This window comes from Peribacillus sp. NPDC096448, from assembly GCF_044762675.1.
Lineage (GTDB): Bacteria > Bacillota > Bacilli > Bacillales > DSM-1321 > Peribacillus > Peribacillus frigoritolerans_B.
The window spans coordinates 1-45,373 of the sequence record NZ_JBIWEU010000025.1; the positions used below are offsets into that span (position 1 = coordinate 1).

44 protein-coding genes, 1 tRNA gene, 1 rRNA gene and 2 pseudogenes are annotated in these 45,373 nt (G+C 37.6%); 38 read left to right on the forward strand and 10 right to left on the reverse strand.

The window, feature by feature from the left end:
* The first annotated feature begins 26 nt into the window (after nt 1-26).
* From rrf to tsaD, 6 genes are all read left to right on the forward strand, one after another.
* Nucleotides 27-142: ribosomal RNA gene (gene rrf, locus ACIQ0C_RS24435) — 5S ribosomal RNA — on the forward strand.
* Between the two features lie 66 nt (nt 143-208).
* A tRNA-Met gene (locus ACIQ0C_RS24440) sits at nt 209-282 on the forward strand.
* A 201-nt stretch (nt 283-483) separates the two neighbouring features.
* Nucleotides 484-936: a tRNA (adenosine(37)-N6)-threonylcarbamoyltransferase complex ATPase subunit type 1 TsaE gene (gene tsaE / locus ACIQ0C_RS24445; RefSeq protein ID WP_034306358.1), complete on the forward strand. Its 453-nt coding sequence runs from the start codon at nt 484-486 to the stop codon at nt 934-936.
* Entirely contained in the window at nt 936-1,628 is a 693-nt protein-coding gene (tsaB, locus tag ACIQ0C_RS24450) for a tRNA (adenosine(37)-N6)-threonylcarbamoyltransferase complex dimerization subunit type 1 TsaB (RefSeq protein ID WP_403064816.1), read from the forward strand. Before tsaE ends, tsaB begins: the two co-directional genes overlap by 1 nt.
* Before the next feature lie 22 nt (nt 1,629-1,650).
* Nucleotides 1,651-2,103 (forward strand): ribosomal protein S18-alanine N-acetyltransferase, encoded by a 453-nt coding sequence (gene rimI / locus ACIQ0C_RS24455; protein ID WP_053533463.1) that lies wholly within the window; start codon nt 1,651-1,653, stop codon nt 2,101-2,103.
* Nucleotides 2,100-3,113: a tRNA (adenosine(37)-N6)-threonylcarbamoyltransferase complex transferase subunit TsaD gene (gene tsaD, locus ACIQ0C_RS24460; protein ID WP_403064819.1), complete on the forward strand. Its 1,014-nt coding sequence runs from the start codon at nt 2,100-2,102 to the stop codon at nt 3,111-3,113. The genes rimI and tsaD overlap by 4 nt, the downstream gene beginning before the upstream one ends.
* Nucleotides 3,114-3,392: 279 nt before the next feature.
* Here the strand turns inward: tsaD and ACIQ0C_RS24465 are convergent, their stop codons facing one another.
* Nucleotides 3,393-5,312 carry an ABC transporter ATP-binding protein gene (locus ACIQ0C_RS24465; RefSeq protein ID WP_403064822.1) on the reverse strand — a complete coding sequence of 640 codons (1,920 nt, stop codon included), beginning with the start codon at nt 5,310-5,312 and terminating at the stop codon, nt 3,393-3,395.
* A 133-nt stretch (nt 5,313-5,445) separates the two neighbouring features.
* Here ACIQ0C_RS24465 and moaC point away from each other — a divergent pair, with 133 nt between their 5' ends.
* On the forward strand, nt 5,446-5,955 hold the full coding sequence (gene moaC / locus ACIQ0C_RS24470) for a cyclic pyranopterin monophosphate synthase MoaC (RefSeq protein ID WP_403064825.1): 510 nt from the start codon (nt 5,446-5,448) through the stop codon (nt 5,953-5,955).
* 33 nt (nt 5,956-5,988) lie between these two features.
* Complete coding sequence (locus ACIQ0C_RS24475; protein WP_034306345.1) at nt 5,989-6,648, forward strand: redox-sensing transcriptional repressor Rex; 660 nt, start codon at nt 5,989-5,991, stop codon at nt 6,646-6,648.
* A 28-nt stretch (nt 6,649-6,676) separates the two neighbouring features.
* Here the strand turns inward: ACIQ0C_RS24475 and ACIQ0C_RS24480 are convergent, their stop codons facing one another.
* The gene (locus ACIQ0C_RS24480) at nt 6,677-6,889 is read right to left on the reverse strand and encodes a YdiK family protein (RefSeq protein ID WP_034306342.1); all 213 of its coding nucleotides are present in this window, start codon (nt 6,887-6,889) and stop codon (nt 6,677-6,679) included.
* Nucleotides 6,886-7,611 (reverse strand): CPBP family intramembrane glutamic endopeptidase, encoded by a 726-nt coding sequence (locus ACIQ0C_RS24485; RefSeq protein WP_034306339.1) that lies wholly within the window; start codon nt 7,609-7,611, stop codon nt 6,886-6,888. Before ACIQ0C_RS24485 ends, ACIQ0C_RS24480 begins: the two co-directional genes overlap by 4 nt.
* 328 nt (nt 7,612-7,939) lie before the next feature.
* On the opposite strand from ACIQ0C_RS24485, the gene groES reads away from it, so the two are divergent.
* The 3 genes from groES to ACIQ0C_RS24500 all read left to right on the forward strand — a co-directional run bounded on the left by groES (nt 7,940) and on the right by ACIQ0C_RS24500 (nt 10,438).
* Nucleotides 7,940-8,224 (forward strand): co-chaperone GroES, encoded by a 285-nt coding sequence (gene groES / locus ACIQ0C_RS24490; protein WP_034306337.1) that lies wholly within the window; start codon nt 7,940-7,942, stop codon nt 8,222-8,224.
* 60 nt (nt 8,225-8,284) lie between these two features.
* Nucleotides 8,285-9,922, forward strand: a complete 1,638-nt coding sequence (gene groL, locus ACIQ0C_RS24495) for a chaperonin GroEL (RefSeq protein ID WP_053533467.1) — start codon at nt 8,285-8,287, stop codon at nt 9,920-9,922.
* A gap of 105 nt (nt 9,923-10,027) precedes the next feature.
* Complete coding sequence (locus tag ACIQ0C_RS24500; protein ID WP_403064828.1) at nt 10,028-10,438, forward strand: hypothetical protein; 411 nt, start codon at nt 10,028-10,030, stop codon at nt 10,436-10,438.
* 221 nt (nt 10,439-10,659) lie between these two features.
* On the opposite strand, the pseudogene rpsN reads toward ACIQ0C_RS24500, so the two are convergent.
* Both rpsN and ACIQ0C_RS24510 read right to left on the reverse strand, forming a co-directional pair.
* Nucleotides 10,660-10,830, reverse strand: a pseudogene (gene rpsN / locus ACIQ0C_RS24505) (30S ribosomal protein S14); the annotation flags it as partial.
* 177 nt (nt 10,831-11,007) lie between these two features.
* Nucleotides 11,008-11,943, reverse strand: coding sequence for a CobW family GTP-binding protein (locus ACIQ0C_RS24510; protein ID WP_403064831.1), 936 nt, complete (start codon nt 11,941-11,943; stop codon nt 11,008-11,010).
* Nucleotides 11,944-12,418: 475 nt separating this feature from the next.
* Between ACIQ0C_RS24510 and ACIQ0C_RS24515 the strand changes: the two genes are divergently transcribed.
* The 11 genes from ACIQ0C_RS24515 (at nt 12,419) to ACIQ0C_RS24565 (ending at nt 21,322) form a co-directional block, all read left to right on the forward strand.
* Nucleotides 12,419-13,402 carry a metal ABC transporter substrate-binding protein gene (locus ACIQ0C_RS24515; protein WP_403064834.1) on the forward strand — a complete coding sequence of 328 codons (984 nt, stop codon included), beginning with the start codon at nt 12,419-12,421 and terminating at the stop codon, nt 13,400-13,402.
* Nucleotides 13,403-13,490: 88 nt separating this feature from the next.
* Nucleotides 13,491-14,198 (forward strand): metal ABC transporter ATP-binding protein, encoded by a 708-nt coding sequence (locus tag ACIQ0C_RS24520; RefSeq protein ID WP_403064837.1) that lies wholly within the window; start codon nt 13,491-13,493, stop codon nt 14,196-14,198.
* Entirely contained in the window at nt 14,144-14,992 is an 849-nt protein-coding gene (locus tag ACIQ0C_RS24525; protein ID WP_403064840.1) for a metal ABC transporter permease, read from the forward strand. The genes ACIQ0C_RS24520 and ACIQ0C_RS24525 overlap by 55 nt, the downstream gene beginning before the upstream one ends.
* 52 nt (nt 14,993-15,044) lie before the next feature.
* A complete protein-coding gene (dcd, locus tag ACIQ0C_RS24530) occupies nt 15,045-15,620 on the forward strand; it encodes a dCTP deaminase (RefSeq protein ID WP_403064843.1) in 576 nt (191 codons plus the stop codon).
* 94 nt (nt 15,621-15,714) lie between these two features.
* Nucleotides 15,715-16,230 (forward strand): MogA/MoaB family molybdenum cofactor biosynthesis protein, encoded by a 516-nt coding sequence (locus tag ACIQ0C_RS24535; RefSeq protein ID WP_403064846.1) that lies wholly within the window; start codon nt 15,715-15,717, stop codon nt 16,228-16,230.
* Nucleotides 16,231-16,397: 167 nt separating this feature from the next.
* Nucleotides 16,398-17,126 (forward strand): class I SAM-dependent methyltransferase, encoded by a 729-nt coding sequence (locus ACIQ0C_RS24540; RefSeq protein ID WP_403064849.1) that lies wholly within the window; start codon nt 16,398-16,400, stop codon nt 17,124-17,126.
* 208 nt (nt 17,127-17,334) lie between these two features.
* Nucleotides 17,335-17,655 carry a hypothetical protein gene (locus ACIQ0C_RS24545; protein ID WP_403064852.1) on the forward strand — a complete coding sequence of 107 codons (321 nt, stop codon included), beginning with the start codon at nt 17,335-17,337 and terminating at the stop codon, nt 17,653-17,655.
* 196 nt (nt 17,656-17,851) lie between these two features.
* Nucleotides 17,852-18,760 (forward strand): GTP cyclohydrolase FolE2, encoded by a 909-nt coding sequence (folE2, locus tag ACIQ0C_RS24550; protein ID WP_403064855.1) that lies wholly within the window; start codon nt 17,852-17,854, stop codon nt 18,758-18,760.
* 306 nt (nt 18,761-19,066) lie between these two features.
* On the forward strand, nt 19,067-19,351 hold the full coding sequence (locus ACIQ0C_RS24555; protein ID WP_403064858.1) for a metal ABC transporter substrate-binding protein: 285 nt from the start codon (nt 19,067-19,069) through the stop codon (nt 19,349-19,351).
* Nucleotides 19,348-20,346 (forward strand): permease, encoded by a 999-nt coding sequence (locus tag ACIQ0C_RS24560; protein ID WP_403064861.1) that lies wholly within the window; start codon nt 19,348-19,350, stop codon nt 20,344-20,346. Before ACIQ0C_RS24555 ends, ACIQ0C_RS24560 begins: the two co-directional genes overlap by 4 nt.
* Before the next feature lie 13 nt (nt 20,347-20,359).
* Complete coding sequence (locus tag ACIQ0C_RS24565) at nt 20,360-21,322, forward strand: TIGR03943 family putative permease subunit (RefSeq protein WP_403064864.1); 963 nt, start codon at nt 20,360-20,362, stop codon at nt 21,320-21,322.
* A 1,262-nt stretch (nt 21,323-22,584) separates the two neighbouring features.
* Here ACIQ0C_RS24565 and ACIQ0C_RS24570 read toward each other — a convergent pair.
* Nucleotides 22,585-22,724 (reverse strand): annotated as a pseudogene (locus ACIQ0C_RS24570) (IS6 family transposase); the annotation flags it as partial.
* 188 nt (nt 22,725-22,912) lie between these two features.
* Here ACIQ0C_RS24570 and ACIQ0C_RS24575 point away from each other — a divergent pair.
* The 4 genes from ACIQ0C_RS24575 to ACIQ0C_RS24590 all read left to right on the forward strand — a co-directional run bounded on the left by ACIQ0C_RS24575 (nt 22,913) and on the right by ACIQ0C_RS24590 (nt 28,218).
* Nucleotides 22,913-24,253, forward strand: coding sequence for a sensor histidine kinase (locus tag ACIQ0C_RS24575; protein ID WP_403064867.1), 1,341 nt, complete (start codon nt 22,913-22,915; stop codon nt 24,251-24,253).
* Nucleotides 24,250-24,885 (forward strand): response regulator, encoded by a 636-nt coding sequence (locus ACIQ0C_RS24580; RefSeq protein WP_403064870.1) that lies wholly within the window; start codon nt 24,250-24,252, stop codon nt 24,883-24,885. The genes ACIQ0C_RS24575 and ACIQ0C_RS24580 overlap by 4 nt, the downstream gene beginning before the upstream one ends.
* Nucleotides 24,886-25,291: 406 nt before the next feature.
* A complete protein-coding gene (locus tag ACIQ0C_RS24585; protein WP_403064873.1) occupies nt 25,292-26,632 on the forward strand; it encodes a peptide MFS transporter in 1,341 nt (446 codons plus the stop codon).
* A gap of 878 nt (nt 26,633-27,510) precedes the next feature.
* On the forward strand, nt 27,511-28,218 hold the full coding sequence (locus tag ACIQ0C_RS24590) for an SH3 domain-containing protein (protein WP_403064876.1): 708 nt from the start codon (nt 27,511-27,513) through the stop codon (nt 28,216-28,218).
* 2,537 nt (nt 28,219-30,755) lie between these two features.
* Here the strand turns inward: ACIQ0C_RS24590 and ACIQ0C_RS24595 are convergent.
* The 4 genes from ACIQ0C_RS24595 to ACIQ0C_RS24610 form a co-directional block, all read right to left on the reverse strand.
* Entirely contained in the window at nt 30,756-31,169 is a 414-nt protein-coding gene (locus tag ACIQ0C_RS24595; protein WP_403064879.1) for a hypothetical protein, read from the reverse strand.
* 407 nt (nt 31,170-31,576) lie between these two features.
* A complete protein-coding gene (locus ACIQ0C_RS24600) occupies nt 31,577-32,635 on the reverse strand; it encodes a polysaccharide pyruvyl transferase family protein (RefSeq protein WP_403064882.1) in 1,059 nt (352 codons plus the stop codon).
* Between the two features lie 5 nt (nt 32,636-32,640).
* The gene (locus ACIQ0C_RS24605; protein WP_403064885.1) at nt 32,641-33,771 is read right to left on the reverse strand and encodes a glycosyltransferase; all 1,131 of its coding nucleotides are present in this window, start codon (nt 33,769-33,771) and stop codon (nt 32,641-32,643) included.
* Nucleotides 33,768-34,469: a glycosyltransferase family 2 protein gene (locus tag ACIQ0C_RS24610; RefSeq protein WP_403064888.1), complete on the reverse strand. Its 702-nt coding sequence runs from the start codon at nt 34,467-34,469 to the stop codon at nt 33,768-33,770. Before ACIQ0C_RS24610 ends, ACIQ0C_RS24605 begins: the two co-directional genes overlap by 4 nt.
* A 184-nt stretch (nt 34,470-34,653) precedes the next feature.
* Between ACIQ0C_RS24610 and ACIQ0C_RS24615 the strand changes: the two genes are divergently transcribed.
* The 12 genes from ACIQ0C_RS24615 to ACIQ0C_RS24670 all read left to right on the forward strand — a co-directional run bounded on the left by ACIQ0C_RS24615 (nt 34,654) and on the right by ACIQ0C_RS24670 (nt 45,025).
* Nucleotides 34,654-34,881: a DUF2642 domain-containing protein gene (locus ACIQ0C_RS24615; RefSeq protein WP_403064891.1), complete on the forward strand. Its 228-nt coding sequence runs from the start codon at nt 34,654-34,656 to the stop codon at nt 34,879-34,881.
* Nucleotides 34,881-35,078, forward strand: a complete 198-nt coding sequence (locus ACIQ0C_RS24620; protein ID WP_053533476.1) for a hypothetical protein — start codon at nt 34,881-34,883, stop codon at nt 35,076-35,078. Before ACIQ0C_RS24615 ends, ACIQ0C_RS24620 begins: the two co-directional genes overlap by 1 nt.
* Before the next feature lie 1,306 nt (nt 35,079-36,384).
* Nucleotides 36,385-38,010, forward strand: a complete 1,626-nt coding sequence (gene nikA, locus ACIQ0C_RS24625) for a nickel ABC transporter substrate-binding protein (RefSeq protein WP_403064894.1) — start codon at nt 36,385-36,387, stop codon at nt 38,008-38,010.
* Nucleotides 38,011-38,027: 17 nt separating this feature from the next.
* Nucleotides 38,028-38,972: a nickel ABC transporter permease subunit NikB gene (gene nikB / locus ACIQ0C_RS24630; protein ID WP_403064897.1), complete on the forward strand. Its 945-nt coding sequence runs from the start codon at nt 38,028-38,030 to the stop codon at nt 38,970-38,972.
* Nucleotides 38,969-39,799, forward strand: coding sequence for a nickel ABC transporter permease subunit NikC (nikC, locus tag ACIQ0C_RS24635; protein ID WP_034306314.1), 831 nt, complete (start codon nt 38,969-38,971; stop codon nt 39,797-39,799). The genes nikB and nikC overlap by 4 nt, the downstream gene beginning before the upstream one ends.
* A gap of 18 nt (nt 39,800-39,817) precedes the next feature.
* Nucleotides 39,818-40,645 (forward strand): nickel import ATP-binding protein NikD, encoded by an 828-nt coding sequence (nikD, locus tag ACIQ0C_RS24640; RefSeq protein ID WP_403064900.1) that lies wholly within the window; start codon nt 39,818-39,820, stop codon nt 40,643-40,645.
* Between the two features lie 33 nt (nt 40,646-40,678).
* The gene (nikE, locus tag ACIQ0C_RS24645; RefSeq protein WP_403064903.1) at nt 40,679-41,500 is read left to right on the forward strand and encodes a nickel import ATP-binding protein NikE; all 822 of its coding nucleotides are present in this window, start codon (nt 40,679-40,681) and stop codon (nt 41,498-41,500) included.
* A 359-nt stretch (nt 41,501-41,859) separates the two neighbouring features.
* Complete coding sequence (locus ACIQ0C_RS24650) at nt 41,860-42,351, forward strand: DUF2975 domain-containing protein (RefSeq protein WP_403064906.1); 492 nt, start codon at nt 41,860-41,862, stop codon at nt 42,349-42,351.
* Between the two features lie 10 nt (nt 42,352-42,361).
* Nucleotides 42,362-42,583, forward strand: coding sequence for a helix-turn-helix domain-containing protein (locus ACIQ0C_RS24655; RefSeq protein ID WP_403064909.1), 222 nt, complete (start codon nt 42,362-42,364; stop codon nt 42,581-42,583).
* A gap of 79 nt (nt 42,584-42,662) precedes the next feature.
* Nucleotides 42,663-43,046: a hypothetical protein gene (locus tag ACIQ0C_RS24660; RefSeq protein ID WP_403064912.1), complete on the forward strand. Its 384-nt coding sequence runs from the start codon at nt 42,663-42,665 to the stop codon at nt 43,044-43,046.
* A gap of 130 nt (nt 43,047-43,176) precedes the next feature.
* Complete coding sequence (locus ACIQ0C_RS24665) at nt 43,177-43,851, forward strand: hypothetical protein (protein ID WP_403064915.1); 675 nt, start codon at nt 43,177-43,179, stop codon at nt 43,849-43,851.
* A gap of 166 nt (nt 43,852-44,017) precedes the next feature.
* Complete coding sequence (locus tag ACIQ0C_RS24670) at nt 44,018-45,025, forward strand: ketoacyl-ACP synthase III (RefSeq protein WP_403064918.1); 1,008 nt, start codon at nt 44,018-44,020, stop codon at nt 45,023-45,025.
* Nucleotides 45,026-45,373 lie beyond the last annotated feature (348 nt).

Below are 45,373 nucleotides of genomic sequence, written 5' to 3' on the forward strand. Positions count from 1 at the left end.
TTTGAAGGAACAACGTTCCTGATATGTTTGGTGGCGATAGCGAAGAGGTCACACCCGTTCCCATTCCGAACACGGCAGTTAAGCTCTTCAGCGCCAATGGTAGTTGGGGGTTTCCCCCTGTGAGAGTAGGACGCCGCCAAGCTATAATCTTTGTATTCTTTTTGGATAAACGGGAATACTATTTTTATAAAAGCAACATTTATACCGTCGCGGGGTGGAGCAGTCCGGTAGCTCGTCGGGCTCATAACCCGAAGGTCGCAGGTTCAAATCCTGTCCCCGCAATCATGAAAAAAACGAAACTTAGGTTTCGTTTTTTTGTTTTATTTGAAATTCCAATAATATGTCCCTAACTTATTTGTTTCTTCTTTTGAAACAAGGTAAACTACATATAGAATGGTTTTTGTTCCATAATATTGCGTTTATGGTTCTCGACTTGAACTATAGGACGGACGTTTTCCTAATAATGATAAAGGTGATTGATATATGCAGCATGTTGAATGGATTTCTCAGAATGAGGAAGAAACAGCGCAATTTGCGCACAAATTGGCACAAAAGCTTTCCAGTGGAGATGTGCTGGCTTTAGAAGGTGACTTGGGTGCAGGGAAGACGGCATTCACAAAAGGGCTGGCTAAAGGATTAGGTGTTACCAGAATGGTGAATAGCCCCACCTTTACGATAATAAAGGAGTACATGGGTCGTTTGCCTTTGTATCATATGGATGTCTACCGGGTAAGTGAATCGGAAGAAGATTTAGGCTTTGATGAATATTTTGATGGTGATGGTGTGACTGTCGTTGAATGGGCCCATTTAATAAAGGATCACCTCCCAGAGGAAATCTTGACCATTTATATCTATCGTCTGGGCGATACAAGCCGGCGTATTGTTTTGGAAGCCAAAGGCGAACGATATGTAAAGTTATGTAAGGAGATTATTTGATGAAGGTTTTAGCTATAGATACATCGAATTTCACATTAGGGATTGCACTTGTAAACGGGAATCAAGTAATTGGTGAGTATACGACGAACCTAAAGAAAAATCATTCGGTGCGGGTAATGCCAGCAATTGAAACACTGCTGAGGGACTGTGACACTATACCGAAGGAATTGACTAAGATAGTGGTCGCTCAAGGTCCAGGCTCCTATACAGGGGTCAGGATTGGAGTGACGATAGCGAAAAGCTTGGCCTGGACGCTTCAGATTCCGTTATCAGGTGTTTCCAGCTTAGAGGTTTTAGCAGCTAATGGACGTTATTTTAACGGGTTGATATCTCCCTTGTTCGATGCAAGAAGAGGGCAGATTTATACTGGATTATATGAAATGGAAAAGGATTCTTTAAAGACAGTCATTGAAGATTGTAATATTCTATCCTCTGAGTGGGCGAATCAATTGAAGGAATTAAATCGTCCTGTTTTATTTGTTGGTCAAGATGTGGACATCCATCGGGATGCAATTACGGATGCATTAGGCGAATTAGCGGTATTTGCTCCAGTACAGTCATATAATTCAAGGCCAAGCGAACTTGCCTTCATTGGTCTTGATAAGACTGAAGTGGATGTTCACCAGTTTGTACCGAATTATATCCGCATGGCTGAAGCAGAAGCTAAGTGGCTTGAACAACAGGGGAAATAAACAAGGAAAGCGACCGATTATTATGAGTAAAACATTGACGTTCCGAAAGATGAATACGGCAGATATCGACCAAGTGCTCAACGTGGAAAAGCAGTCCTTTACTTTGCCTTGGAGCCGGGAAGCTTTTTTTAATGAATTGAATCATAATCAGTATGCTGTATACATGGTGATAGAGGATGAAGGGAAAATTGCCGGTTATTGCGGTGCCTGGATCGTCATTGATGAATCGCACATTACCAATATAGCGATATTACCAGAATACCGAGGGCAAAAGCTTGGAGAAGCTTTGCTCAGGAAGATGATTGAAATCTCCATTTCAATGGGTGTGGTGAGGATGACACTTGAGGTCCGTGTCAGTAATGCCGTAGCCATTTCACTTTATGAAAAGCTGGGTTTCCAAAAGGGCGGAATCCGAAAGAATTATTATACAGACAATCAAGAAGATGCTTATGTTATGTGGGTGAATTTTTCATGAAAAAAGATCAATTTATATTAGGAATTGAAACAAGCTGTGATGAAACTGCGGCAGCTGTCATAAAAAATGGAACGGAGATACTGAGTAATGTCGTGGCTTCACAAATAGAAAGCCATAAACGTTTTGGCGGTGTCGTCCCGGAAATAGCTTCCCGTCATCATGTAGAACAAATTACGATTGTTCTTGAAGAAGCACTGCTGCAAGCCGGTGTGACATATGAAGACTTGGATGCCATTGCCGTTACAGAAGGTCCCGGCCTTGTAGGGGCACTTCTAATAGGTGTGAATGCGGCGAAGGCTGTAGCTTTCGCACATGGAATACCGATTGTCGGTACGCATCATATCGCTGGTCATATCTATGCTAATCGGCTTATTCAGGAGATCGAATATCCTGCGCTTTCTTTAGTCGTTTCGGGAGGGCATACGGAGTTGGTGCTTTTAGAAGAACCTGGTTCTTTCAAGGTGATCGGGGAGACGAGGGATGATGCCGCAGGAGAGGCGTATGATAAAGTGGCTCGAACCTTGGGTCTCCCTTATCCTGGCGGGCCTCATATCGATAGGCTTGCACAAATTGGCTCACCATCTTTGAAACTGCCTAGGGCATGGTTGGATGGAGGCTATGACTTTTCCTTCAGCGGCTTGAAATCAGCGGTAATCAACACTTTGCATAATGCAGAACAGCGCGGGGAAAAAATTGAACCTAAAGATTTAGCAGCTAGTTTCCAAGCAAGCGTGATAGAAGTGCTTGTAATGAAAACTGTGAAGGCTGCAAAGGAATATAATGTGAAACAGGTATTGCTTGCTGGAGGAGTTGCGGCAAATAAAGGCCTTAGGGAAGCATTAACGGAAGCTTTTAAGGATTTACCTATGGATATATCCATTCCGCCCCTCTATCTTTGTACCGACAATGCTGCCATGATCGGTGCTGCTGGCAGTGTCATGTTTGAAAAGGGGAAGCGATCTGGTTTGGATTTGAACGGAAATCCTGGATTGGATATAGAAGCATTTTAATTGACGAGAAGACAGGATCCCTCACTTCGGCATCCTGTCTTTTTATCGTGTTAATAAAATAATAGAATATTCTGTGGATAAAGTTTTTTTGATAATCATACTGCATGTGTATAAATCGTTGTTTTTGTGGATAAGTGGATATGTTTCTGTGGGTAATGTGCATAACTCGAATTAATGGCTTATGAACGGTAAGTGTTTTGTTAACAAGTTTGTGGATAACTTTCAAGAGACAATTTGATTGGAAAAGAAAAAGACCGAGTCAATTGACTCGGTCTTTTTTCATTCTTCCAGTTCAGTCCATTCTTCGAGAAGCTGGTCCAAACTTTCTTGTGCATGATCAAGCTTTGTTTGGACTTCCATTACTTTTTCATGGTCCTGAAAAACATTTGGATCACAAAGGAGGTCATTATATTCGTTTATTTCGGTTTCAAGAAGCTCCATGGCTGCCTCGATTTCCTCAATGCGCCGTTTTCGCTGGCGTTCAGCTTTTTTTGCTTCTTTATCAATTTTGTAATTTGTTTTTTCTACAGCCGCATCTAAAGTTTTAGCCTGATCCTGCTGTTCAAGTGCTTGGATTTCCGCTTGCTCCTGCTTCTTCTCCAGATAGTAATCATAATCACCGAGGAATTCTTCGTTGCCGTCCTTGGAGAGCTCTATCACTTTCGTTGCTATCCGATTTATGAAATAGCGGTCATGTGAGACGAAAAGAATAGTTCCCGGATAATCGATCAATGCGTTTTCAAGCACCAATTTACTATCGAGGTCCAAGTGGTTCGTTGGTTCATCGAGAATTAAAAAATTCCCTTTTTGCATCATCATTTTGGCTAGAGCAAGACGAGCCTTTTCGCCCCCGCTTAGTGTGGAAACGGTTTTCAAAACATCGTCCCCGCTAAATAGGAAATTACCGAGTACGGTGCGAATGTCCTTTTCCGGTTTGAGGGGATAGTCGTCCCATAATTCATTGAGTACGCGTTTATTGGAAACAAGGTTAGCCTGTTCTTGATCGTAGTAGCTGACTTCTACGTTCGTTCCAAAACGGTAATCCCCAGAAAGTGCAGGCAGCTTGGAAATGATCGTTTTCAATAAAGTTGATTTTCCAACTCCATTTGGGCCGACAAGAGCTATGCTCTCTCCTTTTGTCATCCGGGAATTTATATTCTTCGATACCGTTTCCCCTTCGTATCCGATAGCCAGGTCCTGAAGGTGGAGTACTTCATTTCCGCTTTGCCTTTCAATCTGGAAAGAAAAATTCGCGGATTTTTCATCACCTTGCGGCTTGTCCAACACATCCATCTTTTCGAGCTGTTTACGTCTGCTTTGTGCTCTTTTCGTGGTGGAAGCCCTTGTGATATTACGTTGGACAAAGTCACGAAGCTTTTCGATTTCCCCTTGCTGTTTCTCGAACAGTTTCATGTCCCTCTCATAATCTTCCGCTTTTCCCTCTAGATAAGAACTATAATTACCATGGTATTTTTTCATGTTATTCCGGGAAATTTCATATACCAGGTTTACTACTTTATCTAAAAAATAGCGGTCATGGGAAACAATGAGGACAGCTCCCTGGTAGCTTTGTAAATATTGTTCAAGCCAAGAGAGGGTTTCGATATCCAAATGGTTCGTCGGCTCATCCAGAATCAATATATCCGGTTTCCTTAAAAGCAGCTTTCCTAATGCAAGCCTTGTTTTTTGCCCGCCGCTTAAAGTGGAAATTGGGGTAGAATAGTCAAAGTCGGCAAACTGAAGTCCATGCAATACGGAACGGATATCCGCTTCATATTGATAACCGCCCTTCTCTTTGAATGCCACCATCAAAGTGTCGTATTCATTCAGCACTTTTTGGTAAATTGTTTCGTTTTCAAAGATGTCAGGTCTGGCCATATCAGCCTCAAGGCGGCGCAGTTCCTTTTCCTGCTCTATAAGATCAGTGAATACAGTCAGCATCTCATCCCAAATGGTCAGTTCGGATTCCAATCCCGTATCCTGGGCCATATAGCCGATGGTGACGCCTTTTGGTTTGATTATTTCACCGCCATCATGCGAAATCTGCCCGGCTATGATTTTTAGTAAAGTGGATTTGCCGGCGCCATTTCGGCCTACAAGTGCAATTCGATCTTTATTTTGAACTTCGAGCTTCATATTTGATAAAATAAGTTCAGCTCCATAATATTTCGATAGTTGATTGATTTGTAATAAAATCATAGATTTCACCTCAATTGATTATTGTTAGTGTAACGTATTTTAGTTATTATCGGCAACAGCTTGGTTCCAAGCTAAAAGAAAAGCTGTTACATAAAGTGGAATAATAGTGTATGATTTAGGAGGGGTTACTTAAATGGGAGACTTAACGCATTTTAATGAACAGGGCAGGGCCAAAATGGTCGATGTGAGTGCAAAGCCTGAAACAACCCGGACGGCAGTGGCTCAATCGAGCATTTTATTGAATGATGAAATATATGAATTGGTCACGAACCATAAAATGAAAAAAGGTGATGTACTGGCTGTTGCACAAGTTGCAGGAATAATGGCCAGCAAAAATACATCCAATATAATTCCGATGTGCCACCCCATTGCTCTGCAAGGGGTCAATATAGCCTTTGATTGGGAAAAAGAAGAACAAGGATATAGGCTTAGGATTGAAACGGAAGCTAAGACAAAAGGGAGTACAGGTGTGGAAATGGAAGCGTTAACAGCTGCATCCGTGACTGCCTTGACTGTTTATGACATGTGTAAGGCCATTGATAAGGGAATGGTGATCGGGCCTACGTTCTTAGTGGAGAAAACAGGCGGAGTGTCTAGTAGCGATTATAAAAGGCAAGTAAAACAACAAACAAATAGAGATTAAGTTGAAAAGCATGTGTGAAGGCGGGGAAGAACAATGAACCATGACCCAAAGATACCGCAGGCAACAGCCAAAAGGTTGCCATTGTATTATCGATTTTTAAAGAACTTACATTCCTCAGGCAAACAAAGAGTTTCCTCGGCAGAGCTAAGCGAAGCTGTAAAAGTGGATTCTGCTACCATTCGCCGTGATTTTTCCTACTTTGGCGCGCTTGGGAAAAAAGGCTACGGCTACAATGTCAATTATTTATTATCCTTCTTCAGAAAAACACTAGATCAAGATGAATTGACCAAAGTCGCTTTAATTGGAGTAGGAAATTTAGGAACCGCTTTTTTAAATTACAATTTCATGAAAAATAATAATACAAAAATTGAAATGGCTTTCGAAGTTTCTGAAGAAAAGGTCGGCAAGCGAATAGCTGATGTGCCCATCTATCATATGGATCAAATCGATACACTATTGCAGGAAAATAATATTACTGCGGCTATATTGACAGTGCCTGCACAGGTAGCCCAGACGATAACCGATCGTCTAGTCAAAGCTGACATAAAAGGAATATTGAATTTCACACCTGCACGGCTGACCGTGCCTCCATCCATAAGGGTCCATCATATTGACCTTGCGGTGGAGCTTCAGTCGCTCATCTACTTCCTGAAACATTATCCTGTAGTGGAAGAAGCCGCATTGGAGGAATGAAAAAACGCTGCATCATTGCAGCGTTTTTTTATTTTTTCTTATTTTTTTGTGCGGCTTTAATCTTAAAGTGCAGCATGATCATTCGTAATCCCGAACCAAAGTCAAGAGTCGCAATAAGGACAAGTATGTAGGCAAAGAGTCCCCATCCTGAAGAATTGACGGTTTGAATCGCGATAGCGGTAAAAAGGGCTCCTAAGCCTGCATAGATGATGCCCATGAATAAGGGTGATTGACGTTTCATAATAAACCTCCGATGAAGGCCTGTGCAGTATCCAGCATCTTCTCTATATCCTCCCGATATACCACTTGAAGGATGATAACAAGCGTGTTCATCGCAATATGAGCGCTCATGGATACGAGAATGCGGCCTGTTTTCGCATAAAGGAAAGCAAAAGTGAAGCCCATTGCCGTATATAAAAGAAGATGTTCAAATTCACCATGCGCCAAGCCGAAAATAACTGAGCTGATTAAAGCTGAAATAAAGAAGTTAAAGCGTTTATGAAGTGATCCGAAAATGATTTTCCGGAAAATTAATTCTTCCAATATAGGTCCAATTACTGAAGTGACGAAAATGACCATGGGGACTTTGTAAATGAGTGAAATGAGTTGCTGCGTATTTTCAGATTCAGACTCCACCCCAAGCATTTGTTCAATGCTTCCGGCAATGCTTTGCGCAAAAAGAGCCATGAACACTCCTGCAATTGCCCATAATATGGACATGGAAACGGAAGTTTGGTTTCTCGTGTCCAACTTTTCCCTCATATCTTTTCTCATTAAAAAAAGAATCAAGAATAAAGCTGCGAGAAAACTGAAAACTATCCAGTATGCTGCAGATTTCACTTCGAGTTCATCAGCCGGCATTCCGGTATAAGACCCGATCAGCATGAAAATGGGTACTCCGACAATACTGGATAATTGCATGGCAATATAAGTGATGATGACGAACCAATATTCTTTTTTCAAAAATGAAAACTCCTTTTATAGTCACCCATTCCAACGTTACTGATATGGGGACAATCTATAAACGCATACTCCAAAATGGTATCAAAAATTGAGGCAGAACACCACTTAAAGGTACCCCTAACATTACATTTAAATTACTATGTTAAGGAAATCATTATCCTAAAGTAGTTTACCCGTAATTTATCAGAAATTAATAAAAAATTTTCAATAAGATACTTGCAAAAAAGGCTCGGTTTATTTAATATTATAAATGTGTTAGCACTCGATGATGAAGAGTGCTAATAATCATGAAACAAATTATCAAGAGAATATGAGGAGGTTGTTTCACTTGTTAAAACCATTAGGTGATCGCGTTATTATTGAACTAGTTCAAACTGAAGAAAAAACTGCAAGCGGTATTGTTCTTCCTGATACTGCTAAAGAAAAGCCGCAAGAAGGTAAGGTAGTAGCAGTTGGTACTGGCCGTGTCCTTGAAAATGGCGAACGTGTTGCTTTAGAGGTTGCCCAAGGCGATCTAATTATCTTCTCAAAATATGCAGGTACTGAAGTTAAATACGAAGACACTGAATACTTAATTTTACGTGAAAGCGACATTCTAGCTGTTATCGGCTAATTATACATCATACTTAACTGAACGAAAAATTTTCTTAAAATTTTAGGGAGGTACTTATAAATGGCTAAAGAAATTAAATTTAGTGAAGAAGCTCGCCGCTCCATGCTTCGCGGTGTGGACGCACTTGCAGATGCAGTTAAAGTAACGCTTGGACCAAAAGGTCGTAACGTGGTTCTTGAGAAAAAATTCGGTTCACCGCTAATCACAAATGACGGTGTGACGATCGCTAAAGAAATCGAATTGGAAGATGCATTCGAAAACATGGGTGCGAAATTGGTTGCTGAAGTAGCAAGCAAAACAAACGACGTAGCTGGTGACGGTACAACTACTGCAACGGTTCTTGCACAAGCGATGATCCGTGAAGGTCTTAAAAACGTAACAGCTGGTGCTAACCCAATGGGTATCCGTAAAGGAATCGAGAAAGCGGTCAATTCAGCAATTGCAGAATTGAAAGCCATTTCCAAACCTGTTGAAAACAAAGAATCAATCGCACAAGTTGCTGCCATCTCTTCAGCTGATGAAGAAGTGGGCCAACTGATTGCAGAAGCAATGGAGCGCGTTGGTAACGACGGCGTCATCACAATCGAAGAGTCTAAAGGTTTCACAACTGAATTGGACGTAGTAGAAGGTATGCAATTCGACCGTGGATATGCTTCTCCATACATGGTTACTGACTCAGATAAAATGGAAGCTGTCCTTGAGAATCCATATATCTTGATCACAGATAAAAAAATTACGAATATCCAAGAAATCCTTCCTGTACTTGAGCAAGTTGTACAACAAGGAAAACCGCTATTATTGATTGCTGAAGATGTAGAAGGCGAAGCGCTTGCAACTCTTGTTGTAAACAAACTTCGTGGAACATTCAACGCTGTTGCTGTTAAGGCTCCTGGATTCGGTGACCGTCGTAAAGCAATGCTTGAAGACATCGCAGCCCTTACAGGCGGCGAAGTAATCACTGAAGAAATCGGACTTGATCTTAAATCTGCAACAATCGATTCATTAGGCCGTGCGTCTAAAGTGGTTGTTACAAAAGAAAATACAACAATCGTTGAAGGTTCTGGAGATACAGCTCAAATTCAAGCTCGTGTAAACCAAATCCGTGTTCAATTAGAAGAAACAACTTCTGAATTCGACCGTGAAAAATTACAAGAACGCCTTGCTAAATTAGCTGGTGGTGTAGCGGTAATCAAAGTCGGTGCAGCTACTGAAACAGAATTGAAAGAACGTAAACTTCGTATTGAAGATGCATTGAACTCCACTCGTGCCGCTGTTGAAGAAGGTATCGTAGCCGGTGGTGGTACAGCACTTCTAAACGTATACAATAAAATCGCTGAAATTCAAGCGGAAGGCGACGTAGCAACAGGCGTGAAAATCGTTCTTCGTGCCATCGAAGAGCCTGTTCGTCAAATCGCTCACAATGCTGGTCTTGAAGGCTCTGTAATCGTAGAGCGCCTTAAAGGCGAAGCAGTAGGCACTGGCTTCAACGCAGCTACTGGACAATGGGTGAACATGATCGAATCCGGTATCGTCGATCCTACTAAAGTAACTCGTTCAGCTCTACAAAACGCTGGTTCTGTAGCAGCTATGTTCTTAACAACAGAAGCTGTCGTTGCTGACAAACCAGAACCTGCAGGCGCTGGCGGCATGGGCATGCCTGACATGGGCGGCATGGGCGGCATGGGCGGCATGATGTAATCATCGCTTAAATCCCTTAATGTAGGGGTTTAACGAGAGATTCAGTCATGAATGCTCACCTAACATGTTAATATTTTTAAAGTTGAAGGCCTCCCACAGTTTACTGTGGGAGGCCTTTTCTTTGTTGTCAGTAAAAACAAAAGCTTTTCAGGAAAACTTTACACTTCATTTACTGACAATCATGGTGCAATTGGAATTGAGTTCTTAATCGTTGGAAAGATAAACGAACTAATTTATTCGCGGGAATTTGAAGACTACAGAAAAATGTATTTGAAAAAATCAGTTGAGAATGATGTTGCGAGAAGAATTTCTCTTCATTACTCTTTTATATTGTTTACTGGAAAGGTGCTAAATGACCTTTTTAATCGTGAAGGATTAGATGTGGATTTAAACGCTCTTGAGGCACTTTTCTACAATATATCAAATGAGAACAAGGCGGTTGGTAGGCCTTTATTAGAGCTGAAACAGTTACTTGAAGATTATGAACCTACACAACTATTAGTGCTGCTAAATTAATAGTATATTACAAAGGAATCGTCAATCCTACAAAGGAGAACATGATGCCTTCGTATTACTTAAATTCCATGTGGCCATATTTAATTTTCCCTCCTGATAAATCGTAATAATTACGATTTAAAATCAATTATTAACTCATTTTAAACTTTCTAAACGACTCAATTCCCTAAATATCGAGTAATTATCTTCAGTAGAGCTAAAACCTTGAAAGGCTGTGTTAACCAACTTGATTTTTTGATGCCTGGAAGTTGACCTTTATGTGCTAACTCCCGAAAGGCGATTCTAGACATCTTAAACTTTCTTAAATATCCTCTAGGTCTTCATGTAATCTCACAACAATTATACAATCGAGTAGGGGATGAGTCTTTTAATTCTTTTCTCAAGTCAAGCATAATTTGAAACCATTCTTGGCGATGCTTCCCTTTTACCTTCAATTTCTTTGCCACGTCTTTTTCTCCTTTCTCATTTAAATATTTATATGACCGTTTAAAACGTAATCATTACAATTTGTGTGATGTTATTTTAACCCTTTTTTAAGCCATGTGCAAATAATAAAAGATAAGCAAAAGTTAATGTCCCAAGGACATACTATTTTCCTCTAAATTACTCAATGTTTTCTGTAGGGTGCAGTGATCTAATCCATCCCCGATAAACACTAGTATATTGTTCACCTTTAAACCTGATTTTGTATGAAAAGGCATGCCATAAGCATATTGGAAGAGAAACGTTTCCGGTTTACCTTTAAAACGGATATACCCTTTAATTCGATAAATAGACTCAGGCATTGTTCTTAAGAAGTCATCAAATAATTTCTCGTTAATAGGATAAGAGAAGGTATGAACGTAAGTCTTGATATGCAGGTGATCAATAGCATGTGTTCTCTCATGTTCATCTTGTCCTTTTCTTTCAACAAATTGGATCGTATTCAAGTTGATGTTGGCAAATTTCGTCAGAATAATCTTACCAGTTGGATTAATCATGTATAATTCATTTTCAATAATTCTTTGGCTTTCATCTGAAATTCGATCAATTTTATTCAATACGATGGTATCAGCATGTTTTACTTGCTCCGTAATTAGCTTTCGAAGAGTAATCTTTAATTTATGGCGATCCATCCAGCAGGCAGCATCTAAAAGAGTAATAATCGATTGTATCCTTACCCTCTCAGCTAGGAAAGGAGATAAACAAGCATCTAATACTTCAACTGGATGGGCAACCCCAGTCGTTTCAATGTAAATCGCATCCAATTCAAACTGATTAAGAAGTTCGGATAATTGGACTTCGAGTTTATCTGATAGTGTGCAGCAAATACAGCCATTTAGTAATTCTTTTATAGGAATGTTTTCTGGAATCGCGTCTGAATCTATAGAGACTTGTCCCATTTCATTCATAATTACAGCCACTTTCCTATTATTTACTTGTTCCTCTTTCATAATATTTTGAAGTAGAGTCGTTTTTCCTGCACCTAGAAAACCTGCTAGAATATAAATCTCCACACTTCTCATTGAAATCATCCTTTCAACTATTAATTAAATGTGTCGTAACAAAATCTAATTTTTTTTCATCTTGATGAGTAAAAAAATATTTATTAATCTTGCATAAAAAGTAATGATTACGATTTATAATTATAAAGTGAATGTAGGGTTTCTACAAGGTAGGTGTGCCACAAATCATCTAAGGATAAGAGGTTTATGCTAAGTTCATATGAATTAAAAAAGTCGAATAGTCTGTCATCGTAAACATACATGGGCTATTAATAAAGTGAACATCAAGATTTAAATTTCTAACAAACTTTTTTGACACTGTAGTCCATCTATCGTTTTAAACGATGGATTTTTTTATTTCCTTATTTTAAAAATAAACTTGTTCTTTTTTTAAATAAGTGGTAAATTGTCAATGGTCAAAAAACAAATCGTAATTATTACGATTTGCAGTGAAAAGAAGTACAATTGTTTGGATTAATAGAAAAGGGGAGAAAAAATGAATCTATATAAAGTAAAAGCAATATTAGTAGCCTTGGCTTGTTTTACAGTCATGGTGGGATGTAGTAATAAAGAAGATGTGACCTTAAATCAAAAGGAAAAAGCTTCGGCACCTGACGAAAAACTACATATTGTCACGACCTTTTATTCTATGAATGAATTTACTAAAAACATTACAAAAGATAAGGCTCAAGTTGATCTCTTGATTCCTTCAAATATTGAGCCGCATGATTGGGAGCCTACTCCTAAAGATATGGTAACTATTCAAAAAGCAGATCTTCTTGTTTATAACAGTCCTTTTATGGAAACATGGATCTCTTCTATCCAAGAAAGTTTGGATAAAGATCAACCACTGTCTATAGAAGCGAGTGAGGGAATCCCTTTAATGAAAGGATCCGAAGAGGAGTCAGATCACAATGACGAGGAATCAGACCATCATGATGAAGACCACGAGCAGTTAGATCCGCACGTATGGTTAAGTCCAGTACTTGCTCAAAAGGAAGTTCAAACGATCACTGATGCTATAGTAAAACAAGATCCGGAAAACAAGGACTATTATGAAAGCAATAGTAAAGATTATATCCAACAACTAAAGGAGCTAGATGAACTTTACCGAACAACACTACAAAATGCTTCGAGTAAGGAAATGATTACACAACATGCTGCTTTTGGATATTTAGCAAAAGAGTATGGTCTTACTCAGGTTCCCATTGCGGGATTGTCTCCATCAGAAGATCCAAGTCCAGCAAAACTTGCTGAACTCAAGGAATTTGCTAAGGAGCATCAAATTAAAGTGATTTACTTTGAAGAAACGACTTCTCCTAAGGTGGCCCAAACATTAGCTGGAGAACTGGGAGCTGAAACAGAGGTGTTAAATACTTTAGAAGGTTTAAGCAAGGAAGATCAGGAGAAAGGCCTCAGTTATATTGAAGTTATGAAGAATAACTTAAAGTCTCTTGAAAAATCTTTTGTAAAAAAATAGAACTAAGCTGAATCAACTTTAAAAAGTGTGCGCCTTAGACAGGATAGGATGCACACTTTTTATAATAATTTTAGAGAGGAGTGGAAAAATGAAACTCATTTCTTTGCATAATATTGTTTTTGGTTATAGCCATTCCCCTTCATTAAATGGAGTATCCTTTGAGATACAGAGTGGAGAGTTTGTTGGAATTACAGGACCCAACGGAGCTTCCAAATCAACGATGCTACGAGTCATGCTAGGATTACTAAAACCTTGGGAAGGTACGATTACAATAAGTAAAAAAAATGCCAAAGGAAAACGTCTTACAATTGGGTACGTCCCTCAACAAATTGCCTCTTTTAATGCGTGTTTTCCAAGTACAGTTATAGAACTGGTACGATCTGGGAGATTTCTTAAGGGAAGATGGTTAAAAAGATTAAACTATGAAGATGAAGAAAAAATAGAAAATTCCTTGAAAATGGTAGGGATGTGGGAGTTTCGTCATCACAAAATTGGCGCCTTATCTGGAGGTCAAAAACAGAAAATTATTATTGCGAGAGTTCTCGCTACCGATCCAGACCTTTTGGTATTGGACGAACCGACAACAGGAATGGATGCTGAGAGTAGGAAAGGATTTTATGAATTTATGTACCATCAAGTAAAAAAACATCATCGGACCGTTGTGATGGTCACACACGAACAGGATGAAGTGCAGAGATATTTGGATAAAATTCTTCGATTAGAGAAGGGGGAGCAAGGTGGATGGAAATGTTTAACTTGGAATTCATGCAGCGAGCATTTTGGGCAGGTGGATTAATTGCCATTATTGCTCCTATTTTAGGAGTATTCCTAGTATTAAGAAGACAAGCTTTAATGGCTGATACATTGTCCCATATATCTCTGGCTGGGGTAGCTATCGGTTTCTTTATTCATACAGATACAACGCTCTCAAGTATTCTTGTCGTAATAGCAGGGGCAATAGGAATTGAATACATGAGGCGAGCCTATCGAACGTATTCAGAGGTATCGATTGCCATTCTAATGGCAGCAGGATTATCATTTGCTTTATTTTTATTAAGTATAAGCGAAGGTGGAATGACAACCAATATCGAGCAATATTTATTTGGGTCCATTGTAACAATCAGCACAGAACAAATTTATGTGATGGGCGGAGTAACCGCAATTACCCTTCTATATTTCTTTTTTTTAAAGCGACCGTTATATTTAATGACATTTGATGAAGATACCGCCTTTACAAGTGGCGTTAATACAAACCTATTATCCCTATCCTTTAGTATTTTGGTTGGTCTAGCTATTTCAGTCATTATACCAACAATCGGAGTTCTTTTAGTTTCAGCTCTATTGGTCTTGCCAGCTGCTTTTGCAATAAGGTTCGCGAAGGGTTTTAAAGTTGTAATCGTGACTGCTGTTCTAATTGCTATGTTTAGTATCATTTTTGGGTTGGTCTCTTCCTATACATTAGGAACCCCACCAGGCGCTACCATTACTTTATTATTGGTCATCATCTTATTTTTTGGTTTTCTTAGTCAAAAATTAGTAGTAATTTTCAATAGAAAAATTAAGCGAAGAATACGTCAGGAAAGCTTATAACTATCAGTCGCAGATTATATCAGAAAATACTGATTCGGGAGGTACAACTATTGTGATTCAGTCTAGTAAAACAATCTTAAAGAAAATAAAAGAGCAAGAGCTTATCATTGAACCACTGACACCATCCCAACTACAACCAGCTTCAATTGATTTACGGATAGGAAATCATTTTTTGACGATTGATGAATACTCCACCCCTTTTATTTCACTGGACAAACCAGCTACTTATAAAGAAATTTACAAAGATCATATTATTATTCCGCCCCAATCTTTTGTATTAGGAACAACCATGGAAGTTATTAAGTTACCTAATAATATGACAGCTTTCATTGAAGGTAGAAGCTCTATTGGAAGGTTAGGTCTGTTTATTCAAAATGCTGGATGGGTTGATCCTGGGTTTGAGGGACATATTACATTAGAACTTTATAATGCAAACTGTGTGCCTATTGAGTTAAAGGCAGGGAGAAGGATATGTCAATTAGTTTTAGCTACTTTGGATCAAGAAACTACTCCTTATATAGGAAAATATTATGGTCAAAATAAAGCAACTGAGAGCCAAGTCTATCTTGATGAGGAGTCTGATGAGTTAAATCCGAAAACTAAATGGAAATTTAAAGAATTTGATTGATTCTATAGGTTTATTCCAGCCTCAGGATTTTAAATAATGTCAGCTATATTGAAACTATCATAAGTTCATACATTTAAAGAAAAGAGGGGAAATAATGAGTGTTAAGCAACATAAGGAAGAAGCGCCTAAAAAGGTGAATTGTAAAGTCATCACAGTAAGTGACACACGTTTAAAAGAGACAGATAAAAGTGGGAGCTTGATTATCAAGATGTTAGAGGATGCTTTACACTCTATACAAGATTATCAAATTGTGACAGATGACTATGAGGCCATCTATGAAGCCATAAAGGCAGGATGTTTAGACAAAGGAATTGATGTTGTATTGTTGAATGGAGGAACAGGTATAGCAAAACGAGACGTTACAATTGAGGTTGTTCAAAGTTTAGTAGAGAAACAACTTACAGGATTTGGTGAGATATTCCGAATGCTCAGTTATTTAGAGGATATTGGATCTGCAGCGATTTTAAGTAGATCTATTGCTGGTATATCTCATGATACAGCCATTTTTTCTATGCCTGGATCAAGTGGGGCAGTCAAATTAGCCATGCAAAAGATTATTATTCCTGAAATATCTCATGTAGTGAGAGAAATACGAAAAGACTTAAGATAGAAGACAACGGCAGAGTGTGTAAATGAATTGAATTATAATAAATGTTTTGATTAATCAATCTTATCTTTAAATTATAAAGGCAAGTTATAAATCGTAATAATTACGTTTTGTATTTTTATAAATTCCCTTAGGATTTTTAAAAGATAGATTAGGAGAGTGAACTAGAAATGACAACGTGGTATGAAGAACATTTTCAAACTGACTATATAAAAATTTATCAGCATAGGCACAGTGAAGCAGGTAGTGAGCTGAAAGATCTACTCGAATTAATCCCCTGGAAGAATGGTCAATCTGTTCTTGATTTGTGCTGTGGTTACGGAAGACATTCTCGCTACCTTGCTCAGCTTGGTTGGAGAGTTACTGGAGTGGATCTCTCAGCGCCCCTTCTTCAAGAAGCTATCCACCTGTCATTGAACATGCCTATTCAATATATGAGATGTGACATGAGGAAGGTTCCTTTTCGTAAGGAAATGGATCTCGTTGTAAATATGTTTACAAGCTTTGGTTATTTTGACAGTGATGACGAGAATGAGAAGGTGATTGAGGGAATAAGCCATTCTTTGAAGGATGGGGGCTACTTTATAATGGATTATCTTAATCCTACATTTGTTGAAGAAAATCTTATTCCGTATTCAAGAGAGGAAGTTGGATCAGTGGAACTGATTCAATATAGGAAGATAGTGGGAGAACATGTACATAAAAAAATCATCATTAAATCCGGTAACGATGAAAAACGATATGAAGAGGTTATTAAGTTATATCATAAAGAAAAAATGCTATCTATGCTAAATTCTCATGGACTTGTCGTTCGGAACATCCTGGGTCACTATGATGCAAGTTGCTTTAATTACCGGAAATCACCCCGTATGATCTTTATTTGTCAGAAAGGTGCATAAAAAATATGAAATAAATTATGAAAAGAACCTTTATAATCAACACCGTTCTCGGCGAGATGATTGACGTATTTATTGAAAAAGAAGAAAAGGAGTGAAAGAACAGTGTCGAAAGCTGTATAGTTATATCAAATATGCCGAAAAGTACATAAATGGGCTGGTTTGATTTTATCTGTTGTTTTTATGTTCATGGCTGTGACAGGTCGGTCTTTTGCTTATTTTTTATACACCACTTGGATTGGGTACGGCATTAAAAACACGGACGGATCTAAGTCAATCGATACCTATTGATAAAGTTGTGTCCATTACGACGTCTCAGGAGCTGCCAGGTATAACTTCGATGGAAGATATCTTCAGAATTGAATGGACTCCTAGTAAAACTGTTTATCGGGTTCGCTTGGCAATCAATCAAGAAGTTCAAATCGATGTAAGCACTGGAGAAGTTTTATCGAAAAAGCCAGATAACACAGGCTTACTCATTTATTACACGATGGATACTTTTTTGGTAATTGGTATAGATACAGTGCTCTAACATTGGCAGGTGTATCCTAAATCCTGCTGTCATTCTCAGGTTATTGTATGGTTGGCTATTCTCTTTATAATCGTTAACGGCGAGAAAAAACTAAAAAAATTTGAGATTTAGCACCCAAAACGTTCACTGTAATAATAAATGTTTATTTATATAATTTAATAGTTACTACGTTTACGGACTGTAAGGAGTGTAATACATGAAGAATTTTAAACTTCCTCCAAAGAATGAACGGTTAAAACTGTTTGGCTCTATAGAACCTGGAATAAAAACGAAGCCGAGCGAAAAAGAAAACATGTTGGATTTACAAAATATGAAAGAAGATTTCTTATTTGAACTCGATGCCGTTGGCATTACAAACGTCAAGACTCCTGTTTCCGTTATCTCAACGTTAGAGCCAATAACGCAAACTACCATCGCTACCTTTACGTTAACTTCAACTATTCCTCGTGATGTAAAGGGAACAAATATGAGTCGTTTTACCGAACAATTGGAGCTATATCGCAGGCAAGGATTTACCCTAATCTTTCCACAACTATCCGATTTTATTAAAGAATTATCAGAACGTTTAGGTCAAAAAGATGCAAAACTGGAAGTAAGTTTCCCTTGGTTTTACGAACAGCCAGCACCTGCGTCTTTTCTTGCAGGATTGAACTATGCTGATGCTAGGATCTTGTTATCTTATCAACATGGAAAGATAGAAAGAACAGTTGAATTAACCTGCGCTGTAACCACCTTATGCCCTTGTTCGAAGGAAATCAGTGAATATAGCGCTCATAATCAACGGGGTTACATTAAAATGAATGCATTATTAACTGATGATTATGATGAATCTGTAGATTGGAAAGCTGTATTTTTACATGCGGCCCAATCAAACGCCAGTGCCGTAATTCATCCAATTTTAAAACGTCCCGATGAAAAAATAGTGACTGAAAAAGCTTATGAAAATCCTCGCTTTGTCGAGGACATGGTTCGACTTGTGGCTTCTGATCTATATGAAACACCATTTATTCAATCATTCTCAGTGGAATGTCGTAATGAAGAGTCTATCCATCTTCATGATGCCTATGCCTCTGTAACAGTCGATAAAGATAAATCCAATAAATAAATCTTTCACTCTTATTTATTAGAGTAAAGGCAGAGCGATGACAAATCTATTGAGAGAATTGAGCCACCGATTAAAAAACTGACCCACCTGTCCCATATTATACTAATTCAATCCATACATTTACCGGTAGGTCAGCTACGCTAGTACTACTCTTGTTTTTTGACGTAATGAAATTACGGTCTTATCCTTTACATTACTCTAAAATTGTTTTAAGATTTAAAACGTAATAATTCCGATTTAAAAACGGAAACCTTCTATTCTTTGAGTAGGAGGAAGTACCATTTAATAGAATAGGAGTTAACATGTATGAATATAAGTAAGATGATTACCACTTCTGTACTAGCCTTAAGCCTTTTTTTAACGGGATGCGGTAAGACTGAGAAAGTCAATAAAGTTGATGAAAAGAAGGACAATGAGACATTAACAGTATTTACAACGATTTATCCGCTTGAAGATTTTACAAAAAAAATTGGTGGCAGCTTTGTCGAAGTGAAAAGTATCTATCCTCTAAACTTTGATGCACATAGTTTTGAGCCTTCGACAAAAGACATGTTGAACGATTTATTTATCTATACTGGAGTTGGGATATGATTCGGATTATTCGAGGTTATATGATAGATATAACCGGTATCATCATAATAGCGCTAGCTCTTTTCCTGTTTTCTTTCAGTTCTAGTATAAAAGGTACCTTTGTTATACCACCGTCATTGTTAAATTTAAATACTATTTTTCTAAGTATTTTAATAGAAGCCCTGCCCTTTGTTTTAATTGGGGTCCTCATCGCTGGAGTGATCCAAATCTTTGTTACTGAGGAACATATTCAAAGGTGGATACCAAAGAATAAGGTTATGGCTGTAATCATGAGCTGTATTGTAGGAGCGCTGTTTCCTGCCTGTGAATGTGGAATCGTCCCCATTGTTCGACGTTTAGTTGTAAAAGGAGTACCTATTCATGCTGCGATGGGTTTTATGTTAACAGGCCCTCTTATCAACCCGATTGTTATTGCTTCTACATATATGGCATTTGGAAACGATTTTAAAATTGCTGGATTGCGTATGGGGTTAGGTTTTCTGGTGGCAGTAATGGTTGCCTTTGCTGTCAGTTGGATTTTTAAAGGCAATCAATTTAAGGCTTCCATCATTTCTGTTTCAACCCTTAATCACAGTAAAAATCAATCACTTTCCAATCGTTTTTGGTCGATGCTTACACATTCAATTGATGAGTTTTTTGATATGGGGAAATACCTGGTTATGGGAGCTTTTTTAGCTGCTTTTGTACAAACCTATATGCCAGCAAAATCCTTGTTAGAGGCTGGAAACGGTCAGGCTTCTTCTTTATTTGTTATGATGGGATTGGCTTACGTTTTATCGCTATGTTCTGAAGCAGACGCGTTTATAGGAGCTTCCTTTAGTAGTATTTTTCCAGTTTCATCAATTCTTGGCTTCTTAATTTTTGGACCCATGATTGATTTAAAGAACACACTTTTGATGCTGAGCGTTTTTCGATTTAAATTTGTTATGGTTTTGCTAGCATTGGTTGTTTCTATGGTGTTTATCACTTTAATGCTGCTGCAAAGCTTTTTATAAGGAGGGGAAAATCATGCAACTCCAATATCAGCAAGCTGCTAGAGCTTTAATTTTACTAGCTTTTTCGGCCCTCATATTTAAGCTTCATTTCACCGGTGAAATTACAAAGTTCATTAACCCAAAATATGAAAGTTTAAGCCAAGTAGCTTCTGTAATATTTTTGATTTTGTTTTTTATTCAAATTACAAGGACATGGAAAGTAAAGAAAAGCAGCTATCATCATTGTGATCAGCACGACCATGACTGCGACCATAACCATGATCATGGAGATTCTTCTTTTAACACAAAAAAACTAATTTCGTATTTTATTATTGTGTTTCCATTATTAACTGGGTTTCTGCTTCCAGCCAAAGTACTCGATGCTGCTATTGCCAATAAGAAAGGGGCCATGCTGGCACTGTCAAACCAAAAACAAGCACCTAAAGAAGACAAAAATAAAGAAAACAGTAACCCTCCAGAAGAAATGGAAGAGAGTAACATAAATGGTCAGGCTGATCCCTCTATAGATGACAACCCTGTAGACCCAGCTCTTCTAGAAAACCAGCAGGAAGAAATCTCAAAGGAAGAATATAATCAACTGATACAACAGTTAGAAAAAAACCAAAATATTGAGATGAATGACTACGTTTATGCAGCCTATTATGAAGAAATGAGTAAAGATATTAATAAGTTTAAGGGAAGAAAAATTGAATTAAAGGGCTTTGTTTATAAAGAAGATGGATTTGCTCAAAATCAGCTGGTGATTTCAAGATTTTTAATTACTCACTGTGTCGCAGACGCAAGTATTATTGGATTTCTTTCAGAGTTCCCAGAGGCTTCTTCCCTAGAGAAGGATACATGGATCAAAGCAAATGGTGAAATAGAAATTACGACGTATAACGGGACTGAGCTTCCTGTAATCAAAATTACTGATTGGGAAAAAATCAGTGAACCTATTGAGCCTTATCTCTATCCGATTAGTGTAAAAATATTATAAAACATTTGCAGAAAGAAGCTGATTTCATCCGCTTCTTTTAATTTTTATTTAACTTTTATAGTTTATGCAACTTGTTCGTCAATTGAAAGAAAACGACATGATCATTTAGGCTCTTAACTTTACTACCATGATGGGAAAACATTAAGAATTATGTAGGTGAACTTTAACATCTTATCTTTATCGAAAAGTGACATATAGGATCATAAGTAGTGACTGTATAATTGTTTTAGTTTAAATTACAATGTATTGTGGTTAAATAACCACTTTTCTTTTTGTCTTTATATTCATTTTTGGTGTACCCTTTTAAAACAGTTTAGAGCTCAGGAAAAACAAACATGAAATTGTTCCATTAGAGTTGTTCAAGAAAGATGATATTTACCTGTTCGTAAAAGTACACTTTTGCGAATTATAAATTGCACATATTTTATTGGTTATATAGTTCGTAAAACTACAAAATCATTTTATTCATTATTAATATTAATGAATAGCTGTAACCTCAACGTCATAAAGAATAAACTCGTACGTAATAAAAGAGTGAATGAGGGCCAACCTACGATAGTACTGAAGGCAGCTAAATCCCCGCGAGTAGCAACCTATGCTAGCCGACAATTACTGTGCAATCACTAATAGATATGGAAAATCTAATATATAAAATGTTACAAGATTAGCACCTCAAACAGGTGATTTTTTATGTCCTACCATACATATAACTAGATTTTCCCACCAAAACTTTAAAGATAAAAACCAACTTCTTAACTAAATTAAGGGTTATTTACTTAAGATTAAAGCCGTCTTTAAGGCTGCTTTTTCTTTATTCAACTATCGGCGCAGGTTAGTTGAGGCAAGAATGTCTTTTGTGTAAAGTATAAGACCACAAACTGTGCAATAAGAGGAGAAAGCCTCTGGCGGGATTCGGTAAGCATAGACTAGGGGTGAACGCGCTTCCCTACGGATATTCACAGGCAGATTTACACCTGCCTTAGCTCATGAATGCTCACCTAACATGTTAATATTTTTAAAGTTGAAGGCCTCCCGCAGTTTACTGTGGGAGGCCTTTTCTTTATATTTGAATTCTGTATGTCCTAATCGTTGTTGATTTTTTTTATTCCTGCACCTGCTTCGACAGTAAGGATGTATGCGTGCCAGAATGAATGCAGCGTAATTTCCTTGTTGATATGCGGTGACTTCTTAAGTAGACGTTGTATACAGGCAGTTTTTACCCTAATGATTTGTTAGAATCATAGGAATCCTGGCATAAAACTGACTCTTCTATCCAACTCAGGAACATATTGATAGACCCAACACATAATGGTTGTGCGAGCTATGGATAAGCCTCGTTCCTCATAAAATCACGAAGACTCAAGTTGTACTGTAGGAACCACCTTACTGTGAGAGCAATAATTTTTAGAGATCACTTGCAAGATGTTCGGATTTTTGCACCAGAACCCATTTTTTTATAATTTTCATAATTATGATGAATTGCGTATAATGAGGTTATGGAAGGGTATACAAATATTTAAAAAAGATGAAATGAAAGAATGGTTATCATTCTATTCTATAAGCAAATAATCTATTAAAGGTGAAATGATTATGATAGCTAGTCTTATGAAGTCTTGGACAATATGGATGAAAATTGGAGTGATTTTATTCGGGGTATTCTTACTATCGTGGTTGGGTCCCGACGAAATTGGTCTTACTGATTTGCTTATTTCATTAAGAGAAGGTGAAGAAACAGGGAATAAGCTAATGCTTGCCGTTTTTTTGTTAGTGTCTTTAAATACTGTTTTAGCTTTGTTTCATTATATTGGTGCATTGCTGTTGGGAGACGAAATCGCTGCTCGTTTAAACCGTCCATGGTTAAAAATCATCATTCCTCTTATTGTTATTCCTCTCGATTATATCGTGATAAATGCTTATTATTCTTTAACATACTCATTTAGCGCATATGCTTTGTTATTGTTGTTAGCCATCTTATTATTACAAGCCTTTGAAAAGGATAGGCTAAAGCCCATTATTAAAACGATTATTTGTTCTCAATTAATCTTTGGGATTGAATGGCTGAATGAGATTCCTTCTTTATCTAAATATGGATTTGGCCAAGGGTCGATTTCAAAGGAATTAACAAATATAGCGGTTCAAATTGGATTCGAGCAATCTTTAACATTGTACAGTTTAACTTTGTGTTTGATTTTCGTTATTAATGCCGTTATTTTAGCTGTGTATTTTTCATTGGCTGAACAAAAGTGGCGGATAAAGCAAGAGCTTCATTATGCGCAGTTGGAAGCAATGCAGTCAAGATCAGGACGGGAAGCACTATATCTGGTCCATGATTTAAAAACGCCTCTAACAGCAATTGAGGGGCTAAATTCTTTAATTAGTATGAAAGTGGACGATTCTAAAATTAAAGAATATTGCCAAAGGATTTCAGCATCGATTCTTTCCGTTAGCGACATGATTTCCGAGATTTTATATGATGATAAAAAACATTGGTGCCGTATAAAAGATTTAGTCGAATACGTCGAAGCAAGCAGACTGAGCGGGACAAATCTTAATCTGAAGGTAGACTTTCAAACAGATCCTGAAATTAAAATTTTCATTAATAAAATCCGAATGACAAGGGCATTGGTGAATTTAATTGACAATGCTTACGATGCAGTGAATGGAGTGGAAGGTGGCAAGATTTTGCTTAAGGTAAAAAACTATGAAAATGAACTTTGCTTGGGGGTATCAGATAATGGGATAGGGATTTCACCTAAAGAGCAGGAGAAAATATGGAAAGCTGGGTTCAGTACGAAATCGCATCCAGGGATGGGATTAGCTTTTGTACGACAAGTTGCTAAAGGACATGGTGCATCGGTGGAAATTGACAGCAAGCTTGGGCACGGGACAATAATTTGGATTAAACTAGCTGAGGGGAGTGTGTCAAGATGAACATTTTAGTCATCGATGATGATGCATCAATTCAATACATGCTAAGTGAAATTTGTGAATTTGCCGGCTGGAATGTAGATACGGCGAACAATGGAAAAGAAGGGTTGGATGTGTTTGCAGAAAAAGGAGCAGATGTCGTTTTAGTTGATTATCATATGCCGGAAATGGACGGAATAAAAACAGTGGGTGAGCTTCGTAAACTTAATGCCGATGTTCCGATTCTTGTATTAACAGTCGATGAACGGCAGGAAATTGCTGATCGCTTTCTTGAAGCAGGCGCAACGGATTTTGCCTTAAAGCCTGTAAAAGCGCCTGATTTGATTTCAAGAATTCAACTGCATGCCCGCCTAGCAAAATTAACTCAATCAGCTCCGCAGCAAAAATCCAGTGAAGAAAAGGATGTATTTGTTACAAAGGGAATTAGTAAGAGAACACTTCGTCACGTTAGTGATTTTCTGCATTCTAATCGTGAACCTTTTTCTGTTGATACAATTTCTAAAGAAGTTGGATTGGCTTATCCGACCGTCTATCGCTATATTATGCATTTACTTGATGAAGGAAAAGTGGAAACTATTGTGAGTTATCAAAAAATAGGAAGACCGAAAAATTTATATCAATGGATTGTTGACTAAGAAACTGCCTTAATACTAGGCAGTTTTTTATTATAATGGGGGTCGTCTCCGTTGTTGCATAGGCCGCTAATGCAACAAGACTTTTTTTCTTTTTTTTCTGTATTTTTATATTTTCTGATAATATAAAATTATTTTACAACACTAAAGATTCTTTAAAATATAAATGCCTTCATTGAATGTCTTCAAGTTAAATGAATGAATTTATAAGTTAATGCTCATGTAGACTTTGCTATCAGATTCTTTTTTGCACCAGAGCGAAGATTAAGAATGTAAGCGCTTACTGATGGTGAGTTGGATGGCATGCGTGGCCAACATCGTACCAATCAATTGTCTATTAAAATAAAGACCATGCAATTAGTTGTGAATGTAACGATTGGTGGTTAACCATATTGAGGAGGACTTTATTATGCAAGCACTATTAAAAGATGATGTTCAGCAGCCAAACGAGTCAAACCAGCCCAGGAAAAAGCATCCTCCAGGACTGTATATGCTGTTCGCTACTGAGGCATGGGAGCGCTTCAGCTATTACGGAATGAGGGCAATTCTTGTTCTATACTTAACGGCAACGGTTGTAAACGGCGGGCTTGGAGTCGACAAATCTGCGGCTATGGCCATATACGGATTCTTTACTGGTGCCGTTTATATTACGCCAATGATTGGCGGATACTTGACTGACCGTTTCATAGGAAGAAGATTGGCGATCACGATTGGCGGTATTTTAATGGCGCTTGGTAACTTTTCGCTATTCGCAAGTCAGAGTTTGACAGCGCTTTACATTGGTCTTGGTTTATTGATTATCGGTAATGGTTTCTTCAAGCCAAACATCTCGACAATTGTTGGTGATCTTTATGAAGACAATGATCCGCGTCGTGATGGGGCTTTCACCATCTTCTATATGGGTATTAACGTTGGGGCATTCTTCGCACCATTAGTAGTCGGGCTTATGAGCTATAAATATGGGTTCTTGACAGCAGCAATTGGCATGATTGTAGGACAGTTAGTTTTCAACTTATTAGGCAATCGCTATTTAGGTGATATCGGTAAAGAGCCTACTGGCAAACCGGATGTTACAGCTGGTAAAAAATCAGCTGCACCATTAACGAAAAGAGAACAAAAACGTACAACGGCTATCGTGATTTTGGCAGTCTTCGTCATTGCTTTCTGGGCCGCTTTCGAGCAGGCAGGAAGTTCATTGACATTGTATGCTAATGACCAAATTGATCGGAATATATTTGGCTTTGAGGTTCCAACTGCCTGGTTCCAATCATTGAACCCATTATTCATCGTGATTTTAGCGCCAATTATGTCTGCTTTATGGTACAAGCTTGGCAGCTCAAAACGCGGTGACTTAAAAACCCCAACGAAGATGGCTCTTGGTTTAGTCACTGTTGGTTTAGGTTTCTTAGTACTGCTTCCTGCCGTTATGTACACAGGAAACGATACAGCCCTGAAAGTGAACATCCTATTCATGATTGTAACGTATTTTCTTCATACATTAGCCGAATTAATGATTTCACCAGTTGGTTTATCAATGGTAAGTAAAATTGCTCCAATCAAGCTAGCCTCTCTTCTAATGGGAGTATGGCTGGCAAGTTCCGCAGTGGCCAATATGGTAGCCGGACAATTAGCTGCATATACGCAGTCTTTAGGTTACCTGGAAATCTTCAGTGTGATTGGTTTTGTAACAATTGGTTTAGGTATTGTATTGTTGTTTCTTTCGAAGCCAGTCGCAAAGCTGATGAAATAATGAGAAAAGGAGCTCGACCCAAAAGGCATATTATGTGTCATTTGGGTCGAGCTTTTTTTAGTGTGAAAAAATAATAGGGTCGGTCCAAACTGATGTAAGAGAAGAGTCTCCACAACGACCTAAACCAGAAAGGAACGATTCTCTGAAGTTTTATTTCTTTTTGCTTAATCTTGTTATGTTTCAGCATTTTCACGAGTCTTTCATCAATTTGAATGGTACGGAATGCTAATATGAGAAGTAAATAATAAACACTTAAGTGGATTAATGGACTTGGTTTCAATAATCGGCCAGCCATATTTAGTAGAAAAGCACTCAGAGCTGGTTATGTAAAAGAGCCGATGAATTTTGGATGGAATTCCACTCTTTATTGAGCACTTCGAAAGAAAATATGCACAAAGTTATTCTAGAAAGCCTATCAAGTATCTAGTGATGGAAGCCATCGAACGTTATGGGCTAAATTAGTGGGTGCAGACTATATTAGAGCTAGAGTATACTCCCATAAGTTACAATCTTATCAAGAATGAAAATTATAAGAGGGTTCAATCTAACTTAAGTGATTATTTGAAATTTGTACGAGTGGTAACTTGCAACAAAAAAGGGGGAATCTTGAGGATAAGGCTGGCCAGTTTTCCAAAGGCACGGGACCAGGCGCCAGGCCCAACCAGATGTAACATCCTCAATGGATAAGGGTAGATGGAGGCTATGCAAGAGAAGGAAGGTAAGTGAATAGGTGATCTAATCCTATATGGAAACAGAAGAAAGGAAAAGGAAGCTTATCGCTATCCCTAACGACTTCTGGATAGGCTATACTTATCTAGACAGAAAATTTAAGGTCAGGTAGACTACAGATACAACTAGTTATAGAAAAGAGGTCCGATATGCGACGCGATATACAACTGAATGAACGAGCTTTCTCTTCCAAGGAAGTGGCAGAAGAAGTGGGGATTGCAACTCCCACTGTTCGAAAGTATGGACAAATCTTAGAACGGAATGGATATGAGTTTTTGAAAGATGGAGATCGGCGTATCTTTGTTAAATCTGACATCGGAGCGCTTATAGCGCTACGCGATACGGACAAGCCCCTAGACGATACAGCTAAAGACCTTGTATATCAACAAAAAGAAAGATTAGAAGGATCCAATGAAACACAGATAGCGGTACCCGATACATATGAAAATTTACCCCACGACCCCAATCAATTAAACGAGGTCTTAATGTTTTTAGTCAATGAACTTGCAGCCACACGTGAAATGAATGTCCAACTGACGAACGATATGTCACAGCTTAAAACAAAGGTTTCCCGGCTCCAGCAAGATCATCACGTTATAAGTTCTAGTATTGGAAATTCAGCGCAAAGAACTAATTCTAAAATTGAACAATTAACTGAACAACAAAATACCCATTACGAAACATTGCTGGAACAAGAAAAACAAAAAAGTGAACTCTTACAAAAAGAAATACAAAATATGCGGGACGAACAGAAAAAAGAATGGAGTTCACAAAATGAATTTAATAAACGTTTAGAAGAGGCTATACAAAAACGTTCCGAAAAATGGCGGGGGATTTTCTCCATATTCAGGAAATAAGTTGACTGTTAAGGTTTTTTGCCTAGCTGTGTATTGATTTGTTATTGATGAAGAAACATTTGATATAAATATGTTTTAAATAAATAAAGATTGAGAAAAGCATTGAAATGCGAATCCACAAAACTTTAAAAAATTCATAGTGCCATATATGATTTGCGTAGCTGAAAAACAGAATTAAGAAAGAATATTTCAACTTTACAGGCTTGGCACCTGTTATGTAAGAGCTCGGCGATACAAATGATTGTGTATTTTGTTTTAGATGTATATCGCTTAAACAAATCTCCAATGAATTTCAATTGAGCCTTTGCTTGCCTTTGTTAGAACGTCCGATAAACAGGGATTGATCGGCTCTTTTTTTGTGTGTTTCGTATCGCTGGGCGATATAACTTGCAAATAAATTCGAATCTTTAGGTTTAATAGAAAAGCGGCGTTTGATATGCAAACATGATATACATCCGAATGAACGAGTATTCTTTGTATTCTTTTCTAAGGAAGTGGAAGAAGAAGTGGGGATGCACACCCACTGTTCAAAAGTATGGTCAAAACTTAGAACGAAACGGATATGAGTTTTTAAGATGGTGGTTACCTATCTTTATTCAATCTGACATCGAAGCGCACATAGCGTTACGCGATACGGACAAGTCCCTAGATGGTACAGCTAAAGACCTTGTGTATCTACAAAAAGATAGATTAGAAGGAACCGATGAAACAGAGATAGTGATACTCGATATAATGACAACTTAACCTATAATTCCAAACAAATAAATGAGATTTTAAATGTTTTAACCAATGAACAACTCGCAGGATACGCTTGAAATGAACAATCCACTGACCAACGATATGGCTCAGCTTAAAACAACGGTTTCTCAGCTCCAGCTAGATCTATGTCCTCAATAGTGTTCTTCAAGAAAGGGGCTTATCGGTTCTTTTTTTTGTTTCGTATCGCTGGGCGATACAACATGAAAATAAGTCCAAAAAAACCTTCATCTATAAATAGAAAGGGAATTCGATATGCAACAGGATTTACTTCTGAATGAATGAGCATCCTCTTCAAAGGAAGTGGAGATGCAATGTTCGAAAGCATGTTTAAAACTTAGAGCGAAATGGATTGCCGTTGTTAAAATGTAGAAGTTTATATACATTCGTTCAATCTGACATCGAAACGCTTAATGCGATACCCGATACAAATGACAATTTAACCCATGTTCTCATTCAATTAAAAGAGAACTTAATTTTTCAACCAATACACTCGCAGCTAAGCGTGAGATGAACCATTTAACTGACAAGCGATATGTCACAGCTTAAAACTGAACAACAAAAAACCATTAAGAAACATTACTTCAATAAGAAAAAGGTTTCATTACTTTTTTTAGTCTCTTTTACGAAATTGAGGTGTTAATAACAATTTAAACCGAGGCAATCAAATCAATAGTAGAAATTCCTTTGTTCCAATTATTCAGAATCACTATTTTCAAATTTCAACAATTTCCCGAGAAATAACTACAAATTCTGAGTAGATATCGACAAAATTAGAAGGTTCTAAAAGATGTAGTAAAACATTGGTGAAAATTATGACCAATTGAGTTTTTCAACAAGGAATTCAGATGGAAGCGTGGTTGATTGAGTTAAAAACTTGATTGAAAACGTTTATAGGTATTGAGTATGGGGAGGTAGTCGAACTATATCTCTTTTGAATGAAAGCGTATGTGTTTGAGAAGAACACATCTTTCAGGACTAAAGAAATATAAAAGGGTGAATGAGGGCCAACCTACGATAGTACTGAAGGCAGCTAAATTGCCGCGAGTAGCGACCTGTGATGGCTCGAACATCACAACAAGTCCTAGAAACAAGTCAAAGAGACAAGGCTAAGGCCGAAGACAAAAGGAGATCCCAAGGCAAGGGATATATATGTCCCGTAGCGTAGTCAAGACAAAGCAGGCTAAACAATGATAACGTTTTTTATAGGTAAATGGGAGCCGTCTAAGTAAATTTAAAAAGGCAGCTAGATCCCCGCGAGTAGCAACCTATGCTAGTTGACAAGTACTATGCAATCTCTAATTGGTCTAGAAAATCAACTATATAAAACGTTACAAGCTTAGCACCTTAAACAGGTGCTTTTTTTATGTGCATACTTAAGAGTGATAACTATCTGGTAATTTACTAAAAATCTACATACTAAAGCTATCTAAACCTTGTTGGGTCAAAGTAAAAGAAACAATTGCCCAATTTTGAAGCTTTTTCGAAGTAGACAAGCAATAACTTAATCGTTTTCTTTGTCCTCGGGTTTGTCCTCTTCTTTGTCATTTTCACGAAAGAAATACATATTGTTCTGGGGGATGGAGGAGAACATAAGTTCCTGTAATTGTGAAAGGGGCTGTTGAAAGTTGGGTTGAAAATGTGACATAGGGGCTTCTGAAATGAAATAACTAGGTTAAGAGCGCATAGTTCCATACAATATCCCCTGAAACTAGTTAATTAATTAATTAGAACGATAAAAACCTACATCCCCAAGGATATAGGCTTTTATTGAATGAATATTATTGCGTTACTTTAAATGTATAAGTTATTTTTGCACTACTCGTATTTTCGAATTTAACACGGTATGTAGCGCCTTGGGTAACACCCGTCCAGTTTAGTGCTGTAGTGCCATTTTTAGCAGGATATTTTGTACGGTAATTCTTCCAGACACCATTAGTCTTTTTTTGCAGAACTGCTTTGAATGTTCCAGATGCAGAGCTACTTGCTTTTACAGTAGTCCAAATTTCGTCTTTATAAGTAGTGGTCATAGTACGTTGGTAAACATAATTAGTGAATGAGCCAGAATGATAATAGTCAGTCCAAATAGTTCCTGGAACTGACCAATCAGCTGCCTCTGCTTTTTGAGTGCCTCCAAAGCTTGAAAGACTTAAAACAAGTGCAAGTGCTAGTGAAGCGATGATGCTTTTTTTCATATGTATTCCCTGCCTTCCTAATTTTATACAATATGATTCTAACACAAATACACAATAGAATATTTACACAAATTCATATTTTTTTCTTTATATATTTGTCAATTTCAACGAAAGAGAAACATATTATTCCGGGGGATGGTGGAGAGCATCGGCTCCTAAAATCATTCTAAATAATAGGGTATGTTAAAAGTTGGATTGAAAATGGATCCCTAAGGCGGTTTTCCCTTTACTTGCATCTTTTGCTTCGGTTAGTTTGAATTTGATATCAAACCCATAATTGTAGATGTTTTTGAAGTAATTAAAAACCTCAGAAAAAAACTCACCCCCAAAACTTAATGTCTGGAGGTGAATTTTAAGAGAGAAAATATATTTGAACTATTTGGAAGTTGTATATTAAAATCAAAAACTTAGTCTACTGTGAAATTATTTTTTATAGGTTCAATTATTAAGGGACTAAAATGTTCCTTTCTATTTTTGTACTGTTCGATTATCTTTTCATTATTTTGTTCAATTTCCCGGATCCCTTCCATAATATCGAGAGCTAGAGTATCAGAATCGGTTGAAACTACTAAATTCTCCAGCCCAAGGGACTGAAACAAATCGAATACTTTAAATCTGTAACCCAGGGCGATACAGGGGACATTACCTGCTAAGGAAAGGATATTAGCGTGCAGTTTAAAATTAATGCTCACACTGCAGGCAGAGAGTTTTTCAATAAGCTCTTCCTCTGAGTATAGTGATGGATCATAAGTCACATTCAAGGGGTCACTCAATTTATCGTAAAGTCGTTTGGAGGCCTCTCGGTCGCTGCCCCAGACAACGTACAATAAAATTTTATAACCTGATTTTATTAATTTTTTGGATACTTGAAGAAGCGCATTTTCAATAGCAGCTTCATCCTGGCCGTACAATCGGTTGAATGTTGTACCCCAGTTTATTGCTGCTATTTTTTCCTTTTTCCTAATCACTGCTGGCGGGTTAAGCAAGACCCCGGGATCTCCAATCAGTTTAATTTTGTCACTGTTGACTCCAAATGTCTCTAGAACCTTTTTGGTAATGGGTCCCCTTACACCAACAAAAGCTGCTTTTTCAAGGGTCTCACGAAACAAGATTATATCTTTTTCTGTAAAAGTCTTTTCTAATGAAAATGATTGTCCTGAGTTTATAATGTCCAGTTGTTCCTTAGTTATCCAGTCTAGGCCGCTTCCCCATATAAAAACGTCTTTTCCAAGGTCTATTGCCTGTTTTAGTACTGCCATATAACCGGGGAGTAATAGGGAACCACCACCTAAGATAACTGTGTCATATTCTTCCGTATGATTGATATCCACGCCAGGCAGAGAAGGAACAATCTCAATCTCGGTGGAGTAATTATAGTGCTTGTTTAACTCTTTAAACACGTTCCATAATAACTCGTCCCCCAAGTTGCCAAAACCAATCCAACCGATATATAATACTTTCTTCAATACACTCATCCCTTAATTAGAGTTTTATAACATTCGAGCAGATTGGCTACACTGAATTTAATATCAAACTTTTTTAACATCCATTCGCGCGAAGCGGACCCTGCTTTTAATAGACGGTCAGATGGAGATAGTGAAGATCGAATGTCATTTGCCATTGTAAAGCGGCTGCAGGGTTTAAGAGAGCCGTGATCCCCAAAATAACAATGCCAAGCATCTTCAAAATTATGTTCTTCCACTAGACCGAAATATCCATGGCTTCCTGCCGCGATAACAGGTTTGCCGCAGGCCATTGCCTCCAGGGCGACTCTGCCCGTTCCAATCACACAGTCAGCCAATGAGTAATAATGCTGTAACTCAAGTCTTTCACCCACTAAATTGATAAAGTTATCTGTTGATGAGCGATGTATCGTATCCGTTATGTCTTTTATTTCTTTAAACCGAGGGCCGCCACCAACAACTACAACATTTAAATTGGGAATGTCCGAAAGCTTTAAGTCTTTACAGGCTTTCAGGAAAATCATGCAGATATTTGCCTTAGTCCACGCTATTCGGCTGCTGTATAAAAGAACAAATGAATCCTTTGGGATCCCAAGCTGGACTTTTAGATCGGAGGAGTCTGATGGAGAATATCGAGTGGTGTCTATTCCGTTAGGGATGACAATTGTCGGTTGGTCAGTCAGTTGCTGTATGAATAGTTGGATTGGCGGGCTTACACAGATGATTTTATTTGCCAGGGGCAGTACCCGCAATAGTTCAGATTTTGGATAATAAGTTCCATGCACTGTAAATATTGAAGGAATACCAAGCTCTTTTGCTGCTTGAAAGGTTAAGAAAGCTGAAGGAGTTTGATGGCTATGAATAAGTGTTATTTTTTCAGTCATGATAATTTGTTTGATTTCTTTACATAACTTCTCCTGTAAATCCGCTGGAATTGGAAGAGAGTAGGGGAATGGCACTTGGTAAATGGGACATTGTAATCGACTGAAGGATTGTAATAATGAACCTCCCCTGCTTATGATGACGATCCCTATGCCTTTATTTATCATTTCCTCAGCTAGACTCAAAACATGTGTCTCAGTACCGCCTACATCAATTCCATCAAGTGTCATTAGAACACGCATTGTAGGTTCGCTCATATCTCGTTTCTGCCTTCCCCAAAAAATTTACGGGACCGCTGCATAGGATGGAGACGATAATAATAGAGTGCTTCTTTTAAATTTTCGATCTGGTAATTGGAGTTCAGACATTTAGCAATAAATTCATAGTCTTCAGCACCCTTTATCCTTCTGGTAGGGCCACCTAACTCATCAAAAACCACACCACGGAATAAAATCGTTCCATGACAAATACAATGACCTCCATTCCAATACACTTCCTTTATATCCTTACCGTACTTAAGCCAGTGTACATTATCCTGGTTTTCAAATTCACCATCTGGAAAGACTTTATAGTTTGTCCCAATCAACACATGGTCTGGATTCTTTTTCAAGAAGTTTACTTGTTTTTCAAACCGGTTTGGATGAGAAATGTCATCAGCATCCTGTACCGCAATATACTCACCAGAAGATAAATAATAACCAGTATTCAATGCCCCTGAAAAACCTACATTCCTGGGCAGTTCCACCACTGCAACTGGGAATGAAGGATTGTTTATTTTGATCCAGTTATCAATCCTTTCAGCAGTGTGATCAGTAGAAGAATCATTTACTATAATAAGTTCTATATTCTTATAAGTTTGGTTAAGTATACTATTTAAACAGTCATCAACATACGGGGCTACGTTATGACAAGTCATGACCACGCTTACTAACCCGGGAAATCTTTCGTATAACATTTTTCATCACCTCGGACATACTATATGTGAAATTGGTATCAAAGGTGAAACTTATCAAGCAAAATATTTAATTTGGTAATTCTACCTTTCTTCAAAATATTCTATTTAGTTGTGTCAATAACTTGTCTACTGCATATCCTTTAGAGTGCAAGCAAAGTTTAAGAACATGGAAAGGATGAAAAGCGTGTTATATACAGATTTAATCTTAGGGCATTTTCGGTCATTAAAAGAGGCTCTTAGAGGTTTGGTCAATAGAAATATTATCATCACAACACATTTCTCGGGAGTAACAGGACAATTGATTCAAGTAAAGGATGACTATGTCGTATTGCGGGAAACGGGCGATAGCTTAGTATACATCCCGATTAGAAGTATAGAACTGGTAACGCTCGTCGAGGAGGAGGAAGTATAATGTTTAATGAAGTGCTGAACGATCTAATCACTCACAATATACAAGTGGCAACAGACACAACTTTAGTGGAAGGACTATTGGTGAAGAGCCAATCTGGTTTGATTGAAATCGTTGAATCGATAACAGGGTATGAAAATCAAACAAGGCTTGTCATTATACCGATAGTTTCCATTAATTTTGTGAGAGTTGAAGCTTAGAATAAAAGATATGCCTTCTATTAGCTTTCCTTACTTTCCCACATAAACCTCAATGTGTATATAAGATAAAAACCTGGTCCTAACTTTGTACGGATGCCTGGGAAGTTCATTTTCTTGTAGTGTTGTTTTCATAATAGATTCAACTTATTGGATGAAACCGAAGGGGAATTGATTGTGAGAAGGAAGGTGATGAAGGACTGGGAATGTGTCACCTGACATTTTCTCATTTTTTTGTATATCGCCATTGTTCATTTGGTTTGGCGATCCAGGCGAAGTGGAGTGTGGACTGTTTACAGCTGCACTCCGTTTTCCATTACTGGAGACACCATTCAAAACCTTGTTACTTCCATATTAAATTATTAATTGAATGGGCGGCATGTTTTCGCTTGAATCCCTTAATATAGGGGTTTGTAAGGTGGAGATTAGTGAAATGCTAACTTTTAGTTCTTGATACAACTTAATTTCACCGATAGAGGAGACCTTTTGTAAGTTCACTGAACTTATGGGAGGTCTTTTCTTCGATATTTTTATGTACATCGTGCTACTTTACGGACCTATTGCACGGCTTTAAAAATTCTATTTTCCATATCTAGAACAGCTAGAAAACAGGGGAAAGGAATATAGTATGAAGTGATTGATGATTATAATCAGGGTCATAACTTTGTTTTTGTTAAATTGCTGGCGAAAGTCCAGGACGCCAATGGAATATCATTCTACTTTTCAAGAACTTAAAGGGAAAAAACGGAATGCATCTAACACCATATATGTTTCGGAATTCTCATCGTATCCTTTATTATCTTGGTGCAAGAACGTTTGGGACATTCACAAATCTAAACAACGATTAAATGCCATGTCCACCCTTCCGAAGATGAGAACCGGCAGGATTGGGAAAAGGCGGCTTAAGGAGAACTCCAAAGGGAAATTTACATATTGTATCCGCGATGCTTAAATCATTATATTAGAATAATAATATCGACTTTATCCTCTTATAAGGTTAAGATTATTGCAACTGATGACTTTGTTATCAAAAAACAGGTGAATGATGATTATATCTTCACAACGGAATGTAAATCATTTTGGCCATATTCCTAACTTTCACGAGCAATACCGGCTTCAAAAGGGGTCGAACGCAAGAATATTTGGAGTAGCATCATAGATAAAAAGGAGATTGAGGTTCTACGTATCTAAATATGCTTTGTTATAAACATATATATTTTTCAAGAGTTTCGACATTATATTGACAATAATATAGTTACTCATTACAATTGAAAATAATTCTCAATATGGTACAGGGGGCACCAATGTTATGTCAAAACGAAGAAACAGCAAACAAGTGTTATTTATATCTGCAATCGTTTTAATTTTATCAACGCTTTTACTTGGATGTACAAATGAATCAAAAGAAAATTCAACTTCAAACAAAGACAGTAAAGACATGCTTACTTTTGCTTGGCCTAGGGATATAGGTGAAATGAATCCGCATGTCTATAATCCTTCTCAATTATTCGCTACATCAATGATATATGAACCTTTGGTCAGCTACCAAGATGGAGGTAAGCTGAAACCGCATTTAGCTGAATCTTGGGAAATTTCCAAGGATGGGAAGGAATATACGTTCAACCTCCGTCAAGATGTGAAATTTTCTGACGGTACGAGCTTTAATGCTGAAATTGTGAAAAAGAACTTTGATACTATATTGAAAAATGTTGATTTACATAGTTGGTTGGGCTTTATTCCGAAAGTGGATCAAACGGAAGTAATTGACCAAAACACATTTAAACTAACATTAAAAGAACCATATTATCCTACTATTCAAGAGTTAGCCGTCGTTCGTCCAGTCCGATTCTTAGGTGATGCTGGATTCCCTAAAGATGGGGATACTTCAAAGGGTGTTAAAAAACCAGTCGGTACAGGTCCATGGATTTTGGAAGAACATAAAGCGGATGAATATGCTATTTTCAAACGAAATGAAAATTATTGGGGTGAACTCCCTAAAGTTAAGAAAATCAAAGTCAAGATCATTCCTGATGCGGAAACCCGTGTTCTTGCTTTTGAAAAAGGTGACCTGGACCTAATTTATGGTGAAGGTGCTATCAGTCTGGATGCTTTCAAACAATTAGAAACAACAGGTAACTATGAGACTAGTATTTCTGATCCGGTTGCGACAAGACAACTAGTTATGAATACGAAGAAAGAACAACTTTCAGATTTACGTGTTCGTCAAGCGTTACAATATGGATTTAATAAAAAAGCAATGGTTGACGGAGTTACTTCTGGGTTGGAAGAGAAGGCAGATTTCATTTTACCGACAAACTTCCCGTATACTTCAGACATTGATGTAACAGCGATTGATTATGATGTCGAAAAAGCAAAAGCTTTATTAGATGAAGCAGGATGGAAGCTTCCAAAAGGAAAAAACGTTCGTGAGAAAGACGGAAAGCCGCTTGAAATCGAGTTAATGTACGACTCTGCAGAATCGATTCAAAAAGCAATGGCCGAAACATTACAATCTGAGTGGGCGGCACTAGGTGTTAAATTGAATATCGTTGGAGTTGAGCTTACGGTACAAATTGAAAGATTCAAAGCTAATGATTTTGAATTGAATTTCTTTAGTAACTATGGCGCTCCATATGATCCACATACATTCGTAAATGTCGTTGGTTCAGAAGGATTTGGTTTTAACGAAGCCATTTCATCTTATCCGAACAGAGATGAGTTGTTAAAACAAATTGCAGATGTTCCTGGAACGACAGATGAAAAAGAACGTCAAGAACTTTACTCAACCATTTTGGAATCACTGCAAGACCAAGGAGCGATTGTGCCTATTTCTTATATTAAGAAAATAGCTGTTTACCAAAAAGATGTATCTAATTTTACATTCCCTGCTAACCGGGATGAACATCCATTCACAGGAATTAGCATCGAGAAGTAAGTTACAGGAGGGTTTTCATGGGTACTTATATCTTGAAACGAATTATGGCCATTATTCCCATCTTTCTTTTGGCCACTCTTCTAACGTTTGGAATGATTCACCTTTCACCAGTGGACCCAGCTGAGGCATATTTATCTGCAGCACATATCCAATCTACAGATGAGATATTGGCTCAGAAAAGACATGAGTTTGGCTTAGATCAACCCCTCCATGTTCAATATGTAAATTCTATTATTAAGATATGCCAATTTGATTTTGGCATATCTTATCTTTCGAATAAACCTGTTTGGGAAGAGGTTACATATCGAATGCCAGCGACCATTCAGTTAGCTTTAGGTAGCATCATATTGGCTATCCTGGTCAGTATCCCTCTTGGGTTTTTGGCAGGCATAAAGAAAAACAGTGGGATTGACCATTTTAGTCGCCTTCTCTCTTTTTTCGGGGCATCCATCCCTTCTTTTTGGCTTGGTTATTTATTGATATTTTTCTTTTCTGTTAAACTCGACCTATTCCCTGTTGAAGGAATCGGGACTTGGAAACATTTGGTTCTCCCTTCCGTTACTTTAGCTTTGCCATTAATAGCTTTGTATACTCGATTATTACGTGCTAGCGTTCTTGAAAATTTACAGGAACCTTATGTCCTTTTTGCTCGCACAAGAGGGATTCATGAGAAAATCATTATGGGAAAGCATGTATTGAGAATAGCCATATCTCCTATGATTACTGGACTAGGAATGAATTTAGGAAAGCTGCTGACTGGAACCATTATCGTCGAAGCGGTCTTTTCCTGGCCAGGATTCGGACGTTATTTCATTGAAGCTATCTTTAATCGGGATGTTCCTGTCATTCAGTGCTATGTGCTTTTAGCAGCGGGACTATTCATTATTAGCAACTTGATTGTTGACCTTATTCAAATGTGCATCGACCCGCGCATCTCCAGAAAAGGAGGGGAGCGTCAATGATAACAAGTCTTCGTATTATGATGAGAAGTCAGAAAGTGATTGTCCTTTGTTCAATAATATTGAGCTTCCTATTTATCATCACCATCTTGGCTCCTTGGATTGCACCTAATGATCCTATTGCTGTCAATTTAGCTAATAAACTACAGCCATCTTCCTTTGAGTATCCATTGGGAACAGATCATTTAGGAAGATGTACGTTATCACGCATCTTATATGGTGCTCGCATTTCGTTAGGATTTGCCACATTGATCTTTATTTCATCTTTAGGCATCGGTTTGATTGTCGGAACCATTGCTGGTTATAAAGGCGGATGGGTGGACCAGGTGCTAATGAGACTGTGTGATGGTGTTATGGCATTTCCGAATCTTTTGCTCATTCTTGGACTTGTTGGTATATTGGGACCTGGCCTTAAACAGGTCATCATAGCATTGATGCTTGTGCAATGGGTGTATTATGCGAGAATTTTCCGAGGAATGGTACTTAGTCTAAAAGAACAAAACTATATAGCGGCAGCTAAAATAAGCGGTTCTTCTCAATGGAAGATAATAAAGAAACATATTGTTCCAAATGTTCTTCCTCCGCTCGCTGTTATGGGTACATTAGAAATGGGTTGGGCCATCATGGATATATCGGCCATGTCGTTTCTAGGTTTGGGCGTGCAGCCTCCTACACCGGAATGGGGAGCAATGATTCATGAAGGGAAATCCTATATTCGGACGAATCCAGAATTAATGCTATATCCAGGTTTGATGATTATGCTTGTTGTCGTCACCTTCAATTTATTAGGCGAAGCGCTATCAGAACGTTTTGGAGTCAAACGTCGTTAATAAAAAGGAATGAGAAGATTGAGAACAGAACGGTCGAATGTATTAACAGTGAGCGATCTACATGTAAAAGTACAAACAAAGGAAGGTGCCTCCACCCTCGTTCAGGATATTAATTTCGAACTGGAAAAAGGGAAGGTATTGGGCCTTGTTGGGGAAAGTGGGAGTGGCAAAACCGTTACGAGTATGTCCATTCTACAGCTTCTTGATCGGAAAACAACGACAATTGAAGGGAGCATTACCCTTCAAGGACGAGAATTAAATGGTTTGGACGATAAAGAAATACGTGGAATTCGCGGCAAGGATATTGCCTTTATTATGCAAAATCCGATGAATTCATTTACGCCTGTTTTTACAATTGGCAATCAATTTGTCGAAACGATTAGGTCTCATACCGCATTGAATAAAAAACAAGCAAAAGAGCTTGCCATCGAGGCGATGCAAAATGTAAACCTGCCAAATCCCGCGAAACTATTAAAAAGCTATCCTTTTCAACTGAGTGGAGGTATGCTTCAACGCGTGATGATTGCGATGGCTGCATGTTTACAGCCTTCCGTTATTATTGCTGATGAGCCGACAACTGCACTCGACGTTCATAACCAACTACAGGTACTTCGCCACTTGGATAAAATTCGTTCTGAATATGGAACATCCATTTTACTCATTTCTCATGATCTTGGCGTCATTTCTGAAATGGCAGATGATGTAGTCGTTATGCAACATGGCAGAATTGTAGAAACAGCAAATGTGTTTGAACTGTTTGATAATCCGCAGCATGAATATACAAAGAAACTGCTAAATGCCCGTCTTAGCATAAATCATGAAGAACCTATCACCCATATGTTGTGATATATGGACTGCATTCTTTTGAGGGGTGAACAAATGAGTTTATTACAAGTAAAAGCAGTAACTCATAGCTATAATTCTCGTACGTTTTTTAAATGGAAAGAGCATCCTAAAAAAGTACTCACTGACATTTCCCTTTCTATTGACGAAGGAACATGTTTAGGGCTGCTTGGCACGAGTGGAGCTGGAAAAAGTACATTAGGAAAAGTGATCCTTGGCTTAGAACGTCCGCAGCAAGGACAGGTCCTGTTTCAAGGGCATGATATCTACACTGCTGATAAGATTACTCGACAAAGGCTGCGCCGAGATCTACAAGTCGTCTTTCAGGATTCATATTCAGCTGTCAATCCACGAATGACAGCCGAAAGTATTATAGGCGAGCCATTAGAAAACTATGAAAGACTAACCGTAGCCGAACAAAAAAGAACGGTTATTGAGTTATTGGAAAGAGTGGGCCTAAGTGAGAAGGATTTGAAAAAATACCCACACCAATTTAGCGGTGGACAATTGCAAAGAATTAATATTGCTAGAGCGATCTCTCTTAAGCCACTGTTAATTGTCTTGGATGAATCCGTAAGCAGTCTGGATATGGTTAATCAAACATTGATTTTAGAATTATTAAGTGAGTTGAAAAAAGACTTCGGCTTATCTTATCTTTTTATTACACATGATATTAAAGCAGCTTATTCAATCGCGGATACTTTGGGTGTACTGGAAAAAGGGGAATTAATCGAGCATTACAATTCTAAAGATCAGTTTTTTTCGTCAGAACATCCTGTCGTTAAACAGATGAGAAGTTCTATACTTGCTGAGCACCCGCGATTTCGTTCTCTTCCAATGAGGATTAACAAGTCCTAGTTTAGAATATATATTTGAAGGCCTCGATTTCAGGTTGAAAATCGAGGCTCTTGTTTATATATTGGGGAGTTGAAGTAGGATACTTTATACTGGTTATTCGTTTTATACGATTTAGCGCTGTGGGCGTTTCGTTTATTATTGAATATCCGGCTGCCATCTGGCAGCTTCTTTTTAGAGTACAAGTTAAATTGTATAGTTTAAAGTTATCGAGCATTTCGCTGTAATGGGGAATGCTTTTTATTTTTGATCCTAATGAACCTATAAACAATAATAATATAAATAAAATCAATAATATTTTATTGTAAAACAATAAAAACCGTATTAAATTCAAATTGACAATAAATAAATGAGTGCTTTTTATGAAACGAAGTTCAACACTCTTTTTAAAGGTAGCTGTTATTTTTATCGGCATTCCGGTTCTTGCTTTGTGTCTATTTTTATTGCCTCAGATAGCGAATGAAGCAAATGAAGCAGCAGAAAGAGGTTCAGACTTGGCTTATGTGGTATATGGCCTTTTAATGGTTATGTATGTGTCGGCAATCCCATTTTACTTCGCTTTGTATCAATCTTTTAACCTATTAAGCTATATTGACAAGAACCAAGCTTTCTCGGAATTATCTGTAAGAGCTCTAAAGAAAATCAAAAACTGTGCCATCACAATCAGTGGCTTGTATGTGGTGGCCCTACCATTCGTCTTTATCCTAGCGGAAGTGGATGACGCACCGGGTCTCGGACTAATCGGAATGGTCATGATTTTTGCCCCCATGGTGATTGCTGTCTTTGCGGCTGCCCTTCAAAGACTTTTACAAGAAGCCATCGATATAAAATCAGAGAATGACTTAATAGTCTGAGGTGAATAACATGGCAATAATAATCAATATTGATGTGATGCTTGCTAAAAGGAAAATGAGCGTAACAGAACTTTCGGAAAGGGTTGGAATAACGATGGCTAACCTTTCCATATTGAAAAATGGAAAGGCAAAAGCGATTCGACTATCCACGTTAGAAGCGATTTGTAAGGCTTTGGACTGTCAGCCGGGAGATCTTTTAGAATACAAAAGTGAAGAGGGGAATCAAGGATAATAGACATCAAATTTAACGGGTACTTTACTTCATTTAGGGAGGCTGCTATGGCAGCCTTTTTTTTGCTTATGGAACTCCCATGAAAATTAAAAAAAGGAATAACGGAAAAGTGCTGGAATTCATAGAACCACAGTTTGCAACTAATTTTTTAAATGTCGAAGTTAAAGTTTTCGATAAACATTTGCATATATTGCTTAATGAACATTATCCTTTTTTAGCTTATGCTTCTTTTGTTGATTTTGAAAATATTAAATTTATTGATGAACCCGAATTATTGAAACAGTTTAGTCCTTTTTATAAGGTTTTGAGTATTGAGGAACTTAACGAACCCTTATACATTAAAGAGAGTACTGGAAAGATTAATTTAGAAAATGATAATGAATTGAACAGTGCTGAATTGGAACAAATAGCGTATTGGAAGCCAAAAAGTGTTGGAGAGACAATCTATAATTTTTGGGATTAGAATTAATAATACTATTGAACAAACGGGTGCGTTAGCTGAAGAAAACTCTAATAAGCCAGTGAAAACAACATTTTCACGTGGTATATAATAAAAATATAACTATCCGAACCTTTTAAGAGAGGCGAATAACTTGAAGATAGAAATAAGCTACCTCCCTCCAGAAAAAATAATAACTGTACCTGGCCCAGAAGCCACTTATCCTTTTGAGATTACCGGTGAGTTCCAATATATCGTAGAGTTTTCTTGTTATATTGATGGGGGTTATACAGATGCCCATGAAGAATTCTTTTGCAATTGGCTGGAGAGCCCAAATTATTACCCTATTTATTCACTTGCGGAAATCTATGATTTTCAATTAGAAGAGTACGAAGAGCTGTTTAAGATGCAAAATATAGAGTTCAATTATATGAAGGGGAGTAGCAAAGACACGTTCTTTGTAAAGGCAATTATCCGCAGCTCACAGCAATTTAAACAATATTATCCTTATTTGCACGGGAATGGGAGCATGTTGAACTTATCATTATGGTCCTTAAAACAGGATGTCTTCAGACTAGAGGAAAGGGAACATGAGTCGCCTTATCCCGTAAAAAGGACTAAAAATAACCGAACAAGACTTATTAAACTAAAATGGATAGCCAATACCCTGATAGCAACTTTAACTGAGAGTTCCACTATGTTTTGGGTAGGGCATGATGGCGATTATATAGCCGCATTCTCAAATGATGAAAACTTTTCAACAATAGACTCTCTTCAAAAAATAATGCCGGAAAAGGTTGAGCTGGTGACTGATTATGAATGGGAATAGTGTTTTCCCTTTCCATACCCATGTTGAACTAACGGGGCAGGTTACTTCAATAAGGAGTAAGTGTTTTAGAAAAAAAAGGAATTTAAATTGATTAATAACAATATAAATTGTTATAATTAGTACCAGGTATTAATACTAACTTCTAATAAATATTTGGGGTGAGCGTATGATAGGGGCAAGAATAACAGCTATCGGGACATATGTACCAGAAAAAAAATTAACAAATTTTGAACTTGAGCAAATGGTCGAAACAAATAATGAATGGATTATTCAAAGAACCGGGATTCATGAACGAAGAATAACCCGTCCTGATGAATTTACCAGTGATTTATGCGTATCTGCAGTAAAAGATTTAATGCACAGATATAATAAAGAAGTCAAAGATGTAGATATGATTATTGTGGCAACAAGCACACCAGATTTACCATTCCCATCTGTCTCAAGTATCATACAGGACCAATTAAATATATCCCAAACAGGTGCCATAGATTTAAGTGCAGCGTGCGCAGGATTTGTTTATGCAGTACATACAGCACACAGTTTAATTTCTTCTGGGCTCCACAAAAAGGTACTAGTTATTGGAGCAGACACACTCTCAAAAATTACAGATTATACGGATAGAAATACATGTGTTTTATTTGGTGATGGTGCTGGTGCGGTATTAGTTGAAAGAGATGAACAATCAAAAAGTTTCATTGGATTCCACCTAGGAAGTGATGGAAGCGGAGCACAACATGTATATCGACCTGGACTATCAAAAAAGATCAATGGGATTGAGTTAATAGATACTCAATATCTTGTACAAAATGGTAGAGAAGTTTTTCGATGGGTTGTAAGGAATGTTCCTGAGAGTATAAGACAGATATTAGAAAAATCGCAAACGATTTTAGATCAAGTTGATTGGTTTATACCTCATAGTGCTAACTTAAGGTTGATAGAGCCAATTTGCGAAAAATTAGAATACCCAATGGAAAAAACGCTTTATAGCTTAGTCAACTTTGGAAATACCTCTGCTGCAACCATTCCGTTAGCTCTTGATCTTGGAATCCGTAAGGGAAAAGTCAAAAATGGAGACCGAGTTCTTATGTACGGATTTGGATCTGGATTGGTTCACGCTGGACAACTTTTAGAATTAAATTTTGACGAACAAATTAATACTCCTACACCGTTGTGATGTATTCTAAGTAATCATTTAGATAAACAGAATATTTTATGACGCATAAACTTTATCCTCGAGAAAGATTGTGAAACATTCTACTTAAACTAACAGGTGCGTTAGCTGAAAATCGAAGCTGTCTTTAAGGCACTTTTTCTTATGGGGCCAGGTAGTGTATACGGACTTTACGGTAACACATATCATGATCTAGTAAAATGATATACTATATAAAGAAATCAGAATTTTCACAAACGAATCTAAACTATCCATAAAAAAGGGCGTGATATAAATGTATAACGAAGCAGAACAGCGTGTTTCAAAAGCATTGAAATCGATCGCACGAAACGAAGATATCAAAGCATACAT

Excerpts from the sequence above, each read along its gene's own strand:
- ACIQ0C_RS24480 (WP_034306342.1), bottom strand. The coding sequence starts at position 6,889 with ATGAAACGTCAATCACCCTTATTCATGGGCATCATCTATGCAGGCTTA.
- ACIQ0C_RS24580 (WP_403064870.1), top strand. The coding sequence starts at position 24,250 with ATGAACATTTTAGTCATCGATGATGATGCATCAATTCAATACATGCTA.
- nikC (WP_034306314.1), top strand. The coding sequence starts at position 38,969 with ATGATAACAAGTCTTCGTATTATGATGAGAAGTCAGAAAGTGATTGTC.
- ACIQ0C_RS24605 (WP_403064885.1), bottom strand. The coding sequence starts at position 33,771 with ATGAGCGAACCTACAATGCGTGTTCTAATGACACTTGATGGAATTGAT.
- ACIQ0C_RS24565 (WP_403064864.1), top strand. The coding sequence starts at position 20,360 with ATGCAACTCCAATATCAGCAAGCTGCTAGAGCTTTAATTTTACTAGCT.
- rimI (WP_053533463.1), top strand. The coding sequence starts at position 1,651 with ATGAGTAAAACATTGACGTTCCGAAAGATGAATACGGCAGATATCGAC.
- tsaE (WP_034306358.1), top strand. The coding sequence starts at position 484 with ATGCAGCATGTTGAATGGATTTCTCAGAATGAGGAAGAAACAGCGCAA.
- ACIQ0C_RS24510 (WP_403064831.1), bottom strand. The coding sequence starts at position 11,943 with ATGAGAAGTGTGGAGATTTATATTCTAGCAGGTTTTCTAGGTGCAGGA.
- ACIQ0C_RS24670 (WP_403064918.1), top strand. The coding sequence starts at position 44,018 with ATGATAGGGGCAAGAATAACAGCTATCGGGACATATGTACCAGAAAAA.
- ACIQ0C_RS24655 (WP_403064909.1), top strand. The coding sequence starts at position 42,362 with ATGGCAATAATAATCAATATTGATGTGATGCTTGCTAAAAGGAAAATG.
- tsaD (WP_403064819.1), top strand. The coding sequence starts at position 2,100 with ATGAAAAAAGATCAATTTATATTAGGAATTGAAACAAGCTGTGATGAA.
- ACIQ0C_RS24650 (WP_403064906.1), top strand. The coding sequence starts at position 41,860 with ATGAAACGAAGTTCAACACTCTTTTTAAAGGTAGCTGTTATTTTTATC.
- ACIQ0C_RS24515 (WP_403064834.1), top strand. The coding sequence starts at position 12,419 with ATGAATCTATATAAAGTAAAAGCAATATTAGTAGCCTTGGCTTGTTTT.
- ACIQ0C_RS24560 (WP_403064861.1), top strand. The coding sequence starts at position 19,348 with ATGATTCGGATTATTCGAGGTTATATGATAGATATAACCGGTATCATC.
- nikB (WP_403064897.1), top strand. The coding sequence starts at position 38,028 with ATGGGTACTTATATCTTGAAACGAATTATGGCCATTATTCCCATCTTT.
- ACIQ0C_RS24520 (WP_403064837.1), top strand. The coding sequence starts at position 13,491 with ATGAAACTCATTTCTTTGCATAATATTGTTTTTGGTTATAGCCATTCC.
- ACIQ0C_RS24525 (WP_403064840.1), top strand. The coding sequence starts at position 14,144 with ATGGAAATGTTTAACTTGGAATTCATGCAGCGAGCATTTTGGGCAGGT.
- ACIQ0C_RS24465 (WP_403064822.1), bottom strand. The coding sequence starts at position 5,312 with ATGATTTTATTACAAATCAATCAACTATCGAAATATTATGGAGCTGAA.
- nikE (WP_403064903.1), top strand. The coding sequence starts at position 40,679 with ATGAGTTTATTACAAGTAAAAGCAGTAACTCATAGCTATAATTCTCGT.
- folE2 (WP_403064855.1), top strand. The coding sequence starts at position 17,852 with ATGAAGAATTTTAAACTTCCTCCAAAGAATGAACGGTTAAAACTGTTT.
- ACIQ0C_RS24620 (WP_053533476.1), top strand. The coding sequence starts at position 34,881 with ATGTTTAATGAAGTGCTGAACGATCTAATCACTCACAATATACAAGTG.
- nikA (WP_403064894.1), top strand. The coding sequence starts at position 36,385 with ATGTCAAAACGAAGAAACAGCAAACAAGTGTTATTTATATCTGCAATC.
- ACIQ0C_RS24475 (WP_034306345.1), top strand. The coding sequence starts at position 5,989 with ATGAACCATGACCCAAAGATACCGCAGGCAACAGCCAAAAGGTTGCCA.
- ACIQ0C_RS24535 (WP_403064846.1), top strand. The coding sequence starts at position 15,715 with ATGAGTGTTAAGCAACATAAGGAAGAAGCGCCTAAAAAGGTGAATTGT.
- ACIQ0C_RS24595 (WP_403064879.1), bottom strand. The coding sequence starts at position 31,169 with ATGAAAAAAAGCATCATCGCTTCACTAGCACTTGCACTTGTTTTAAGT.
- ACIQ0C_RS24555 (WP_403064858.1), top strand. The coding sequence starts at position 19,067 with ATGAATATAAGTAAGATGATTACCACTTCTGTACTAGCCTTAAGCCTT.
- ACIQ0C_RS24660 (WP_403064912.1), top strand. The coding sequence starts at position 42,663 with ATGAAAATTAAAAAAAGGAATAACGGAAAAGTGCTGGAATTCATAGAA.
- ACIQ0C_RS24610 (WP_403064888.1), bottom strand. The coding sequence starts at position 34,469 with ATGTTATACGAAAGATTTCCCGGGTTAGTAAGCGTGGTCATGACTTGT.
- ACIQ0C_RS24590 (WP_403064876.1), top strand. The coding sequence starts at position 27,511 with ATGCGACGCGATATACAACTGAATGAACGAGCTTTCTCTTCCAAGGAA.
- moaC (WP_403064825.1), top strand. The coding sequence starts at position 5,446 with ATGGGAGACTTAACGCATTTTAATGAACAGGGCAGGGCCAAAATGGTC.
- ACIQ0C_RS24585 (WP_403064873.1), top strand. The coding sequence starts at position 25,292 with ATGCAAGCACTATTAAAAGATGATGTTCAGCAGCCAAACGAGTCAAAC.
- ACIQ0C_RS24575 (WP_403064867.1), top strand. The coding sequence starts at position 22,913 with ATGATAGCTAGTCTTATGAAGTCTTGGACAATATGGATGAAAATTGGA.
- ACIQ0C_RS24540 (WP_403064849.1), top strand. The coding sequence starts at position 16,398 with ATGACAACGTGGTATGAAGAACATTTTCAAACTGACTATATAAAAATT.
- tsaB (WP_403064816.1), top strand. The coding sequence starts at position 936 with ATGAAGGTTTTAGCTATAGATACATCGAATTTCACATTAGGGATTGCA.
- groL (WP_053533467.1), top strand. The coding sequence starts at position 8,285 with ATGGCTAAAGAAATTAAATTTAGTGAAGAAGCTCGCCGCTCCATGCTT.